Source organism: Paenibacillus sp. Root52, assembly GCF_001426865.1.
Taxonomy (GTDB): Bacteria; Bacillota; Bacilli; order Paenibacillales; family Paenibacillaceae; genus Paenibacillus.
Genome location: NZ_LMFO01000004.1, coordinates 57672 through 115342 on the forward strand (window position 1 = coordinate 57672; position 57671 = coordinate 115342).

General features: G+C 46.0%; 52 protein-coding genes (2 of these 52 cut by a window edge). 13 read left to right on the top strand and 39 right to left on the bottom strand.

Annotation, left to right across the window (positions count from 1 at the left end; translation table 11 throughout):
• The 5 genes from ASD24_RS07065 to ftsE all read right to left on the bottom strand — a co-directional run.
• Window positions 1-561, bottom strand: the 5' portion of a protein-coding gene (locus ASD24_RS07065; protein ID WP_056693631.1) for a PDZ domain-containing protein. It extends 765 nt beyond the left edge of the window; 561 of the gene's 1326 nt are visible here — the first part of the coding sequence; it begins with the start codon at window positions 559-561; the stop codon falls past the left edge of the window.
• A gap of 64 nt (window positions 562-625) precedes the next feature.
• Window positions 626-2098, bottom strand: a complete 1473-nt coding sequence (locus ASD24_RS07070) for a S41 family peptidase (RefSeq protein ID WP_056693634.1) — start codon at window positions 2096-2098, stop codon at window positions 626-628.
• 136 nt (window positions 2099-2234) lie between these two features.
• Entirely contained in the window at window positions 2235-3527 is a 1293-nt protein-coding gene (locus ASD24_RS07075) for a murein hydrolase activator EnvC family protein (protein WP_056693635.1), read from the bottom strand.
• Between the two features lie 190 nt (window positions 3528-3717).
• Window positions 3718-4635, bottom strand: a complete 918-nt coding sequence (gene ftsX / locus ASD24_RS07080) for a permease-like cell division protein FtsX (RefSeq protein ID WP_056693638.1) — start codon at window positions 4633-4635, stop codon at window positions 3718-3720.
• Window positions 4625-5311 (bottom strand): cell division ATP-binding protein FtsE, encoded by a 687-nt coding sequence (gene ftsE / locus ASD24_RS07085; RefSeq protein WP_056693908.1) that lies wholly within the window; start codon window positions 5309-5311, stop codon window positions 4625-4627. Before ftsE ends, ftsX begins: the two co-directional genes overlap by 11 nt.
• 252 nt (window positions 5312-5563) lie before the next feature.
• On the opposite strand from ftsE, the gene ASD24_RS07090 reads away from it, so the two are divergent.
• The gene (locus ASD24_RS07090; protein WP_056693639.1) at window positions 5564-6997 is read left to right on the top strand and encodes a VanW family protein; all 1434 of its coding nucleotides are present in this window, start codon (window positions 5564-5566) and stop codon (window positions 6995-6997) included.
• Window positions 6998-7188: 191 nt separating this feature from the next.
• Here ASD24_RS07090 and ASD24_RS07095 read toward each other — a convergent pair whose 3' ends face one another.
• From ASD24_RS07095 to ASD24_RS07105, 3 genes are all read right to left on the bottom strand, one after another.
• Window positions 7189-8757 (bottom strand): MDR family MFS transporter, encoded by a 1569-nt coding sequence (locus ASD24_RS07095; protein WP_056693643.1) that lies wholly within the window; start codon window positions 8755-8757, stop codon window positions 7189-7191.
• A gap of 143 nt (window positions 8758-8900) precedes the next feature.
• Window positions 8901-9728 carry a polymer-forming cytoskeletal protein gene (locus tag ASD24_RS07100; RefSeq protein WP_056693646.1) on the bottom strand — a complete coding sequence of 276 codons (828 nt, stop codon included), beginning with the start codon at window positions 9726-9728 and terminating at the stop codon, window positions 8901-8903.
• 16 nt (window positions 9729-9744) lie between these two features.
• Window positions 9745-10374: a YhbD family protein gene (locus ASD24_RS07105; RefSeq protein WP_056693649.1), complete on the bottom strand. Its 630-nt coding sequence runs from the start codon at window positions 10372-10374 to the stop codon at window positions 9745-9747.
• 221 nt (window positions 10375-10595) lie between these two features.
• Here ASD24_RS07105 and ASD24_RS07110 point away from each other — a divergent pair, with 221 nt between their 5' ends.
• Window positions 10596-11384, top strand: a complete 789-nt coding sequence (locus tag ASD24_RS07110; protein WP_056693651.1) for an alpha/beta hydrolase — start codon at window positions 10596-10598, stop codon at window positions 11382-11384.
• Between the two features lie 183 nt (window positions 11385-11567).
• On the opposite strand, the gene ASD24_RS07115 is transcribed toward ASD24_RS07110, so the two are convergent.
• Window positions 11568-13199 carry a PucR family transcriptional regulator gene (locus tag ASD24_RS07115; RefSeq protein WP_056693654.1) on the bottom strand — a complete coding sequence of 544 codons (1632 nt, stop codon included), beginning with the start codon at window positions 13197-13199 and terminating at the stop codon, window positions 11568-11570.
• A 171-nt stretch (window positions 13200-13370) separates the two neighbouring features.
• Here ASD24_RS07115 and allC point away from each other — a divergent pair, with 171 nt between their 5' ends.
• From allC to ASD24_RS07150, 7 genes are all read left to right on the top strand, one after another.
• Window positions 13371-14615: an allantoate deiminase gene (gene allC, locus ASD24_RS07120; protein WP_082560323.1), complete on the top strand. Its 1245-nt coding sequence runs from the start codon at window positions 13371-13373 to the stop codon at window positions 14613-14615.
• Window positions 14616-14640: 25 nt separating this feature from the next.
• Window positions 14641-15861 (top strand): pyridoxal-phosphate-dependent aminotransferase family protein, encoded by a 1221-nt coding sequence (locus tag ASD24_RS07125; RefSeq protein WP_056693661.1) that lies wholly within the window; start codon window positions 14641-14643, stop codon window positions 15859-15861.
• 237 nt (window positions 15862-16098) lie between these two features.
• Window positions 16099-17508 (top strand): uracil/xanthine transporter, encoded by a 1410-nt coding sequence (locus ASD24_RS07130; protein ID WP_056693664.1) that lies wholly within the window; start codon window positions 16099-16101, stop codon window positions 17506-17508.
• A complete protein-coding gene (locus ASD24_RS07135) occupies window positions 17505-18833 on the top strand; it encodes an amidase family protein (RefSeq protein ID WP_082560319.1) in 1329 nt (442 codons plus the stop codon). Before ASD24_RS07130 ends, ASD24_RS07135 begins: the two co-directional genes overlap by 4 nt.
• Window positions 18830-19690, top strand: coding sequence for a fumarylacetoacetate hydrolase family protein (locus ASD24_RS07140; RefSeq protein ID WP_056693665.1), 861 nt, complete (start codon window positions 18830-18832; stop codon window positions 19688-19690). The genes ASD24_RS07135 and ASD24_RS07140 overlap by 4 nt, the downstream gene beginning before the upstream one ends.
• A gap of 321 nt (window positions 19691-20011) precedes the next feature.
• On the top strand, window positions 20012-21406 hold the full coding sequence (locus ASD24_RS07145; protein WP_056693669.1) for an NCS1 family transporter: 1395 nt from the start codon (window positions 20012-20014) through the stop codon (window positions 21404-21406).
• A gap of 62 nt (window positions 21407-21468) precedes the next feature.
• Entirely contained in the window at window positions 21469-22824 is a 1356-nt protein-coding gene (locus ASD24_RS07150) for an allantoinase (RefSeq protein WP_056693672.1), read from the top strand.
• 119 nt (window positions 22825-22943) lie between these two features.
• On the opposite strand, the gene argH is transcribed toward ASD24_RS07150, so the two are convergent.
• The 7 genes from argH to argC all read right to left on the bottom strand — a co-directional run bounded on the left by argH (window position 22944) and on the right by argC (window position 31949).
• A complete protein-coding gene (gene argH / locus ASD24_RS07155; protein ID WP_056693916.1) occupies window positions 22944-24347 on the bottom strand; it encodes an argininosuccinate lyase in 1404 nt (467 codons plus the stop codon).
• A gap of 325 nt (window positions 24348-24672) precedes the next feature.
• Window positions 24673-25911 carry an argininosuccinate synthase gene (locus ASD24_RS07160; protein WP_056693675.1) on the bottom strand — a complete coding sequence of 413 codons (1239 nt, stop codon included), beginning with the start codon at window positions 25909-25911 and terminating at the stop codon, window positions 24673-24675.
• Between the two features lie 95 nt (window positions 25912-26006).
• Window positions 26007-26975: an ornithine carbamoyltransferase gene (gene argF, locus ASD24_RS07165; protein WP_056693678.1), complete on the bottom strand. Its 969-nt coding sequence runs from the start codon at window positions 26973-26975 to the stop codon at window positions 26007-26009.
• Window positions 26976-27197: 222 nt separating this feature from the next.
• The gene (locus ASD24_RS07170; RefSeq protein WP_200956136.1) at window positions 27198-28460 is read right to left on the bottom strand and encodes an acetylornithine transaminase; all 1263 of its coding nucleotides are present in this window, start codon (window positions 28458-28460) and stop codon (window positions 27198-27200) included.
• A 37-nt stretch (window positions 28461-28497) separates the two neighbouring features.
• Window positions 28498-29337 carry an acetylglutamate kinase gene (gene argB, locus ASD24_RS07175; protein WP_056693680.1) on the bottom strand — a complete coding sequence of 280 codons (840 nt, stop codon included), beginning with the start codon at window positions 29335-29337 and terminating at the stop codon, window positions 28498-28500.
• A gap of 206 nt (window positions 29338-29543) precedes the next feature.
• Entirely contained in the window at window positions 29544-30782 is a 1239-nt protein-coding gene (gene argJ, locus ASD24_RS07180) for a bifunctional glutamate N-acetyltransferase/amino-acid acetyltransferase ArgJ (RefSeq protein ID WP_056693682.1), read from the bottom strand.
• 117 nt (window positions 30783-30899) lie between these two features.
• Complete coding sequence (gene argC, locus ASD24_RS07185) at window positions 30900-31949, bottom strand: N-acetyl-gamma-glutamyl-phosphate reductase (protein ID WP_056693686.1); 1050 nt, start codon at window positions 31947-31949, stop codon at window positions 30900-30902.
• A 361-nt stretch (window positions 31950-32310) separates the two neighbouring features.
• Here argC and cls point away from each other — a divergent pair, with 361 nt between their 5' ends.
• On the top strand, window positions 32311-33780 hold the full coding sequence (gene cls, locus ASD24_RS07190; protein WP_442952583.1) for a cardiolipin synthase: 1470 nt from the start codon (window positions 32311-32313) through the stop codon (window positions 33778-33780).
• Between the two features lie 240 nt (window positions 33781-34020).
• Here cls and ASD24_RS07195 read toward each other — a convergent pair whose 3' ends face one another.
• From ASD24_RS07195 to ASD24_RS07215, 5 genes are all read right to left on the bottom strand, one after another.
• Window positions 34021-34932: a YitT family protein gene (locus tag ASD24_RS07195; protein ID WP_056693692.1), complete on the bottom strand. Its 912-nt coding sequence runs from the start codon at window positions 34930-34932 to the stop codon at window positions 34021-34023.
• A 122-nt stretch (window positions 34933-35054) separates the two neighbouring features.
• Window positions 35055-36168 (bottom strand): peptide chain release factor 2 gene (gene prfB / locus ASD24_RS07200; RefSeq protein ID WP_156395365.1). Its coding sequence is split into 2 segments (ribosomal slippage): window positions 35055-36095 and window positions 36097-36168, totalling 1113 coding nucleotides; the frame shifts between segments, so codons are not numbered across the junction.
• A gap of 362 nt (window positions 36169-36530) precedes the next feature.
• Entirely contained in the window at window positions 36531-39035 is a 2505-nt protein-coding gene (secA, locus tag ASD24_RS07205) for a preprotein translocase subunit SecA (RefSeq protein WP_056693697.1), read from the bottom strand.
• Between the two features lie 839 nt (window positions 39036-39874).
• The gene (gene hpf, locus ASD24_RS07210; RefSeq protein WP_056693699.1) at window positions 39875-40438 is read right to left on the bottom strand and encodes a ribosome hibernation-promoting factor, HPF/YfiA family; all 564 of its coding nucleotides are present in this window, start codon (window positions 40436-40438) and stop codon (window positions 39875-39877) included.
• A 514-nt stretch (window positions 40439-40952) separates the two neighbouring features.
• Window positions 40953-41150: a cold shock domain-containing protein gene (locus tag ASD24_RS07215; protein ID WP_024631599.1), complete on the bottom strand. Its 198-nt coding sequence runs from the start codon at window positions 41148-41150 to the stop codon at window positions 40953-40955.
• A gap of 319 nt (window positions 41151-41469) precedes the next feature.
• Here ASD24_RS07215 and ASD24_RS07220 point away from each other — a divergent pair, with 319 nt between their 5' ends.
• The 3 genes from ASD24_RS07220 to ASD24_RS07230 all read left to right on the top strand — a co-directional run bounded on the left by ASD24_RS07220 (window position 41470) and on the right by ASD24_RS07230 (window position 42626).
• Window positions 41470-41748 carry a hypothetical protein gene (locus tag ASD24_RS07220; RefSeq protein ID WP_235540443.1) on the top strand — a complete coding sequence of 93 codons (279 nt, stop codon included), beginning with the start codon at window positions 41470-41472 and terminating at the stop codon, window positions 41746-41748.
• A 114-nt stretch (window positions 41749-41862) separates the two neighbouring features.
• The gene (locus ASD24_RS07225) at window positions 41863-42312 is read left to right on the top strand and encodes a hypothetical protein (protein ID WP_162248931.1); all 450 of its coding nucleotides are present in this window, start codon (window positions 41863-41865) and stop codon (window positions 42310-42312) included.
• Window positions 42312-42626 carry a hypothetical protein gene (locus tag ASD24_RS07230; RefSeq protein WP_056693706.1) on the top strand — a complete coding sequence of 105 codons (315 nt, stop codon included), beginning with the start codon at window positions 42312-42314 and terminating at the stop codon, window positions 42624-42626. The genes ASD24_RS07225 and ASD24_RS07230 overlap by 1 nt, the downstream gene beginning before the upstream one ends.
• A 194-nt stretch (window positions 42627-42820) precedes the next feature.
• Here ASD24_RS07230 and ASD24_RS07235 read toward each other — a convergent pair whose 3' ends face one another.
• The 18 genes from ASD24_RS07235 to ASD24_RS07320 form a co-directional block, all read right to left on the bottom strand.
• The gene (locus tag ASD24_RS07235; RefSeq protein WP_056693709.1) at window positions 42821-43231 is read right to left on the bottom strand and encodes a transposase; all 411 of its coding nucleotides are present in this window, start codon (window positions 43229-43231) and stop codon (window positions 42821-42823) included.
• Between the two features lie 550 nt (window positions 43232-43781).
• Window positions 43782-44123, bottom strand: coding sequence for a hypothetical protein (locus ASD24_RS07245; protein ID WP_056693714.1), 342 nt, complete (start codon window positions 44121-44123; stop codon window positions 43782-43784).
• Entirely contained in the window at window positions 44110-44499 is a 390-nt protein-coding gene (gene fliS / locus ASD24_RS07250; protein ID WP_056693717.1) for a flagellar export chaperone FliS, read from the bottom strand. Before fliS ends, ASD24_RS07245 begins: the two co-directional genes overlap by 14 nt.
• A gap of 21 nt (window positions 44500-44520) precedes the next feature.
• The gene (fliD, locus tag ASD24_RS07255; protein WP_056693720.1) at window positions 44521-45996 is read right to left on the bottom strand and encodes a flagellar filament capping protein FliD; all 1476 of its coding nucleotides are present in this window, start codon (window positions 45994-45996) and stop codon (window positions 44521-44523) included.
• Window positions 45997-46017: 21 nt separating this feature from the next.
• Window positions 46018-46398: a flagellar protein FlaG gene (locus ASD24_RS07260; protein ID WP_056693723.1), complete on the bottom strand. Its 381-nt coding sequence runs from the start codon at window positions 46396-46398 to the stop codon at window positions 46018-46020.
• A gap of 136 nt (window positions 46399-46534) precedes the next feature.
• Entirely contained in the window at window positions 46535-47722 is a 1188-nt protein-coding gene (locus tag ASD24_RS07265) for a flagellin N-terminal helical domain-containing protein (protein WP_056693727.1), read from the bottom strand.
• A 151-nt stretch (window positions 47723-47873) separates the two neighbouring features.
• The gene (csrA, locus tag ASD24_RS07270) at window positions 47874-48107 is read right to left on the bottom strand and encodes a carbon storage regulator CsrA (RefSeq protein WP_056693732.1); all 234 of its coding nucleotides are present in this window, start codon (window positions 48105-48107) and stop codon (window positions 47874-47876) included.
• A gap of 1 nt (window position 48108) precedes the next feature.
• Entirely contained in the window at window positions 48109-48570 is a 462-nt protein-coding gene (gene fliW, locus ASD24_RS07275) for a flagellar assembly protein FliW (RefSeq protein ID WP_056693735.1), read from the bottom strand.
• Between the two features lie 76 nt (window positions 48571-48646).
• The gene (locus ASD24_RS07280) at window positions 48647-49216 is read right to left on the bottom strand and encodes a DUF6470 family protein (protein WP_056693738.1); all 570 of its coding nucleotides are present in this window, start codon (window positions 49214-49216) and stop codon (window positions 48647-48649) included.
• 10 nt (window positions 49217-49226) lie between these two features.
• Entirely contained in the window at window positions 49227-50153 is a 927-nt protein-coding gene (gene flgL / locus ASD24_RS07285; protein ID WP_082560322.1) for a flagellar hook-associated protein FlgL, read from the bottom strand.
• A 25-nt stretch (window positions 50154-50178) separates the two neighbouring features.
• On the bottom strand, window positions 50179-51714 hold the full coding sequence (gene flgK / locus ASD24_RS07290) for a flagellar hook-associated protein FlgK (RefSeq protein WP_056693741.1): 1536 nt from the start codon (window positions 51712-51714) through the stop codon (window positions 50179-50181).
• Window positions 51715-51740: 26 nt separating this feature from the next.
• Entirely contained in the window at window positions 51741-52241 is a 501-nt protein-coding gene (locus ASD24_RS07295; protein ID WP_056693744.1) for a flagellar protein FlgN, read from the bottom strand.
• A 9-nt stretch (window positions 52242-52250) separates the two neighbouring features.
• A complete protein-coding gene (gene flgM / locus ASD24_RS07300) occupies window positions 52251-52535 on the bottom strand; it encodes a flagellar biosynthesis anti-sigma factor FlgM (RefSeq protein ID WP_056693747.1) in 285 nt (94 codons plus the stop codon).
• A gap of 173 nt (window positions 52536-52708) precedes the next feature.
• On the bottom strand, window positions 52709-53116 hold the full coding sequence (locus ASD24_RS07305) for a TIGR03826 family flagellar region protein (protein WP_056693751.1): 408 nt from the start codon (window positions 53114-53116) through the stop codon (window positions 52709-52711).
• A gap of 262 nt (window positions 53117-53378) precedes the next feature.
• Entirely contained in the window at window positions 53379-54029 is a 651-nt protein-coding gene (locus ASD24_RS07310) for a ComF family protein (RefSeq protein ID WP_156395367.1), read from the bottom strand.
• Window positions 54030-54199: 170 nt separating this feature from the next.
• Entirely contained in the window at window positions 54200-54409 is a 210-nt protein-coding gene (locus ASD24_RS30940) for a hypothetical protein (RefSeq protein WP_156395368.1), read from the bottom strand.
• A gap of 123 nt (window positions 54410-54532) precedes the next feature.
• Entirely contained in the window at window positions 54533-56440 is a 1908-nt protein-coding gene (locus ASD24_RS07315) for a helicase-related protein (RefSeq protein ID WP_056693758.1), read from the bottom strand.
• Between the two features lie 258 nt (window positions 56441-56698).
• Window positions 56699-57671 carry the 3' portion of a helix-turn-helix domain-containing protein gene (locus ASD24_RS07320; RefSeq protein WP_235540447.1) on the bottom strand. It continues 428 nt past the right edge of the window, so 973 of the gene's 1401 nt are visible here — the last part of the coding sequence; the start codon falls outside the window, past its right edge; the stop codon is at window positions 56699-56701.

Here is a 57671-nt window from a genome sequence, read left to right on the forward strand (position 1 = left end):
ATACCCGCCGACCAGCTTGCCTCGTTTACCTTCAAAGAGTAGTGGTGATGCCATTGCAACACCCTGCATCCTTAACAACATTGCTTCCCCGAGATGTAGAAGCGCAGCCAACACAAGGAGTGCAGGCATATCTAATGCTCTAATTGCATCCGTAGAACTGCCCAGCCATCCAGATGGTTGCCAGTTAGAAGCCAGGCTCAAGCCAAACTGTACCACACCGAGTAATCCAGCCGCGTACGCGAAGCATAAGTACCGAATCCGGAATAATGCTAAGAGTATAGTAGCTACCCATATGCATATTACACTACCCAGCGTAAGATGCGCTCCAAGGAACAAAGAAATGATCGAGACGATTACACCGAGTAGGATCCCTCCCAGCACGGTTCGGATCGTCTGAGTAATTGAACTTTGTAGACGAACGTGAAATAACTTACGCTCTTGTAACAATTGACGATGATAGACGAGTGCAACCAAGATTACCGCAATATAATAAAACGGCTGAATAAACAACTGCAACAATGCTTCCCCTAATGTAGTTAACCATGGCCAAGCCCATTCCATTGTGGACGGTCACTCCTCTCCTTCAGCCGGTTCAGAAAAAAAGAAGGCTGAAAATCAGCCTTCTTTATGGCTTCGACACAGCAGCCGAAATATCCTTTGAGACATTTTCGATCGCGCGCTTCAGCTGTGCATCATATTGAGGATTGGCAATGCGTTCAATCAGAGCCGCTTCTAGAGATTCCGCGGTTTTTTCATCAATCTCGCCTGTTGCCTGAATGCCTTTTTGTTTCTGGAATGCTTTGACCGCTTCTTCTGTCTTCTGGTCATAGTATCCATCCACACGATCTGGCTTGAATTCAAGTCCTCTCAGCATCGTCTGCGCACTTTTCACATCCGTGCTATTGCTGTCGTATTTGAGTGGTAATTTCTCTTTATTTATCGGTGCTACCGAGAAGTAATCCGGTTGATTCACCGCAATGTCCGGTTTGATGCCTTTCTCATGAATCCAATCTCCATTCGGCGTGAGCCATTTTGCAATGGTGATCTTCAGCAAGCTGCCATCACCCATTTGCTTATCATAACTCGTCTGTACTGTACCTTTACCAAAGGAGTTCTCACCGATCAAGGTTGCGCCTGCGGATTGTTGCAATGCTCCAGCCAAGATCTCTGATGCACTTGCACTACCCTTATTCATCAGGACAGTGATCGGATAAGATTTACCTGAGCCATTCGACTTACTTTGTTCCTTCTTGCCATTCTTGTCTTCAACCTGAACGATAACCTTACCTTTTGGAACAAACTGCTCGGCAATCTCGATCACGACTTGCAGCACACCGCCTGGATCATTTCGTACGTCAATGATCAGACCCTTCATGTTCTGCTTCTCAAGCTTAGCTAGCTCTTCCTTGAAGCGTTCACCCGTATTTAATGAGAATTGTGTGATGGTGATAACCCCCACCCCATTATCCTCCATGTGGGCATAGATCGTCTCCAAATCAATGTCGTCCCGAACAATAACAAATTCAATCGGCTCGGTAGATCCAGCACGTTTAACCTGTACCTTAGCTTCACTACCTTTTGGGCCTCTGATTTTGTTAACAGCCTTATTTAGCTCTAGACCTTGCAACGTTTCACCGTTGACAGACATGATGATATCTTTTGCCCGAATACCAGCTTTCTCTGCCGGTGATCCTTTGATCGGAGATACAACAACCACGTTTCCGTCCTGAGACGAAACCTCTGCACCAATTCCAGTAAATGAACCCTCTATAGATTCCTCGAACTGAGCTGCTGTTTCCTGCCCCATATAATTGGAGTATGGATCTCCGAGCGATTCCATCATTCCGTTGATCGCACCATCGATCAGTTTGGTACGATCCACGTCTTTATAATAGTTTTTTGAGATCAAATCCATCGCGGTTTCAATCTTCTTCAGCTCGTTCTTCTGCTGCGTATTACCTGTCACACTGGCTAACAGGCCTTCACCTGGAGTCGTTGGGCTAGCCATACCGGGAAAACTCATTAACACCAATGTGAGTAAGCTTCCTCCGAGTAGTGCTCCAATGACAAGCAGCAGCGCCGATCTTTTTTTCATCATCCGTTTGTCACCGCCTTTAGTTATGAACCATTCTAAGTTCATGGATCATCGAAGTCCAATTCCTGAACATGCCAACTTAGTATATGTCTAGCTTGTACGGAATATGTTTATTCCATTCGGTCAATGCGTCACGTTATTACAAATAGTTCATCGGATTTACTGCTGTACCATTATCTCGTACTTCAAAGTGCAAGTGAGGTCCTGTGGAGTTCCCTGTATTTCCTGACTCTGCAATGGTATCACCTTTGCTCACCGTGTCGCCCTTGCTCACTTTGAATCCACCCTCACGCAAGTGACCATAGAGTGTCCATAGTCCACCACCATGATCCACTATAACGGTATAACCATAACCACTGTACCATTCAGCCATAATAACGATTCCGCCAGAGGCTGCATGAACAGAAGTACCGACTGGAACAGCAAAATCCACACCATTATGCATTTTACCGACTACACCCGTAATTGGATGGGTACGAGGGCCAAACGGGGAAGAAATACGTCCTCCCGATACCGGTCTAGAGAAAATTCCGTTACCTGATGAATACGTAACCTCACTGCTACTATCCATGCTAACTCTAGTCGGATTCTTGGCTGCTGCTTTGGCTGCGGCAGCTGCACGAGCTGCGGCCTCTGCTTTGGCTTTGGCTGCGGCTGCGGCCTGCTCCTCGCGCAATATATTTTTCTCCTGCAACAGAGCCGAACGTTTGCTAGCAATCTGCATCAGCACATCTTCTTGCTCTTGCGTTAATTCCTCGGACTCTTCAATTTTAGCATCATAGGAAGCCAAAAGCACTTGCTTCTCTTGCTCTTTCTCATTCAACTGCGATTTACGCTGCTTCTTCTGAGCATAAAGGCTCTTAGCTTCAGCATACTGCTGATCCAGTTCTGCCTTTTTGTCTACAACGAGCTGCTTGTCTTTCTTATGTTCATCAAGCAGATGCTGATCCTGATCCACGATTGTTTTTAGCGAGTCTGCACGAGTTAAGAAATCAGAGAAGCTTGTGGAAGACAATAATACATCCAGATAGGATACAGCACCATCGGTATACATGAGACGTACACGAGATTCCAACAATTTCTCTCTGGCTACGATCCGTTCCTCTGCAGCTTGAAGATCTTTCTTCGTAGTACGTAGATCTTCTTCGGTATTCTCAATCTGCAGTGAGACGTTTGCGAGTTCATCACTAACGACATTAATCTGCTCCATAACAACCTTCAGGTAAGCATTCGTTTTGTTTTTGTAATGCTGAGCTTCCTTTTTGTTGGCAGCGGCCTTTTTCTGCTCTTGTTTGGCTGAGGCCGCCTTGTTCTCTAGTTGTTGAATCTGCTGATCGATGTCACTGATGCTACTCTTAGCATATCCGTCCGAAGGTTGAAACGTTAAGCTAGCTAACAATGTAAAAGCTAGCAGCGAAGCGGTTTTTTTCAAAATGTCGATCTCCCATCCTATGAATTCACAAGAAAGCAACCTGCACAGGCGGTGAACAAACATGTTCTATGCTTTCTTTCATCTTAAGAAATTCGGTCTCTCCTACATATCGTCAAACAGCTCCATTTTGTGAACCTGCTATGCCATTCTAGTTTGCGAACGTTCAACATTCTACGTGGTACACGTAGGTCTAAACGTTAAGGGACTTACGGATGGACAGCGTACTGCCCAGTATGCCTACCAATACCCCTAGCCCGATCAATAAGGTTGCGAAGAGCACCCAGATATCTCCAAGCGGAACAAGGTTAAGCATCTGCATAAATACATCCTGACCAATGGTCGCCATAAGACGACTGTACCCAAAGAAGAGTACGGCTACTGTAACCGCTGAACCAATCAGTCCGATCAGCGCGCCTTCAATGAAGAACGGCCAACGAATGAACGTATTGGTTGCCCCAACCAACTTCATGATGCCGATCTCTCGGCGACGGGCAAGAATCGTTACGCGAATCGTATTCGAGATCAGGAACATGGACATCAGACCCAGTCCCCCAACGAAGATAAATCCGATGTTACGAACCAGCTTCGTAAATTTGAACAATACCTCCACCGTTTCCTTGCCATAATTCACTTTCATGATCGGCTTCTCCGGGTGTTTCTCGTTCAATGCTTCGATTTTTTGCGCTACAAAAGTAACGGTTTCCGGTTCAATGACCTCAACTTCAATGGTCTCCGGCAGTGGGTTATTATCCACATCGAAACCGCTAAGTACATTATCTGCGCTGTCTCCGAGACGTTCACGAAACTCTTTTAGTCCATCTTCCTTGGAGACAAAGCGAATTTCACTTACTTCAGGCATGGCGCTGATTTCTTGTTCGAGTGTGTTGCGTAACTGCTCGTCCACATTCAGTTCAAGAAACGTGCTGATCTCCACCTGACTGTCCACTTGGTTTGCCATAGAATTCACATTCAATACCAATAGCATAAATACACCAAGAATAAGCAGTGATACGATGATGGACATGATGGAGGCCACAGACATCCAGCCGTTGCGGAATACGTTTTTGAATCCCTCCCGCAAATGGCGCAAGAGAGTACTAAAATTCATAACCGTATTCTCCTCTCATCTGATCCCGTACGATCTGTCCACGTTCAATGGCAATAACCCGTTTCCGCATCGTATTTACGATATCTTTGTTATGGGTTGCCATGACGATTGTTGTTCCTCGGAAATTGATCTCATCCAGCAGTTGCATAATTCCCCATGACGTCTCTGGATCAAGGTTACCTGTAGGCTCGTCCGCGATAATAACCGACGGATTATTCACAATCGCCCGTGCGATGGCAATACGCTGCTGTTCCCCACCTGAGAGCTGCGAAGGCTCACGATTAGCTTTGCTACGCAGTCCCACCAGATCAAGTACTTCCATCACTCGTTTCTTGATATGACGCTTCGGTGCTTCAATAACTTCCATAGCAAAAGCAACATTCTCGAACGCCGTCATCTTAGGCAGCAGTCGGAAGTCCTGGAATACAACACCGATATTACGGCGTACATAAGGAATTTTCCTTGGTTTCAGCTTACCGATATTAAATCCGTTAATGGATATTTGTCCTTTAGTCGGAACTTCTTCTCTGTACATCAATTTCATAAATGTCGATTTGCCTGCGCCAGACGGGCCGACGATATAGACAAATTCATTGCGGTCGATCTTCACCGACACCCCTTGTAAAGCGTGGGTCCCATTGGCGTAGGTCTTCCACACGTCCTGCATTTCTATCACATCATCACTTCCTGCTCGCATAGTTAGCCATTATCATTTCGACACAATCCCGGCATTTCCTTTAAAAAGACCTGAATTTCATCAGGAGAAGTCCACTTCGACCTTTTTTGATGGTGAAGCATGGATTCATATGAAGTTTATTGTAACAAATTTGTTACCTATTGAGTACCCGAAAGTTTTCCTACATTGGATCATATATATAGAAAGTGTTACAAAGTGCGGAACAACAGAAGTAAAAAGGAGCGTACGGTTATGAAAAAAATACACGTGGCAGTCATTGCAATGTTCTCGATCCTCTTATTCGGTTCCGCATCCTATGGAATGATCTATATGTATGTGAACCAATCGTCGTTACCCCAGAAGGTACAGGTAGGCGGATGGCAGATCGGAGAAATGAATCGAGCCGATGTCATGCTTGAACTGGATGAACGGTTACAACAGCTGGCAGAATGGCCTGTCATTTTGGAACTGGACGAACCCTTAGCGAAAACACTAACTTTAACAGCTGCGCAAATAGGCGCACAGTACGATGCAAACAGCTTCCGACTTGCCATGAAGCAACTGGAGGAGGGAAACTTATGGGAACGTGCCTATGCGCGTTATCATCTGGCAGAAGATTGGCCACTAGAACTGATATATGATGCGACATCATTAAAATCTCAGCTGAGCCCTGCGTGGGAAAAAGAAACCTTCGGTTCTCCTTCCAACGCAGTTCGCAGGATCACGCCTAGCGACAAGATTCAATACATCCCGGAGAAAGGTGTACGCCGCATCGCTTGGGATGAACTTACCCGTCAATTACAGGTCAAGCTACCTCATGATTTCAGCACATTAGACTTGGAGGGGAAACCTGATTCGATCCGTGTTCAGCTCCCACTGTATACGATGAAACCTGAAGTTACGGTAGACTCCTTGCGCTCAGAGGGCATCGAACGGAAAATCATTCAGTTCTCAACAGGGCTCGGCAATAGCAGTGAGGGTCGGGTACATAATGTGAGCGCAGCAGCCGAAGCCATTGACGGCATGATTCTGAAGCCAGGTGCCATTTTTGATTATGAGAAAATTGTTCAAAAAGCCGAGAAGGAATTCGGCTTCCGCGAAGCGCCGGTCATTGTGAATGGTCGATTGACGCCCGGAATCGGCGGGGGCATCTGCCAGGTATCCAGCACGATATATAATGCAGCCTTGCTTACAGGTCTTGATATCGTCGAACGTCGCAATCACTCCCTACCGGTCAAATATTTACCGAAAGGGTTGGATGCCACCTTTGCTTCTGGAGCCATTAACTTCCGTTTCAAAAATAACACTGAAAAATCGTTACTTATTCATGCCGAAGTCAACAACCACAGGTTAGTCGTGAAGTTTTTTGGTACATTTCCGGAGAATGTCAGTTATGCCCTTGAATCTCGTACGATTGAAACGTTAAGTGTTCCGGTAAAATACGTATCCAGTAACGTTCTCCCTGATGGAGCTCAGCAAGTGCTGCAAAACGGGCAGCCTGGATATATTGTTGAGACTGTAAGGACAAAGCGGGTGGATGGGAAAGTCGTCGAATCCAAAACCATTTCACGAGATACGTACAAAGCACAGAATCGCTTAATTGCTCGCCCGGGAAATAGTAGTGTAACTGATGAACAAGAACCTTCCATTGTTGAGGATGGCATCTCGGATACCAAACAACCTTAATTCCAACATTGTTGTTATAACTTCTAATAGAAGAATATCAAAAAAAAGACACACCTCTCGTCTCCCTTTCGGTTACGTGTGAAGTGTGTCTTTTCTATCTTGCGATGAAATAGCTACCCCCTCAATATAACGATAATCAAAAGGTAACAGCTGTTATTTCATCGAATTCACTCATTTGTCTAATAAAAAGGTTAATGACCGCCTGTGTATTCGCTTTGCTCTTCACCCACAACCATCTTCTCATTGCCCATGAAGAACGATGCGATTAGAGCGAGCGCAGCTGGAATGGCAGCCCAAGCAAACAACTGCACAATAGATGAGGATAGTGCATGTGTAATGGTCTCCAGAATCTGTGGTGGAATACTCTGTCTTAATTCGGGTGATAACAGCGCATGTGGATCTGTCAAATTCAGTCCGTCCGGAATACCTCCACCGGTTGTAGCCTCTCCAGCACCCGCTCCACCAGCCTCTGCTGCTGATCCAAGTGCCTCGGTCATTTTACGTGTAAACACTTGGCTCTGTACGATACCAAAGATCGTGATCCCCATCGTCATGCCAAGAGATCTCAAGAAGTTAAGCGTAGAACTAGCTGCTCCGCGTCTCCGTGCTTCAAATGCGTTCATAGCCGCGTTGCTAAGTACCGAGAACGATGCACCCACTCCGAGTCCGACCATAACCATGAATATGCGGATCGTCCAGAGCGATGATCCCTCATCCAGCGTTGTAAGCAATCCAAGTCCAAGCACGAGCAGTGCAAGTGTAGGAATCATAATATTACGGTACTTGATTTTGGTCATTAATACCCCGCCCAGGGAGGCCGTTACGACTGAACCAAGCATCATTGGCAGTAAAACTAGACCTGAGTTAGTCGCTTTACCACCCAAAACGCCTTGAATGAAAATCGGTATGTACACTGAAGCTGTAATAAACGCCGCCCCACTGAACATTGCGATTACGTTGCTGGACCAATACACCCGATTGCGGAACATATTAAAGGAAATAATCGGTTCCTTGGCTCGCGTCTCTGCATAGAGGAACAACAGAGTGAGCACGATAAATCCGGCAAACAAGCCGATAATCTGTCCTGAATTCCAATCATAAGTCTTGCCGCCTAATTCCAAGCCGAAGATCAGGCAGACCACTGCGCCAATCAGTGTTACAGCACCTAGCCAGTCAATCTGCTGGGATTGATGTTGATGTGATTCTTTATAACAAATAGTAATAAACAGAAACGCAATTAAACCGAGTGGCAGGTTAATATAGAATACCCATTCCCATGTCGCGTACTGCGTAATGTAAGCACCAAGCAGCGGACCAAATACACTGGATAGACCAAATACCGCACCAAACAATCCACCCAGCTTGCCCCGTGCCTCTGGAGCAACAACGTCAAACATAATCGTAAACGCAATAGGTACCAGTGCGCCTGCTCCAATCCCTTGAATTGCTCTATACATTGTTAATTCCACGATAGATGTCGCTGTTCCACACAGCGCCGAACCAAGCATGAATACAATGATGCCAAATACAAAGAACTTCTTCCGTCCGTACATATCCGACAGTTTACCGAAGATCGGCATTCCTGCCATCTCTGCAACCATATATGCAGAGGTCACCCAAACGAACTTGTCGAGTCCGCCGAGTTTGCCGACGATATCGCCCATCGCCGTAGCCACAATGGTGTTATCCATTGAAGCCATAAGTATGCTGAGTAGTAGCCCTGCCAGCACAAATCCAATTTTGTTTTTACTTGCAGCCATCGTTCTTAATCTCTCCATTCACGATCTATTCATATGACTGCATTAGTATATCCGAAATGTTGCAATCATTAATCAGTCCAAGGACCGATTGCTTTACACCAAAACAATATATCGTGAACGAGCCATTCGCATCATAAATCGCATCAGATTTGTTCAACACGACCTATTCTTGCTTCTGGATCTACTGACAAGTCACCCGAATATTCGACCAACCTAATGTTACATCCACGCCCAATATGAACTCGTGTACCGCGAACAGTATCGGCCTCTGTATCTTCAAGCATAATCTCATCTCCCTCAATCAGTTCTGCTCTAAAAGAAGGAGCCCCGCCCAAACCAAGTGCTTTCCAGAATCCACTGCGCTCTCTACGCCGAATATCAATCCGTTCACCGCCAACTTCCCTAGCCGAAGAAGACGTATATAGACGAATCTCCACGGTGTCTGCGTTCAACAGCCCCCCTACTTTGAGGTTGCCTTGAACACTAATCGTCTCGCCCTGCACATCTCCATCAATCGTGGCCATACCGCCGATATCGATGCGCTCACTGTCCACTCTTCCGCGTACGTTGCATTTCCCGTTCACCGTCAACTCCGGTGTAGCCAAAGCACCATTAATCGTTGTCATGCCATCCACACGCACACGAGAACTAACCAGCGGGCCGTTAATCGTACACATGCCATTGACCGTTGTCGTCTCCGCGCGAGCCGGGCCATGAACGCCCATTGTTCCATTTACATCCAGTGAAGTAGTCTGCAGTTCTCCTTCCACTTTAGCCATACCATTCACGGTTATGCTCTCAGTGTACAACGCACCATAGATTTTCAGTGTTCCATTCACATTGAGCGAAGTACAATCCAAGTCTCCGTCCAATTTGGCCATGCCATCAATATTCACCCGGTTATAGTGCCCGCCTGTCGTTTTGCGAGATCCCGTTACATTCAGGTCATTTCTCATGTGACGCTCTTCCATGCATTTCTCCCCCTTTTCAGACATTCCCTAATTTAAGTTTCAGTTCTTCCATGAACGTTGCCAGCGTAATTCTCAGCACCACTTTTACACCCTGATCAAAATAAAGCTCCGCTCCTGCGCCAACCAGCATAAACGTCGGTACACCCATTTTGCGAATAAGCAGCAATTCACTCGCTCTGTCTCTGAATCGGTAATAATGATCTGACATCACTTCGATCAACAAGGTACCTTCCTGTCTTGTGATATCTCCACTCATTAGTAACTTCTCAAGTACATAGAGCATCGTGATCTGCTCCAAACCATATAGTGGTTGCTCTCGACCGGCTTCTGTCAGCAATTCAAGAGATGCTAATGAAACAATGTTTCGGTCTATTAATTGCTGGGCAGACATCTCTACTTCGCCTAATGATGGCGAGAATACATCTGCCAGCTCATCCAGCGATAATCCTTCCTTCATGTGGATAATCTTGTCGATCCGCGGCAAAATCTGCTGTTTGGGAAAAAAGGTCTCCTGTCCTGTATATGAAGACTTTCGGATGAACCATTCCTCCGGAATAAGATTTTTCCGTTTCCAGCGATAGAGCTGCCCATATGAAATGCCTGTCAGGTCTAGTAGTTCTTTTTTGGAGATCAAATCATCCGTCATCGTTGAACCCCCTTGTCATTGAAGACAGTGTAACATAACATTGTTACGTTGTGAAGAAGGTTGTTTTCAACCGTGTATCATTCTCGTCATTGCATCGCGGGAGCTTTGGGTATAACCTGTGTAATAGATACTACGCTTCACTAGGAACTACTATCCCTCGGTTTCCGAACTGGAGATGGATCAGTTACATATCGGACTTATGAAAGGGGTTACTTTATTAGATGGCACTTATTAAATGTGACTTTTATTCGGACACACTTGGATTAAGCACGAGTATGCATGTTATTTTGCCACAACAGACGCATACTCAGATCGGCATGCAGAATGTGACAGGACAAGGACTACATCCTACCCTCTACTTGTTACATGGTCTTTCGGACGATGATTCCATCTGGCTACGTAGAACATCCATTGAACGTTATGTTGCTAACCTCGGTATTGCCGTTGTCATGCCACAGGTTCACCGCAGTTTCTACACGAACATGGCTGAAGGCGGACGTTACTGGACATTTATTAGTGAAGAACTGCCCACACTCGCCCGTTCCTTCTTCCCACTATCACACCAACGTGAAGATAACTTCGTTGCCGGCCTTTCAATGGGCGGCTACGGTGCGTTCAAGCTCGCGCTTCGTAAACCAGAACAATATGCGGCTGCTGCTAGCTTATCCGGTGCACTCGATATGGCTGCTCACCTCAACAACCATGCAGGATCTCCGATGCAGCAGGCTGAAATGAAACGAATTTTCGGGTCGCAAGTAGCAGGATCAGAGAACGATTTGCTTCATTTGCTGCAAGAGAGCGAGCCAAGTCAAGGGGCAAGACCGTTACTCTATCAGTGTTGTGGAACGGAAGACTTCCTCTATGAAGACAATCAGACCTTTAGAAAGGCCTGCGAGCAGTCAGACTTCGAGCTGACATATGAGGAAGAAGCAGGTGCACATGAGTGGGGTTATTGGGATGCGAAGATTCAAGACGTATTAAAATGGCTTCCTTTGTCTAAACGAGACTAGTGATTATACGGGGTATTGCTTACAAAGCCTGAAAGTGTGCTTTTTGAGAGGAAACAGGGAAAACATAGCTCTTAACGGGTCGTCCCTTAAATACCGCTATGTTCTCCCCTCGTATAACAAGTATTAATTCAGTATCGGTTGATCTGATTGCACATGAAAAATCAATGTCACCCTGTCCGCGCTTCACCCCTCTGCGATCCCTTCCTTTGGCAATAGTGCCTTGATTCGGAATGCCATACGTAGACGCAATGTTTCCTCTGGATCTTTCAGACTGCGACCGATAATCTCCTCGCATTTCTCTAACCGATAAATCACTGTGTTGCGATGGATGTACAGTCGTTTCGCTGTTTCAGCCAGATGACAATGCGTTTCCAGATAAACAGACAACGTATGAAGCAGCATATGATGATCCTTAATAGTCTCATCCTCGAATCCCTGCATCGTATCGGCATAGAATTTGTATAAGTGCTCGTAGGGGATCATACGTAAAATCTCAGGAACTTCCTTCGGCTGATACATCTCGATAAAACGCGTTTTGCCCGCAATTCCACCGAAGTATAGAGCTTCATTGGCCTCTTTGTAAGAAACAGGGATCTGAGCAAGCGGCTGAGCGTAGCTACTGAAGCCAAACGATAGCTCCGATCCGTAATGGACAGCAATTTTACCCTGAAGACGCTCTAGCAGCGCGACAAAGAAAGGCTTAACCGTTTTCCACTCCTCCACCAACGGCATTAATAGCACGTAGGCGCGATCATGAGTGAACAAATGTAATGGATATCGAAAATGGGTCAGTTCCCCTTCAAGATGTTCGGCAATCCGATCCTGCTCAGCCTTATATTGCATGAATGAGATGGTTTTATCCGTGCCATCGAATTTGCCAACTGCACAGAGATATCGCTGCTCGCTGGACAGTCCAAATTCACGCCCCCGACTCGCGATCTCCTCACTACTGGAGAATGCTCCACCGATAAAATTAGTAAAAAATTCGTTCTGGATGCGGCGGCGATTCTGCCTGAGCGCATTATCCTTCATTAATTCAAACGCAATCACGTTAGTCGCCTGTTCTATGGTCAAAATATTCGAACGTTCAGACGGCGTAACTAAGCCTTCTATACAAAGAAAATGTAATTGTCTATGGGTATACACCGGAAACAATGTCAGTGTTTCACGCTTCTCACTCAATAGAGAGAACGCTGAGAAAACGGATGGCGCTACGTGAAAACGCCCTCCGCCAGACAACAATGCTTCAATATGCGCTGCGGTGGTCGCGGAGAATCGACCATAGATGGGCTGAAGGTAAGGGCCTAGCAGAAGAACCGGTAAGCGAAGTAAAGCGGACAACTGATCCAGCAACTTCGGGATGCCTTGGCCGCTCATAATCTGCTGGGTGAACTGTCGGTGAGTCTGTATGGCATTATGCAGCTCGGTAGTTTGTACATCGAGGATATGACTTAGTGATTTGTTAACAATATCGCCGAGTGAAGGATCGACAGGCAACTCCATCAAAGGAAAATGCAGCTCGTTAGCTAGCTGAATTGCTGATTCAGGAATGTTGCCGAGGTAACGTTTGCTCTTGATACCAAGCCCAGTACAGTCTTGGCGACTCATCTCCCCGATTAGTTCAAGCAGAGCTGGCAGATCGTCTTTAAAGTGAAAAGCTGTCGTAATGAGTAATTCATTCTTTCTCAGGTATGGAATGATATCCGGGGCATCCATCATGTTGACTGTATGAACTTCCCTGTTCAAACCCGTTGCTCCTGCGACAATGATGGTTCCGTCAAACACCGGCAGCTTCAGTAGCTCATTCATTTTCATCGTTCTTGCGCCCCTTTGGTTAACATGTCCAATGAATCCTGTTATTCTTCTACATTTTCGTGAATGATTTCCCTTTTGTTTTATTCTACGATTAATTAATCACAATGCCAAGTTAATTAATATAACACCGGTTGGAAAGCTTATGCTGCCGGAATGGGGGAGATTGCATTGATAATCAAACAACCGAAGCCGTCTGCCTTATCCGAGCAGGTCGAAAACATGATTGAATGGCTGGCTTCGCATGGCAAAGATGAGCGGAATGGCGTGAGCCGTCTACTCTATGACCCAGCTTGGATCGCGGCTCAACGAGCCATTGAAGCCAAAATGAACGACCTCGGGCTACAGGTGCACTACGATGATGTTGGTAACTTGTTCGGGCATGCAGCTGGACGTGACCCCGAGGCACGGGTTGTACTGACCGGATCTCATGTTGATACAGTTATAGGGGGCGGAAAATACGACGGAGCCTACGGAATCGTCGCTGCGCTAATTGCCGTGGAATATTTGCTAACGCAATACGGTCAGCCGCTTAAACCCATTGAGGTTGTCTCACTCTGTGAAGAAGAGGGAAGCCGCTTCCCGATGACCTATTGGGGTTCAGGTAATATCACCGGCACCAAAAGCCGCGAAGCTATTCATAATTTAAAAGACGCGAGCGGTATGCTGTTTGAACAAGCGATGTACAATGTCGGGTTCGGATTAGGACAGCATCCACAGCCCCAGCGAAGTGACCTTGAATGTTTTATCGAATTGCATATTGAGCAAGGCCAAGTATTGGAACGAGAGAAGAAATCAATCGGTGTTGTCAGTCATATCGTTGGACAACGCCGCTACGATATCACCGTGCATGGCGAGAGCAATCATGCAGGTACTACCCCGATGAAGTGGCGGCATGATGCTATGTTTACCGCAGCTGAGTTGATTCGAATATTAATGCTCCGAGCCAATTCACATGAAGACGGATTGGTAGCCACAGTTGGACGATTAGATGCCAAACCCAACGTCGGTAATGTCATTGCACGCGAGGTCACCTTCAGCCTAGATGTACGTCACAGTGACACAGAGACCATTCGAACATTTTGCGAGGAATGCTTCAACGATTTCGAGACTGTCGCAGCCCAACACGGAACACGCATCACTTACCGTAAGTGGATGGATGAACCTCCAGTTGCAATGGATTCAGCACTGAACGCGGCGACTGAGAGCATTTTAAAGCGTGAAGGTATTTCATACCAAGTGATGACCAGTGGCGCGGGACATGATTCACAAGTATTCGGAACGTATTGCCCAACAGCACTGTTATTTGTACCAAGTCGAGGCGGCATCAGCCACTCCCCCGCGGAGTTTACCGACACAGAAGATTTGCAACGCGGTGTACGCCTGCTGATCGACCTACTACATCAATTGGCTTATTAATATACATTCAGGAGGCGGTTACGAGATGACGAAATACCGGGAAATCCATGCACCTTTGAGAACTATCATGACACCAGGGCCGGTCGAAGTAGATCCGAGAGTCCTGCGAGCAATGGCTACACCGATTCTGGGTCAATTCGATCCAGCGTTCACGCAAATGATGAACGAGACGATGGATATGTTAAGACAAACGTTCCAAACAAAGAACCAATGGGCTTTCCCGGTTGACGGTACTTCCCGTTCAGGTCTGGAAGCGGTGCTGTGCAGCCTAATTGAACCTGGCGACAAAGTGCTCGTACCCATCTTCGGTCGTTTCGGTCATCTGCTGACAGAAATCGCCGAACGCCACGGTGCTGAGCTGCATCTGATGGAATGCCCTTGGGGAGAAGTATTCGACCAACAGGCCGTAATTGATGAGGTTAAAAGGGTACAACCGAAGATTGTAGCCATTGTACACGGCGAAACTTCAACAGGCTGCATGCAGCCACTGGATCTAATTGGCCCAGCTTGCCGCGAGCGTGGTGTGCTGACAGTCGTCGATGCGGTTGCCTCCATTGGTGGTGCGCCAGTCGAAGTAGATGAGTGGCAACTCGATGCCGTTATCGGCGGCACACAGAAGTGCATATCCGTACCTTCCGGTATGGCGCCAGTTACGTACAACGAGCGGGTAGAACAGATTCTGGCAAGCCGGAAAAAGGTAGAGCGTGGTGTCGCACTGGACAGTGACCGTCGAGACGTTGCACATCCGATTCGCAGTAACTACTTTGATCTGAGTCAGTTGCAGGACTACTGGGGACCACGCCGTCTAAACCATCATACCGAAGCAACGTCGATGCTATACGCGTTACGTGAAGGGCTACGTATCCTGCTAGACGAAGGACTCGAAGAACGCTTCGAGCGTCATAAGTTACATGAAAAAGCATTGATGGCAGGCATCCGCGGCATGGGGCTAGAATTATTTAATGATGTCGCTTGGAAGCTACCTGTGGTAACTTGCGTGAAGATTCCACAAGGCGTTGATGGTGAATCTGTACGGAAGATGCTACTTCATCAGTTCGGCATTGAGATTGCCAGCTCATTCGGCCCACTACATGGGCAGATCTGGAGAATCGGCACGATGGGTTATAGCTGCCGCAAGGAAAACGTACTATTCGTACTATCCGCACTGGAAGCCGTGCTAATCCGCCATAATGCTCCGATTGTCATCGGGCGCGGCGTACAGGAAGCACTTAACGTCTATGAGTAAAACACACCCAGGTGCTGCACCCCTCCGTTATAACTTCTTAGCTAGAACATAATCTCATTACAACTTAGAGGATACGACGCAAGAGGTTCAGCTGCATACACTTGAACGATACAGAGAATGGGATTCCGGCACGTCCGGAATCCTTTTGCATAAACAAGACTTCGCTATAGGAACGCCGGGCACATCATTGTACTGCTCGAAGACCGTTTCGGCGAAACTCCAAGCGGAAGGTGACACATGAACAATATCATTAGACTGCGCTCGGGACTCGCTGGGCTGCAGTGGCTCTTTTTCTTATTTACAAATACAGTCGTCATTCCAATCACGGTCGGGGCGGCATTTGCATTACCGCAAGAAAAAATCCAATTCTTAATTCAATGCTCGTTTGTCCTTACAGGGCTCGCCTGTGTCGTACAAGCAGCACTCGGACATCAAAGATCGGTCATGGAAGGACAGTCAGGTTTGTGGTGGGGTGTTATTTTGAGCCTCAGTGCGGCTGCACCTTCGCTTGGTATCTCACTAACGGAGCTGGGTGGCAGTCTAGCCGTGGGTATCGTGATCTCAGGTGTCATCACCATTCTAATCGGCGTCTGCGGACTCGCCGTTCCGTTATCGAAGTTGTTTACACCAGGCGTGATGGCTGTATTTATGTTTCTTCTCGGTTGCCGACTGAACATGATTTTTCTTGAGGGAATGCTCGGAATCTCCTCGGGATCTTCGACCGAAGCAACAACGATTCAACCAGCCGTTTTTCTGTTAGCAGCAGCCGTGGCCGTTTTCATCGCAGTCTTATCCGTAAAAGCCCGACCTGCGATTGGTCAGTATGCGTTACTGATTGGAATTCTGGGCGGATGGGTGCTATATACACTCATCTTCGGCAGAGACAGCGGAACCTCCAGCGCAGGAACAATCGACATGGGTTGGTTCCCTCTCGGTGATCCATGGCATGGCCTGAACACAGGTGTTGTCATGATTGCGATCATCGCCGGTCTGGTCAATGCCTCGAATACATTCGGCGCACTGAAGGGAACGGATCACATTTACGAACAAGAAGCTTCTGCCAAGCAGTACAGACGCTCATTTACTATTAGCGGTATGCTTGCGGTTCTGTCGGGACTACTAGGGCTTGTACCCTACGCTCCTTACGTTTCATCTGTAGGTTTTCTGCAACAGACCCGTATTCGAGACCGACTTCCGTTTGTCATTGGCGGTCTACTATTTACGGGAATCGGTCTGATTCCGGTGATCAGCAGCATGCTGACACAACTGCCGCTCAGCATCGGGAGCGCTGTATTATTAGTAACATATCTGAGATTACTCGGTTCATCACTGCAGTATTTCAGCCAGATTCGAATGGATGCAGCAAACTTGTACCGGACAGCAGCACCTCTTTTCGTGGGAGTCATCGTGATGGGATTGCCATCCGAATATTTCGCCTCCTTGCCCCCACTGCTACGTCCGCTACTCGGAAACGGCCTGCTCGTTGGCATTTTGCTTGCACTAGTGTTGGATCGACTTCGCTCCGGTTCATCCCAACAGGATCAGACACCAGCCTCGAACAAGGTTCGAAGGCTTGTAACTCCAACATCCGATCACTCAGGACACACACTCAATTCCAATTTGAATCCGAAAGGAGAACAGTCATGAGAAGTCATGCGAATCAATCGAAGGCGTTCAAACCGGGTACAGAAAGAGAGACAGAAATCACGTCGGTAAGTCAGGATCAATCGGGAGCATTTGTGGATGCCACGGTTCAGTTACCTTCTACCGGGACGGGCAAGCTCGACGGGCTGATGTTCGCGGTGAAAGACGTCTTTGATATTCAAGGTGTAATCAGTGGAGCAGGTAATCCGGACTGGCTTCGAACGCATGAAGCTGCGGATTCCACTGCTCCCGTTCTGTTATCTTTATTAGCCAGCGGCGCAAGACTCACAGGTACAACGCAGACGGACGAATTGATGTACAGTCTGAATGGGGAAAATGCCCACTATGGCACACCCATCAACCCCCTCGCACCAGATCGAATACCAGGCGGATCATCAAGTGGTTCAGCCGTTGCGGCTGCGGCAGGTCTGGTTGATTTCGCTATAGGCACAGACACAGGTGGTTCCGTTCGTATTCCATCATCCTACTGTGGCCTGTATGGCTTCCGGCCAACGCACGGAGCTGTATCTGCGGAAGGAGTCATTCCACTCGCACGTAGCTTCGATACGGTCGGCTGGATGAGCCAGTCTCCGAAGATTCTGTTAGATGTGGGCAAGGTTCTGTTGAAAAATAAATCGGTAACTTTTCAAGATGATGAATTCAGCGTAGAAGCGAATGCCATAAGCGGTGCATATGACGCATCCAATGTTGAACCAACATTCTCGCGTTTCCTCATTGCAGATGAAGCTTGGAGTCTACCAGAGGAAAACGATCGTTCAACCTTACTTGCGAAGCTGTATGAACTTCCCAACTGGAAGCAGGATAGCTCTTCAGTCCAATTAACAACACTTACGGAGAGCTTGGCGGACTGGTCAGCGGCGTTCCGCGTTCTTCAAGGGTTAGAAATTGCCCTTGAACATAGTGATTGGTTGATAAAGGAACGTCCAACATTCGGCCCTGGCATCGCAGAACGATTTGAATGGGCTTGTACACTGGAGGCGTCTGCACACACCACTGAGAGTGACCTACGCACTCGTATCCGGAGTAGCCTTGTTGAACTGCTCGGCGAAGATGGACTTCTGGCGATTCCGACTGCTCCTGGCCCTGCTCCACTGCTGGGGCTACAAGGTGCGCAAGCTGAGGCTTATCGAGCAAAGACCATGCAACTCTCTTGTATCGCAGGACTTACGGGTCTACCTCAGGTAACCGTGCCAGTCATTCGCGAGGATGGACTGCCCATCGGGCTATCCTTTATTGGTGGTACCAATACCGATCTTAAGCTACTACGCTGGGTGGCAGAACACTTCATAGAAGAGGTGCGCGGATGAAACTAGTAACAATTGAACATGAAGGACAGGAGCACGCAGCGTTCCTGTCCGATCATGGCGTGATTCCACTGACTTGGCTGAATGAGAAACAAAATACAGATTGGAATACAGACCTTTACGCACTACTGCAAAACAAACAACTGCAGGCTCTGCGAGACTGGTACGTTAGTGGTGGACAGGAGAGCCTCTCCGCTCTTCCTGCTCTGCCGATCGACGCTGTATCTTACCGCGTGTTATACCGCCGACCAGGCAAAATGATTGGGGTTGGCATGAATTATCTAGCAAAAGCCATCGAGCTGTCTGGACGCCCTCCTGAGGATGAGCCTGTCATCTTTCTCAAACCCGACACGTCACTAATTGGCTCTGGCGAAGCGATCCGTCTACCAGATGGAGCTGGACAGGTCACTGCAGAGGCAGAGCTAGCGATCGTCATTGGACAGACATGCAGAAATGTTAGCGAGGACGATGCTATGAATTACGTAGCCGGTTATACCACCTCTCTCGATATGACGGCTAAGGAGATTCATGCGCGTAATCCTCGATTTATGCAAAGAGCCAAAAGTTTCGACACGTTCCTAAGCCTCGGCTCTTCCCTCTCCACTCCTGACGAATACGTTGATCTGCCTAATCTCAAGGTCGAAACTGTACTGAATGGCGAAGTCATGCACCACAATACCGTTAGCCAGATGATCTTCTCGCCCGCATACTTGATCTCTTTCCTTTCACATGTGATGACATTACATCCGGGAGATATCATTTTGACAGGCACACCAGGTTCAGTCGTGATTGACATGGGTGATCAGGTGGAATGCCGGATTGCTGGGATGAAAACATTGAACAATTCGGTGGAAAACTGAATCTCTTCGTATAGAAAATCGTCTGCATGAGCATTCATATTTAGCTCCTCAACAAAACATGACATTAAACGTAATATTTTTTTGTTCAATTTGAACAGAAAACCCGGTCATAATCTACGTTTTTGTCAATGAATTGTGAGTATAAGGTGATAAAATAAGGATAACAAATCCGAAGTGAGATTACATTACATAATATAGTGATGTTACCTTACATTATTTTATTTATCTGTGGTGTGGCAAAGGACTGGTCGGAACGGTTCATGTACTTACATGAAGACGATCAGCCTTGCTCACCCAATACGAAGAGGAGTGGGGCGGAATATGTCTACGAATTTGGCAGGTCGAGCGCTGGAAGAGACACACTTGCAAGAAAATATTAGTGTGGACGACTCCCTGAAACCGAAGCAGGAGAGCGAAAGAACAATTGGATCAATCGCTTACATGTTTATGTGGATCGGGGATGGCGTGAACCTTGGCAACATGACACTTGGAGCAAGTCTCATTGTCGCTGGTGTCGCTACACTCAATGTATTTCAGACGTTCGTGGCAGCTATGGTTGCGATCGGCATCATTTCTGTGATCTTTGCCATTAACGACCGATTCGGTTATCGAACGGGAATCCCTTACGTTGTTCAATTGCGTATGTCATTCGGCATCAAAGGTTCCATCATTTCCTCATTCTTACGCGGTGTGCCTGCCATCGTCTGGTATGGTTTCCAAAGCTGGGTCGGGGGAACCGCACTGAACGAAATTGTCAAAGTGCTCAGTGGCGGTAGCTTCGACAGTGTTGTTATTTGTTTCGTCGTATTGCAAGCAGTTCAGATTATCCTTTCACTTTATGGCTTTCATGCGATCAAGTGGGTGGAGACTCTCGCCTCTGTTGTTATTATGCTAGCCCTCGTCTACGTCTTCAGTATATTGCTCAATTCTCACAGCACGGCGATCACTGAAAATTGGGTAAATGCACAAGGCACATGGGGACTTCCATTCTTCGCTTTCATCATGGTATTCCTAGGCAACTATGCGGCAATCTTCCTGAGTGCTGGTGACTATTCCCGTGAGCTTAAGAGTGGCATCAGTGACAAAAAGCGTAGCATGCTCTACTTCCTTCCTATCGTTATCGCATATGGCTTCGTCCTCACGATTGGCGCAATGATGGCTGCAGCAACAGGAATTTCAAATCCCGTTAAAGCGTTCGCTGTTATCGTTGACAATCCATATATCACTGTCGCTGTATCTGCATTTATCGTCATTGGTGCAGTCGCTGTCAACATGGTCGCCAATATCGTACCGCCAGCTTATGTCATCTCGCTTGTCACCAAGCTAAAATACAAAACATCTGTCATTATTACTGGATTACTTGCGCTCTGCTCCTTCCCATGGGTACTCGTGCAGGATTCTTCCGCTCAAGGTTTAAACACATTCATCCTGATCTACTCCGCTTTCCTTGGTCCGATCGTGGCGATCATGCTAGTCGAATACTACATCCTACGTAGGCAAAAGGTAGATACGACCGAGCTCTACCTGGACAACGGTTCATTCAAAGGCTACAATCCGAGCGCTTTACTAGCCATGCTAATTGGAGCTGGGGCTGCGTTCCTACTGGTAGACATCGGCTGGATCATTGGATTTGTCGTAGCAGGTATTGCATACCTACTGCTCAGCAAATTCGCATTCAAAGGATCATCATTCAAAAAAGGTACCATTTACGAATAAATATAGGTTGGACTAGACTATTCCGTTTGAAATTTCAAGACTACTGAAGAGGAGAGTTGTGTATGGAGCGTTACGATCTGATTGTAAGCGGCGGCAGCGTAGTGCTGCCGGACGGTGTCAAGAAAGTCGATGTCGGTATCAAAGATGGAAAAATCGCGGCAATTGCCGCCAAACTGGAGGGTGAAGCCGAGCACACTTATGATGCAAACGGATCTCATGTGTTTCCAGGTATGATCGACGTACACGTCCATTTCAGCGAACCAGGACGAGAGCACTGGGAAGGTTTTACGACCGGATCGGCTATGATGGCCGCAGGCGGCTGCACCACTTTCTTCGACATGCCACTGAACGGTATTCCCTCCACGGTGAATGAAGAAGCGCTGCTGGAGAAAGCTCGGATTGGAAATGAAAAATCACTTGTCGATTTCGGGCTCTGGGGCGGTCTCGTACCAGGGAATGAAGATGACTTGCAACCACTGGCAGAGTCGGGGGTAATCGGGTTCAAAGCATTCCTGTCCACAACTGGCAACAAAGAATTCGAAGCCGTGGATGATATGACGCTACTTACGGGCATGAAGAAGATTGCAGCTTTAGGCAAGGTGCTGGCTCTACATTCGGAGAGTGCAGCGATCACCAACTGGCTAAAAGCTGAAAAGGAAGCAGCAGGACTCTTCAGTGCCGACGACTATCTGGAGACTCGTCCGATTATCGCCGAAGTCGAAGCTGTAGAACGTGCTCTGTACTATTCGGAAATAACAGGCTGCGCACTGCATTTCGTGCATATCAGCTCTGCTGCAGCAGTAGCGAGTATTGAAGCTGCCAAAGCTCGTGGCATGAACGTAACGGTCGAGACTTGCCCACACTATCTACTCTTTAACCACGATAGCCTGCGGGAAAAAGGAAGCATCGCCAAGTGTGCTCCTCCACTGCGGGAAGCAGACGAACAACAACGACTCATCTCCCTGCTGGCAGAAGGAAAATTTGATATGTTATCGTCGGATCATTCGCCCTGTCCGTACGATATGAAGGATCCAAAAGATTTCAATCTATTCCAGGCATGGGGCGGCATTAGCGGCGGACAATTCACTCTACTGTCAGCATTGGAACTCGCATTATCACACAACATTCCGTTGGAGCAAGTTGCCGCTTGGACGGCGTCCAATCCAGCGGAGCGCTTCGGTCTTGCGGAGTGCAAAGGCAGCATCGTCACCGGAATGGATGCTGATCTCGCCATCGTTGATCTGAACAAAACGTTTACGGTGACGGAAGAGAACTATTATGCCAAGCACAAGCAAAGCCTCTACATTGGTCATACATTCCCAAGCAGTGTAACAGGCACCATCGTCCGTGGACATGTCGTTGTTCGCAGTGGCGAGGTACTCACAGAAGTGAATGAAGGCATCTGGCAGAAGCCATAAGGAGCTGGAGCGAGCGTCACAGTTAACAACACAAAAAGCCAGTGAGAGATATTGTTCTCTCACTGGCTTCTTTTTTCGTATATTCAGCTTTTATATTAACATTAACGAAATTCCCAGCATTAACCGCGGTTCTGAATCCATTGCTCCGTGATCTCCAGTACCTTCTCACTGCGTCCAATGGCCTCAGCCACTTGACCTGAAGCTGTACCGCCGTAAACGTTACGTGCGTTAACCACCGCTTCTGGTTGCAGCACATCGTAGATGCGCTCATCGAACAGCTCGGAGAACTGACGGAATTCATCGATCGTCAGATCCAGCAAATACTTGCCGTTTTGGATGCAGTACAATACTGTCTTGCCAATCACTTCATGCGCTTGACGGAATGGCAAACCCTCGCCTACGAGGAAATCCGCAATATCTGTAGCGTTCGAGAAGTCCTGGTTCACAGCCTGACGCATGCGATCCTTGTTTACCTTCATCGTAGCGATCATCGGTGCGAACAATTGCAATGCACCTTCTAGTGTAGCCACTGTATCAAACATGCCTTCTTTGTCTTCCTGCATATCCTTGTTGTAGGCAAGCGGAAGAGATTTAAGTACAGTCAGCAACCCGATCAGGTTACCGTAGACACGTCCTGTTTTCCCACGAACGAGTTCAGGAACATCTGGATTTTTCTTCTGTGGCATAATGCTGCTACCTGTGCAGAACGCATCATCCAGTTCAACGAAACCAAACTCCGTGCTACTCCACAGCACCAATTCTTCACTCAAGCGGGACAAGTGAGTCATGATGAGGGATGCTGCTGCCAGGAACTCAACAATAAAGTCGCGGTCACTCACGGCATCCAAACTATTTTCATATACGCCATCGAAGCCCAATTGTTCTGCTACAAAATGACGGTCAATCGGGAACGTTGTTCCCGCAAGCGCACCCGCTCCAAGTGGCAGAACGTTAATGCGTTTGTAGCTATCCATCAGACGTTCAGCATCCCGTTGGAACATCGACACATAAGCCATCAGGTGGTGGGCAAACAGAATAGGCTGTGCCCGCTGAAGATGCGTATAACCCGGTACGATCGTATCGAGATTGTCTTTCGCTTGTCCGATCAGCGCTTCCTGCAAGGAATGCAACATTCCTACAAAACCAACCACGCGCTCACGCAGATACAAGTGCATATCAGTTGCCACTTGGTCATTCCGGCTACGGCCTGTATGTAATTTGCCGCCTACAGGGCCAATGGTCTCAATTAGATTTTTCTCAATGTTCATGTGGATGTCTTCATCAGATACGGAGAATTCCACTTCGCCGGCACGGATTTTATGCAACACGGTAATCAAGCCTTCTTTGATCGTTTCCACGTCTTCCGCAGGCAAAATGCCGCATTTGCCCAACATCGTTACATGAGCCAAGCTACCTTGAATGTCTTCCTCAGCCAATGCTTTGTCAAAATTAATCGATGCGGTATATTCCTCAACTAGATGATTCGTTTGTTTGGTAAAACGTCCTCCCCAAAGCTTGCTCACGGTGAGTACTCCCCTTTCGCTCATGGACAAAGCCGCTCCTGCCAGATATGCAAGAACGGCCTGCCTTGTCAGTTATATTTGGATGGCTCTATACATTGAACTAAAACACCTTTTACTACTCACCACTCCAATGACAGAACAACCTCCTGATCGCTGTTACCCCCAGATTTTTTTGATTCCCTTTTCTAAAGGGAAAATCCGGGGATAGCTTATGCTTCCGATGTAGCTTTCTCAAGGAAAGCTTGTAGCGAACGCTTCGCTTCATCCGGTTATTTCTGTCCTCTCCGTTTTCGTGTAAATGTTATATTCAATATATAGCATGTAATTAGTTGTTTTTGTTTTGCTCCACGCCGGAGTTTACTTTCAAACGCAGTGCGTTCAGGCGGATAAAGCCTGTTGCATCGCCTTGATCGTATGCTTGCGTTGGATCAGCTTCCATCGTTGCGATGTCTGGGTTGTACAAGCTGACAGGGCTTTTCACGCCAGCGCCGATAACATTACCTTTATAAAGTTTCACACGAACCGTACCGGTTACGTTTTTCTGACTTTCGCTCACGAGTGCTTGCAGCGCCAGACGCTCTGGTGCGAACCAGAAGCCGTTGTATACGAGCGTGCTGTAACGTGTGATCAAGCTATCACGCAGGTTCATGACTTCGCGATCCATCGTAATGGATTCCATTTTGCGGTGTGCAGTGAATAGAATGGTTCCACCTGGTGTTTCGTACACGCCACGGCTCTTCATTCCGACAAAACGGTTCTCGACCATGTCCACACGGCCAATACCATGTTTGCCACCCAGCTCGTTCAGTTGCTCCATTACTTGCAGTGGGCTGAGACGCTCACCGTTCAGGGCTACACAGTCACCTTGTTCGAATTCCAGTTCAACATATTCTGCTTGATCTGGCGCATCTTCAGGCGCACTGCTGAGCAAGAACATGTCTTTGTTCTCGTCCGTACTTGGATCGAACCAAGGATCTTCGAGCACACCGCTCTCATAGCTGATATGCAAGAGGTTACGGTCTGTAGAGTAAGGTTTAGCCGCAGATGCCGTTACTGGAATGCCATGTTTCTCAGCATATGCAATCATCTCTGCACGTCCTGGAAATTGGTTACGGAATTCTTCCAGACGCCAAGGTGCGATTACTGCAATATCAGGTGTCAGTGCAGCCGCGTTCAACTCAAAGCGAACCTGGTCATTCCCTTTACCTGTCGCACCGTGAGCAATTGCTGTAGCACCTTCTGCACGAGCAATGTCCACCATACGTTTAGCAATCAAAGGACGTGCGATACTTGTACCGAGCAAATATTGTCCTTCATAGAGTGCGCCCGCTTGGAACATTGGGTAGATGAAGTCTTTTGCGAACTCGTCGCGCAGGTCATCGATGTATACTTTGGAAGCACCTGTTGCCAGTGCTTTTTCCTCCAAGCCGTCCAATTCATCCTTTTGACCGATATCTGCTGTAAACGCGATGATCTCAGCGTCATAAGTTTCTTTCAACCATTTCAAAATTACAGATGTGTCCAACCCGCCGGAATAGGCGAGTACGATTTTTTCCTTAGCCATGTCTAATAGGTCCTCCCCAAGTTCAATTACTCATTATATTTAATCTATCATCGCGAAATCCGCGTCTAAAATCAACCCATTCACGCAAATAGCAGCTATTCGCTCATTAACGCAGCCATCAAAGCTTTCTGTGCGTGCAGACGATTCTCTGCTTGATCGAAGATCAAGGAGTTTGGCCCATCGATTACGCCTGCGCTTACTTCCTCTCCACGGTGAGCCGGGAGACAGTGCAGGAACATGTAGTCCGGTTTCGCAACCTTCATCAATTCTTCGTTCACCTGATACGCAGCAAATGCTTGCTCACGAATCTTCTGTTCTTCCTCAAAGCCCATGCTCGCCCACACATCCGTGTACACGATATCCGCATCTTTGACCGCTTCTTCGGCACTATACGTTACCACAACCTGTGATCCGCTCTCCTGTGCAATGCTGCGTGCTTGTTCTACGATTGCACTGTCAGCCTCATAGCCCTCAGGAGTCGCTATAGCTACATGCATCCCCATCTTAGCTGCGCCAAGCATCAGGGAGTGTGCCATGTTATTGCCGTCTCCGACGTAAGCCATTTTGAGACCTGCAAGCTTACCCTTGTGCTCCAGCACCGTTTGGAAATCCGCCAGTACCTGGCATGGATGCGCCGCATCGCTCAATCCATTGATGACTGGAACATCTGCATGCTCTGCCAACTCAGTTACATTATGGTGCCCAAAGGTACGGATCATAATGCCGTCGAGATACCGGGACAATACTTTAGCCGTATCATGCGTCGTTTCGCCGCGACCCAGCTGGATATCATTTTTGCTCAGGAAGAGTGCGTGCCCACCTAGTTGGAACATACCTACTTCAAAAGATACACGTGTACGTGTAGATGATTTTTCAAAAATCAGTCCGATTGTTTTACCTTTCAGAGGCTGAAAAGGCACCCCGTTTTTTTGCTTGCCTTTGATCTCGATGGCAAGGTCGAGTAAATAACGAATTTCTTCTGCCGTATAATCGGTGAACTCAATAAAATCCCGACCTCTTAGATCGATCTTCTGGATCTTCTCTGTTGATTGAACTTGTGTCATGTTAATAATGCCTCCTTATTTCCGGTTCCCTGCACCCGCATGTGCAGAAGTTAGTGATCGTCTGGATATTTCCCATCATGACTGCGAATGACCTACTTATGCTACATGAACACGCGGCTACAGGGAATTCATCATCAGAATACTACACCGGAGCCGTTCATGACCCCGGAATAGAAATATTATCTAAAAAGTCTCAATGCTATCTGAACCTATCCCTACGGATTAGGCGTTCTTCGCTGCGACATGCTCTTCAATGAGTGTTGCCACCAAGGATACTGCCTCATCAATCTCTTCTTTGCTCACATACAAGTTCGGAAGCAGACGAATGACATTCGGCCCTGCAGATACAAACAATATGCCACGTTTCTGTCCTGCAACAACGATATCGCCTACCACTTCTTCACATTCTATGCCGACCAACAAGCCCAATCCACGAACTTCTTTGACAAAGGAATTTCCCGCCAAACGTTCTCTCAAGGAGCTCATCAGATATTCGCCCATCTCCGCTGCACGTTCAGGCAGTTTATCTTCCAGCATCGTTTCGATCGTTGCAATGACAACCGAGGAAGCAAGTGGCGTACCACCAAATGTGGTTGCGTGACTACCTGCGGTAAATGCATCTTTCAGATAGCCTTTGCCCAGCATAGCTCCAACAGGGAAGCCGCTACCGATGCCTTTAGCCACTGTGAAAATGTCGGGTTCAATCCCGTAATGTTCATGCGCGAACAATTTACCGGTACGCCCCATTCCCGTCTGAACTTCATCCACAATCAATAACAAACCATGCTTCTCGCATAGCTGCTGTACAAACTGCAAGAACTCAGGTTTAACTGGATGCACGCCGCCCTCAGCTTGCACCATTTCCAGCATAATTGCCGCCGTGTGTGGCCCAATCGCTGCCTCAAGTGCTGCATTGTCATGCAAAGGAACGGTAACAAATCCTGCTGGCAATGGCAAAAACCCCTCTTTTACCTTATCCTGTCCTGTAGCTGTTAATGTAGCCAATGTCCGTCCATGGAAGGATTGTGCAAAGGTAATGACCTCATAACGATCTGCGCCTTTCACCTTTTGATGATAGCGACGAGCTAGTTTAATCGCTGCTTCGTTCGCCTCGGCACCACTGTTGCAGAAGAATACTGCATCTGCACACGTATTCGCTGTCAATAAAGCTGCTGCACGTTCTTGACCTGGAATCTGGAACAGATTCGATACATGCCATAGCTCATCGATCTGTGCTTTCAGCTTAGCGCCAACCTTCTCTGGTGCATGACCAAGGCTTGTTACAGCCAACCCACACATGAAGTCGAGATAACGGTTGCCCTGATCGTCCCACAGCCAGCTACCTTTTCCCTTAACTAAGCTAATAGGATAACGTGCATAGGTTTGAAAAAGAGAGCTTTCTGTCTGAGCTGCTGATGCTGCTCCTGTCGCAACCGTACCCGCCAATGCTGTGCCGGTGCCTGCTTGTTCTTTACTATTTGCCATCACCTTTCACTCCCATCCTCGATTTAAAATAAGAACCCTACTGCATCCGGATAATTCGCGTTCCGATTGTTTCCCCTTGTAACACCCGGCTCAAAATCTGCGGCTCGCTACCGTCTACGATGACAACCTCACGCACATCCCCATGAATACAAGCGATAGCTGCTCGCACTTTAGGAATCATACCACCGTATATTTCACCAGTTTGAATCATATCTTCAATCTCCTGTACGGAGACGGATGGCAATACTTTTTTCTCGCCATTCACACTCTTCATAATCCCTGGAACGTCAGTGACTACAATCATTCGGCTAACACCCAAGTGAGAAGCTACTGCACCTGCCGCTGTATCGGCATTGATGTTATAGCGTTGACCCGAGGCATCCACGCCCACCGGCGCGATGACAGGCATATAGCCCATCTGCACAACACCTTGGATAATTTCCGCTTGAACACTAGTCACATCGCCAACCCAACCAATCTCTGCATGGTTGATGACAGGCTTTGCTTGAATTAAGCCACCGTCTACTCCTGATAATCCGAGTGCACGCCCACCCACACGTTGGATTAAACGTACAATTTGTTTGTTGATGCTACCTGCCAGCACCATCTCTACGACATCCAGTACAGGCTCCGTCGTCTTACGCAAGCCGTTTACGAATTCCGTATCAATACCCAACTTCGCCAGGTTCTCTGAGATCGCAGGACCTCCACCATGTACGATCACAGGCTGAGTTCCTTGAGATTGAAGATCACGTAGATCAGCAAAAAAGGACTCAGGCAACGCCGCAAGCGTACTGCCTCCGCATTTCATAACGAACATCTGCTTCTCGGCTCTAGCTTCGCTTCCCATCTCTTCATTCTGTAATGTCGAGTTCATGAGCATGGCTCCTTTCTAATTCTGTAAATGAACTATAAAACTGTTACACTCGACCACTTCGACTGCAGACCATCCTTCGATCGCTGTTGTCTCCAGATTTTTCTGATCCCCTTCCTAAGGGGAAAATCCGGAGACAAAGGCGAACGCTTCGCTTCTACAGATTGGTTCTGCATTCTCCGTTACCGTGTAAAGGTTAATTGTTGCTTTTACGTGCGGTATGCCGCGTTAATTCGTACATAGTCATATGTCAGATCACAGCCCCACGCGATGGCTGTTCCTTCGCCGTGGTTCAGATCAACAATAATGCGAACCGTATCTGTCTGTAAGTATGCTAATGCTGCTTCTTCGTCAAATACGACTGGACGAGACTGCTCAAGTACGGAGATGTCTCCGAGACGAATGTCTACCGTGTCTGGATTAACCGGTTGCCCCGCGCGTCCCACCGCAGCAATGATCCGTCCCCAGTTTGCATCCGCACCAAACATCGCTGATTTCACCAAGCTTGAACCGATCACGGTCTTCGCAATCGCCTGAGCTGATTCATCGCTCACTGCACCTGTGACTTGAACTTCAACAAGCTTCGTCGCACCTTCACCGTCTCGTGCAATGGCCTTAGCCAGAACTTCGCACACATACGTAAAACCAGCCGCAAATGCATCCCAATCAGGATGATGCATTGTAAGCTCTTCGTTCCCTGCATATCCGCTAGACATCGCCACGAGCATATCATTCGTGCTGGTGTCTCCATCAACCGTGATCATGTTGAACGTGTGGTTCGTTGCTTGGCGTAGCAAGCGTTGCAACGCTTCTGCACCAATGACCGCGTCAGAGGTCATGAACGCCAGCATTGTAGCCATATTCGGATGAATCATACCCGATCCTTTGGCTGCTCCTGCAATCGTAACCGTCTTACCGTTCACAACAACGGAGACGCAGGCTTCTTTTTTCACCAAATCCGTCGTTAGAATCGCTTGTGAAAATTGCTCCGCTTCATTGGCTTCACTACCCAGTTGTGCCGGAAGTGCCGTAATGCCCGAATGAACCGCGTCCATCTTCAGCAACTCGCCAATGACCCCTGTAGAAGCAACAGCCACATCTTCCTCCGCTACACCAAGTTCGCGCGCAGCCGCCGAACGCATTGCATACGCATCTTCTTCACCTTGTTGACCTGTACATGCATTCGCATTGCCGCTATTAACGATGACTGCTTGAAGGCGACCATTGCTCAAGCTCTCACGTGTTACTTTCAGCGGTGCAGCTTGAAACACATTCGTTGTGTATACTGCGGCGGCAGTTGCTGGCACTTCGCAGCGAATAGCTCCGATGTCGTTACGTGATGTTTTTTTCAATCCACAGTGCAGTCCGCCGGCAGTGAATCCGCTCGGAGTTACAATCGTTCCGTTCTCAATTATTGTAAATGACTGTTGCCCTACATTTGTTCCCATATATTATCCCCCGTCTCGCGTTCGGCCATAGACCGATTGTCCGCCTTAACATAACTCCGTATTCCCACTGGATGCGTGTCAAAAGAGCAGCTTACCGCTCTCTAATACACCTTCATCTTATGGATATACTGGTGTCATGTTCAGCCCGAGGTTTTCCTCCCATCCCATCATCAGGTTCAAATTTTGAATCGCTTGGCCGGATGCGCCCTTTACCAGGTTGTCAATGACAGAAACAATCGTCAAGCGGCCTGTACGTGGATCAACGGAGAATCCGATATCACAGTAGTTCGATCCAGCGACCTCTTTCGTTGATGGCCAAATTCCTGGCTCGCGTACACGCACAAAAGGTCTATTTTCATAAAACTGACGGTACAGATCTACCAGTTCTCTATCTGTATGTTCTCCAACTAAACTTGCATACATGGTGCTCATAATCCCACGTGTCATTGGCACAAGCTGTGTCGTAAACGTAACCGTTACTGGCGATCCAGCGACATGACCTAACACTTGTTCAATCTCTGGGATGTGTTGATGTTTATTTAATTTATACGCTTTAAAATTCTCATTCATCTCTGCATAATGGTATGCCAGATTCGTTCCGCGTCCAGCCCCAGATACCCCCGATTTCGCATCAATAATGATGCTTGAAGGATCAATCCAACCAGCTTGCACCGCAGGGACTAATCCGAGCAATGTTGCTGTTGGATAACAGCCCGGGTTCGAAATTAACGTCTTCTCTTTCACTGTGTCACCGTACAATTCAGCCATACCGTATACCGCTTGTTGTAATAGTTCGTCTGAAGGAGCCGGATGTTTATACCATTCTTCGTACACTGCTCCATCCTTGATTCTGAAATCACCAGACAAATCTATGACCTTCAGCCCTGCTTCGAGCAGGCCAGGAACAAGCTTCGCACTTACACCGGACGGAGTCGCTGTGAATACAAGGTCTGCACGTCCTGCGATCTCCACTGGATCCACGCCATCAAGCGGCCTGTTAATCACGCCCGTCAAATGCGGAAATCCATCTGCAATGGACTCCCCACTGCTGGATGAAGAGATTACCGAAGTAATTTCAACATGCGGATGATGCTGTAAAAAACGAATCAGTTCCACCCCGCCGTAGCCGGTGGAACCGACGATTGCCACTCTTAATTTGTTATTCACTCTCGCTCCCCCAATCTCGTTGTATGCGCTACTTCAACTATGTCTATGCCCTAAAGTTAGGCACACACATAATATTTCCGTCGCTTCTATGCATATTTGTGTATTATTATACGACTCTAGTTATATAAATACAACACTCTACCATCAATTTTACATGGATTTTCATCAATCCCGAACATATCTTTAGAGTAGCAGGGGACGAACCTGAATACTTCTGCTAAAATACGTAGTAGTGGGGGTTCAAGAGAGCCTGTTTTCAGCATCAAAAAGGGACTTTTTGAACAACCTCTTATATAGGAAGATTACATACAGAGTTTCTTCATAGCGAAGGTCTTCCTGCAATGAGTTCTGACAAGACATTTTGGAGACATGGGGGTCTATAGTGCATATTGAATCCATCTTACTTATTGTACTCCTGGGTTTGAATATTATTTTTGCGGCAGCGGTCGTATTCTTCGAGCGCAAGGATGCGAGTTCGTCCTGGGCTTGGCTGCTCGTCCTGAATTTTATTCCCGTGCTCGGGTTTGTACTTTATCTTTTGACAGGGCAGAACCTGACTCGTTACCGCCTCTTCCAGTGGAAGGATCGCAAGAAGCTTGGGCTGGAGGAACGTATCGAGGCACAGCTTGACCAATTGCAGAGCAATCGAACACCTTTCCACAACAAAGTGACCGAGAAAAGCCAGGATATGATCTACATGAACCTGAAGCAAAATGGCGCTTTGTTAACCGAGGACAACGAGGTCGAGATTATTACCGATGGCACGGATAAATTCCAACGATTACTGAATGATATCGAAGCAGCACAGGATCATGTGCACGTGCAGTATTACATCTACCGGGGGGATCGCCTGGGTAAACGCATTCGTGATACGCTCATTCGTAAAGCGAAAGAAGGGATCAAGGTTCGATTGCTGTATGATGCCCTTGGATCGCGGCGTGTATCGAATCGATTTTTCAAAGAGCTGCGCGAAGCGGGCGGTCTAGTGGAGGTCTTTTTCCCATCCAAATTCAGCTTGATTAATCTGCGTATGAACTATCGGAATCATCGGAAAATGGTCATTATTGACGGGAACCTTGGTTATACTGGCGGTTTTAACGTAGGTGATGAGTATCTAGGTTTGAACTCCAAGTTTGGATATTGGCGTGACACACATCTCAGAATTACGGGTAATGCGGTTCATGCATTGCAAACACGGTTCCTTCTCGATTGGAATGAGGCATCCAAGCAGCATGATACACCTTATGTACCAGCACACTTTCCTCATATCGAGGGAACAGGAACGATCGCAATGCAGATTGTCTCCAGCGGCCCTGATGCTGAAACGGAGCATATCAAGAACAGTTATCTGAAAATGATCAATGGAGCGAAGCATTCCATCCTCATTCAGACGCCTTATTTTATCCCAGATGCAAGTGTCTTCGAGGCTATAAGGCTTGCCTGCCTATCTGGCATAGATGTACGTATTATGATTCCAAACAAACCGGATCACGCCTTCGTGTATTGGGCCACACTATCGTATATTGGTGAACTGTTGAAGGTCGGAGCGAAGGCTTTTATCTACGATAACGGCTTCATTCATGCCAAAACATTGATCATAGACAGCATGGTGGCATCCGTTGGTACAGCGAACATTGATTATCGCAGTTTCCGGTTGAACTTTGAAGTGAACGCCTTTATGTATGATGAGACGATTGCAACTGCTCTTGTGCAAACCTTCGAGCATGATCTTCTTGTATCCCGTGAGCTGACGATGGAAGAGTACAACAAACGGAGCATCAAAATCCGCTTCAAAGAAGCGATATCTCGCCTACTATCTCCTATTCTGTAGAGAGTGAGAAAAGGCATGTGTGATGTAGACAGTACTTCAATCCGATTTCAATGTGATCTGTAATTACAACTCGTGCATGAATGTACGCTCTACAAGTGACGTACGAACTGCCCGAGATTGAAGAAAGGGACATTCCGCCCAGCTATACTGGTGCAGGATGTCCCTGTTTGTGTGCAATATTAGATGTATTTCATTTCATGATTCATTTAAGATCGATTGCTGCACCGTTCATCAGTTGGCTCATGTCTCTTCTCTCTTAAAACCTTCACCGAGAACTTCATGTGCATTGCTAATAATGACAAAAGCCGATGGATCCACAGACCGAATCAATGTTTTCAGTCTTGGCACTTCATTTTGCCCAACCACAACCATCAATACTGTTCGCTGATCGTCGGTATACCCGCCTTTAGCCTCCAGCTTCGTCAATCCACGATCTAGATCTTCAAGAATGACTTTGGTAATCGGTTCAATCTGGTTAGAGATAATGTAAGCTACCTTGGAGTAGCCGAGTCCCATTTCAACAGCATCAATGACTTTCCCCGTGACGTACAAGCCAATCAGTGCATATAAGGATTGTTCTAATGACAGTACAAAGGCAGCCATAATAATGACCGTAGCATCCATAATCACAACACAGATCGAATAACTCAGTCCACTATATTTTTGCACGATCCTTGCCAGTATACTCATACCACCCGTTGACCCTCTACCCCGATAAACGATCCCAATACCGAGTCCAACCCCTATTCCGCCGTACAACGATCCTAACAATGGATTCGCCGTCGGAATCGACCAGTCTTTCGTCAGATAAACAAATAGCGGTAGAACGATACTACCCAGCACAGACCGGATACCATACTGCTTACCAATTAGAAGGAAGCCTGCGATTAGGAGCGGAATATTAATAGCCCACTGGGTATATGCCGGCTCAAGTCCGAGCCACTCATCACCCAAGATCGACAGACCGGATACCCCGCCGGATGCGATCTGGTTCGGTAATAAAAATAAATTAAATGCTACCGCAATAAGAAACGAACCCAAAATAATAGATGCTGTATCCACAACGTTCCGCCATGGCCCATTCAGAGGAATCAAGGTTGTTAGTCTCTTCTTGCGGTTAGGGTGTTGATGTGATGGTTGTTGCTGTTGCATGGTGATCGTGTTCTCCTTTTGTCTCATCAATTAATGTAAAATGACTTGTGCACGTTCAAAAAAAAGCCCCTGTATAACACCAGCATACGCCTACACGTATCCAGTCCATACAGGAACTTTGTTTAATCGGTTTCCACTTTAATCTGGCTGCGCAAATAACCATCGATGAATGCATCGAGGTCGCCGTCCATTACTGCTCCTGTGTTCCCTGTTTCTACGCTCGTACGGTGATCCTTTACCATACTATAGGGATGGAACACATAGGAGCGAATCTGGCTGCCCCAAGCAATATCCGACTGATCTCCTCGGATTTCATCCAGCTGTTGTTTTTGCTCTTCAATTTTACGCTCATACAATTTCGAACGAAGCATCGTCATCGCACGCTCACGGTTCTTGATCTGTGAACGTTCATTCTGACACGTTACAACCACACCTGTTGGAAGGTGAGTAATCCGCACGGCAGAGTCGGTGGTATTGATGTGCTGCCCACCCGCACCACTCGCACGATACGTATCAATCTTGAGGTCTTCTGTTCGAATATCCAATTCAATCGTATCATCAATCTCAGGAACCACATCACAGGATACGAATGACGTATGTCTACGTCCCGATGAGTCAAATGGTGAAATTCGCACCAGTCGGTGCACACCCTTCTCGGCTTTTAGATAACCGTAAGCGTTGTGTCCTTTAATGGATAGTGTCACACTCTTAATCCCGGCTTCTTCACCTGGTAGGTAATCGAGAACCTCAACCTTGAAGCCACGCTTCTCAGCCCAACGGGTGTACATACGAAGCAACATCTGTCCCCAGTCCTGCGACTCTGTTCCACCTGCGCCAGGATGAAGCTCTAGAATGGCATTCATCTTGTCATATGGCTGGTTCAGTAATAGTTGAAGCTCGAACTCATCAAGCTTGCTTACGATGGCTGTCACGCTATTGCCAACCTCTGCGGCAAGATCCTCATCGCCTTCTTCATCAGCGAGTTCCACCATCATCAGAGCATCATCGTAATCCTGTTGGAGTTTGGTGTATTGATCAACAGAACCCTTCACCGCATTCATCTCAGCAATGACCGCTTGTGCCTTCTCGTTGTCGTCCCAAAAATCAGGGGCGGACATCTTCACCTCAAAGTTCTCAATCATCTCTTGCTTCAGATCTAAGTCAAAGAGACCCCCTAAGGTTTGTTAGTTTCTTGCCTATTTCACGCAAATCTTGCTTCACGCTCGGATCGATCATATCGGATTCCTCTTTTCATTAAGATAAGCTCCTCGCTATCAGAGCATTACCGTTGAACTGGGTCGCTGTGCTCCCCATTCAAAAGTATACCTGACTGCAAGGAGCCATAGGACATTCGTTGATTTAGGTTCAAACTAAACTATTTACATTAGTGACTTCGATGACAGAACAACCTTCCGATCGCTGTTATCCCCAGATTTCTTTGATCCCTTTTCTAAAAGGGGAAATCCGGTGATAGCTTATGCTTCCGATGTAGCTTTCTTGCAGAAAGCTTTCAGCCGAACGCTCCGCTTCTTCAGGTTTTCTCTGTCCTCTTCGTTTCTCATGTAAAAAAATTATTTAAACCTATATATTTTTACATACTATTCTTGACCGTGGCAATGTTTGAACTTTTTGCCGCTGCCGCAAGGACACGGATCGTTACGTCCGATCTGGTCGGACACTTTCACCGGGCGCTTCTCAGCAGGTTCGCCGCTGGTCGAGATCTGACTTTCCTCAACAACAGCTTGACGTTCTTGGTTGCTCTCGATTTGTGCTTTCATCACATATGTCGCTACTTCTTCTTGAATCGAAGCGATCATCTGATGGAACATCTCGAAGCCTTCAAATTGATATTCGCGCAGTGGGTCTGTACCACCGTATGCACGAAGGTGAATACCTTGACGCAATTGATCCATTGCATCAATGTGATCCATCCACTTGCTGTCTACTGCACGAAGCACAACCACTTTCTCGAACTCACGAACCATCTCTTCACCGATACGCTCTTCGCGAGCATTATACTTGTTCTGTACTTTCTCGAACAGGGACTCGATGATCTCTTCGGCTTCCTTGCCCCACAGGTCATCCTTGGTAACAGAGCCATCGTCAAGCAATTTGCTGTTCATAAAATCGGCAACTTCTTGCAGTTCCCAGTTTTCCGGAATATCGTCACTACAGTGAGCTTCTACAATACGTTCAATGGATGGTTTGATCATATCCATAACGATTTGTTTAATATTCTCGGACTCCAGCACCTCACGACGCTGTTTATATATAATTTCACGCTGTTGGTTCATGACATCATCATATTGGAGAACGACTTTACGTACGTCAAAGTTATTACCTTCAACGCGCTTCTGTGCCGATTCAACTGCACGTGTAATCATCCGGCTCTCGATCGGTTGATCTTCTTCAAAGCCTAGGCGCTCCATCATATTCAATACATTGTCTGCACCGAAACGTCTCATCAGTTCATCACCCAGTGACAGATAGAACTGGGTTGAACCCGGGTCACCTTGACGTCCTGCACGTCCACGGAGTTGGTTATCAATCCGGCGTGATTCATGACGCTCTGTACCAATGATATGAAGACCGCCAACCTCTGCCACACCTTCACCCAAGATAATATCCGTACCACGACCAGCCATATTGGTTGCAATCGTTACTGCACCGGCTTGTCCAGCTCCTGAGATAATTTCAGCTTCTTCCGCATGGTACTTGGCATTCAGTACTTGGTGACGTACACCACGGCGTTTCAGCATATCCGAGAGACGCTCTGAGTTCTCGATGGACACAGTACCTACCAGCACTGGCTGGTTTTTGCTGTGACGTTCTACGATCTCTTCTACAACCGCTTTGAACTTACCATCAATGCTCTTATAAACAACATCCGCCATATCATCACGTTTGTTAGGACGGTTCGTTGGAATTTGCAATACTTCGAGGCCGTAGATTTTCTTAAACTCTTCTTCCTCGGTTTTCGCTGTACCCGTCATTCCAGCAAGCTTACGATACATACGGAAATAGTTCTGGAATGTAATCGTCGCAAGCGTCATGCTCTCGTTCTGTACTTCGATGCCTTCCTTAGCTTCGATCGCTTGGTGCAATCCATCGCTGTAACGACGTCCAGACATCAAACGGCCTGTGAATTCATCGACGATCATGACTTCTTCGTCACTCACGACATAATCCACGTCACGACGCATGATTACGTTCGCTTTCAGACCTTGTACGATATGATGGTTGAGCGTTACATTGGCGTGGTCATACAAGTTCTCAATGCCAAAAGCTTTCTCTGCTTTTGCCACACCACCCTCAGTCAAGGCTACGGATTTCACTTTAATGTCTACCGTAAAGTCTTCTTCAGGAACGAGACGTTTCACAAAACGATCTGCTGCGTAATACAAGTCTGTAGACTTCTGTGCTTGTCCGGAGATAATGAGTGGCGTACGCGCCTCATCGACCAGAATGGAGTCCACTTCATCGATAATACAGAAGAACAATGGACGCTGTACCATTTGTTCTTTGTAGAGCACCATGTTGTCACGCAGATAGTCAAAACCGAATTCGTTATTCGTTCCGTACGTAATATCACATGCATACGCATGCTGCTTCAAAGCATGATCCATACCGCTCAGGTTAACCCCTACAGTCATGCCCATATATTCGTAGATCTGTCCCATTTCCTGGCTATCCCGCTGTGCCAAGTAGTCATTGACTGTAACCACGTGAACACCTTTGGACATGAGCGCATTCAGGTATACAGGCAGCGTTCCTACCAACGTCTTACCTTCACCCGTCTTCATCTCGGAAATCCGGCCTTCATGCAGAGCAATACCGCCCAGCATCTGTACGTCATAGTGACGTTTGCCGAGAACCCGGCGGGATGCTTCACGTACGGTTGCAAATGCTTCGGGAAGAAGCTGATCCGTAGTTTCGCCCTTTTCGATCCGGGCACGGAATTCCTCCGTTTTGGATTTCAGTTGTTCATCAGACAATGCCTGAAATTGTGGTTCCAGTTTATTGATCACATCGACCGTCTTCATCAGACGTTTAACATCACGTTCGTTCATGTCGCCAAAGATCTTTTTGACAAGTCCTAGCATGGTATACCCCTTTCGTGCAAAACAGAATAGACCCCCTGCTGCCGCCGTGCGACACCATCGGATGGATATTGCATCCACTTGCCCGGGGGTGACAAACGATATAATTTGAGTTCAAATTATAAGAGTGAAAATATTAGTTGAATCAACTCCAGGCTTGCCAAGCGTTCTCATGAAGTGATTCGGTGTTCAACCAGGAACCAGATTGTAAGATAAGCTGGAATCCGAGCCTTGCGAATCATGTTCATGGTGCTGGGCCTGTCATTGATTATGATTAGCGATCATTCGTTGACAATTCTTCATCAGGACAATGATTCTCTTTGTATAAATTGTAACAGTTTGTAAGGGACGCCGCAACACGCCACAGCACACTTCTTTGAAGTTCTAACCACATAACCATGGACAAAAAGTGCCAAAAATCATAGCCGTTAGCGGAAGCGGACTCTTCACCTATTTTATTTTTTGCGAATAACCGCCATAATCCCATTTTTTACTGGAAATCTTAGATATCAATTCCACATTTAAGCGTCACCGATTAACATCACACTTATAGGATGCATTAAATCACGTATAATCTATTAAACGCAACAACATGACAAATAGTTTCACGAACCTTTTTGAACACGCACTGTAAGTGGTGCGCTTACGCGATCTCTATGATCTCTTTAGACACGAAAGAGCCCCATCCCGTAAGGATGGAGGCTCTTGTTCAGTCCAGCACCGGAACCACGTTGTTCCTGTCTGTCCCTCGTTATATTCATTTATTGGAAATTACTTCATTCACATGTTATTCGAATCATTTAGTATTCACTCATTCGTAAAACTTAATATGGAAGGTAAGATTAGCCTTGCTCAATCAAACCGTATTTTCCATCGTTCCGTTTATATACAACGCTGACTTCTTCATTATCGATGTTAGAGAAAACGAAGAAATTGTGGCCAACCATGTTCATTTGGAGGATTGCCTCTTCCACGTCCATCGGTTTTAACATAAACCGTTTGGTTCTTACCACTTCATAATCATCATCGTCGGGTTCTGCATCCAGTTCAGCGGTAGCCACTGTACCTGATGGGTCTTCAACAAAGAGAGTTTTCAGGCTGCCTTCTTGACGATACTTACGATTGACTTTTGTTTTATGTTTGCGGATCTGACGTTCCAGCTTGTCCACCACTGCGTCAATGGAAGCATACATATCATCGCTCTCATCTTCTGCACGGAGTACAATGCCTTTGAGTGGGATCGTCACCTCTACCGTATGCAGGCCTCTAGTCGTGCTTAGTGTAACAGCACCGTCAGAGTTAAGGGGTGCATCGAAATACTTCTCGAGTCTACTCAACTTTTTGTCGACATAATCTTTCAAAGCATCGGTAACCTCGATTTGTTGACCTCGAATACTTAAATTCATAGGGCACTCCTCCTTTTACTTTGCCACTTCATTATAACACGAATGTAAGCGCCATGTAAAAACTCCCGGTGACCGAATAATGACATCTACTCCAGCCACATCTACCATCATGGGTTTAACGCCATATTTCGCGATATTTCATCATTTTTAGCCATAATCGCTTATTTACATGGAAAGTCTTATTAGGCGCTTGATGATGTAATTAACCGTTTCTGAGCTTCTTTAATCTTATATGTAAAATCTACTTCATCAGCTTCTTGAATCCATTAAAGGAATGAACCATTGAAAAGATAAGCTAACAGATATGCTTACTACTAGGACGAGAGAAAACCTCTTAATAGAGCTATCATCGATTCTATGAATCCGTATTCAGTAGCATTTATGAATCTAGCATGCAATCATTCGCAAAACTAGTAAAACAAAAAAAAGACTCTGGACATGCCAGAGCCTTATGCTAGCGATAATTCAATTGGTAACCATCTAACCGTATATGTAGGTCGGATTAACCGGATGATTATAATTTGATTACGTTAGCTGCTTGCGGTCCACGTGCGCCTTCGACGATGTCGAATTCAACAGATTGACCTTCTTCCAAAGTTTTGAAGCCTTCGGATTGGATTGCGGAGAAATGTACGAATACGTCGCCGCCGTCTTCAGTTTCAATGAAACCGTAACCTTTTTCTGCGTTGAACCATTTTACTTTACCTTGCATGCACTAACATTCCCTTCGTCATCAAATGAAGTGAAGCTTTCGGCCTTAACCTCTGCCCACAACTCAGATGATACCATCCAAAGTTATCCATTGTCAATTGGTAAAGAAAATGTTTTCTTGGAATTTTTTTGTAGATTAATCAGAGATTGTGATGAATGCTGTAATATTGTACCGAACTCAACTTTCAATAATAACTCTACCCTCTGAAAGAGATACAAAATTATAGTTTTTCCATGACTATAAAATTTGAAAATTTAAATCTTTAGTCTTAAGAAAAATAGTTCATATGTATGCATACGGAAATTTAACTCTTGAGCAAATGTATCAATTACAGTACATAACCAATGCTCCTAATTTAATGGATCGATTAGGCTATGATCCGAATTCAACTAAGGATAGTTCCACCCAAGGTGCTTCAGACCAACTCAATTCAAGGGTAGAGGAATGGACAGCATTTGGAGAAAATATTATAAACCATCCTTTCGAAACAGCCGCAAATATGTTACATAGCAATACTATCGGAACAGCAGTTGATATTGGCAACGTTATAAAGTTTTGGTGGAACTTCACCTTTAATTTCGGAGATGCGCGAGAATAAGCCGAACAATCATTTACTCAGCAGAAAGAGAAGTTAGACGAGCAGGGCTGGAAGTATTATTCGGGCGGATAAACTACTCAGGCAGCCATGTTTCTTGTCGGAAGAAAGCTAGGCATGCCAAAGCAAAACAAACATGATGATTTAGCGGGTGGATCAGACAAAACTAAAGAACCAGATAACAAAATCGATTCGAAAACAACTGAGAACATAAGTAATATAACTAGTCAAATAGAGGAACACGGACCTGCGTGGAAATCAGAAGAACTTCTTGAAAGACACTTAACTAAAAGAATTAAAAAGGAACACATACCCGAAGATTGGACTACTGAAGACTATAACTCCAAAATTACTGAAATTATTAACAATAAAGAGAATGATCTGTATGAGTACTCACAGCCCGATTTCCCACAAAAGTATTATAGCTTTGGTGATAAAACATGGATTGTTATGGTAGGTGAAGATGGTAAAATGGAAACCGCCTTTCCTCCGGATCGGGGTTATACTAAATATCTTGAGGAAGAAATCAATGCCAAATATATAGGTAAAATTAAGGATGTGGAATAATGGATTACCAAAAAATGATTCAACTCTATGGAATTGATATGGAAGACGAGCTTGAAGTGAGCCCTTTTGAATACCTGGATACTTTCGGCATGCGTAGTGATCTTCATAGAAATAGAGATAAACTGGAGCAAACTGATCTTCAATTACTTCATAAATATGATCAAATGTTACTTAATCGTAGTGAAGAACTTTATAACTATATGAAACCAGTATACTCTTTCAACGATACAAGTAAACCCATTGAGGAGTGGTGGTGGCATTTGGATCGAGTGGTAACTGGGGAATTGCTTGTCGATGTGAGCATCGAAATATAACTATAATACTTCTTAACTCTATTGGATGGGTAGTCTAAAGTAGGATCGTTTTTATAGATCAGCTAAACTCTATAAGTTATAATGAAATCTCGTATAAAAGGGGAAATACAAACTCTAGCTCCTCTGTGCGATAAGAGACGGTATTACGCATTTTGTTCGCTACCATGTAGACCATCGCATTGACATTGTCCATATCACGGTAGCCACGAGCTCGTCGTTTGGAGGCTTGTACAAGGTACATTAATCCCTTCGAGTAGCCCATTGGTCAACCCATCTTCATGCCGCTTTACGGTCTTCGCCAGTTCCATTATAGGCTGGAGTTCTGAGCGAGTAGCCCAATCCATCAATTCTAGTAGATAGATATCTGCAAACACGTGCGGGAAAGTCCACACCTCTTGCATCGCCAGTTTAAGACAGTTGGCTTCTTTGGTCATAAGATGACTGCCTTTCAAGGTTAAAATTCTTTTTTTCTGCTTTGCAGTTGCTTTATTTTCATTTCTTAGCATAGACTGCGGCGCTTCCTTTTGCTCCGCTTTGCGTACATTATCAACCGCTTCATTCACCATTTTCATCATATGAAATTCATCAAATGTAATCACTTCCACAGGGAATTAATCTTCGATCTCGCGAATAAAAGCAACGACATATCGCAGCAGATTCCTGAATTCCCGTCACTTCAATCCCTTTTTGGAGTAAATGTTATTTGAATTGAGCTAGCGTATCCTCCCTTTTCCCTCGGTGGCAAACGGGACCCTCTTGGTATCGACATCGACAAACAACGTGATGTACCGGTGTCCGCAGTGTGATGAGGTTTCATCCACAGCAATCCGTGTGGCCTGTGATAAATCCAACTCAACCATTGCCTGGTTCACATAATGATGAAAGGATCCGCCACCTGCAAACGGATCCATGTCATGAACTAAGGATGCTTTATTCAGTCTTTGCAGCTCATTCGAGGGACTCGAGCATGGACGTTGGTTTTCCAGTTCCAGAAATCCAGGCGTCTCCACACTTCTTTTCTGTGTCGTATACCTTGCTTCGTGTTCCAAAATGCGGAAAATGAAATTCCGTCCCACGTGCAAAGTCGATAAATAAGATCCAGAGCCTCATCCTGTAAATCATACTCGACATGAGTTAATTCCCAAGGGGAAGAAGCTATTTTTTTTGATCCATCAGTACACTATCCGGGGTGTATGACAAGTCATATGCATGACGTTGAGCCTTTGCCTGTTCCCTTTGCATTAACCATTCTTCCGACTGATTTTTGAGCAGAGACATTTGATTAAGAATTAATGAATCATATTGCAGTATATGGTTTATTCGTTTCTTCTGAGAATCGGACAACGAATTATTATTCAATAAATCTCCTATGCCGTCGACCAGTCCCTGTCGCCCATTGGCAAATCCCTCAAGTTCTTGATACGATATTTGAGGAATTTGTCTAACTACATTTAACGTCATTAATTCTAACTCAGCAATTTGTTCATCCAGTAACATGGTCTGAACTCCCTGTAGTTGATTTTGCTGCTTGGGACCATGCCTCGCGCAATTCAACTAAATACCCTAGAGCCTCTTCGGCTTGGTGTGCTGTTTTTTTGATGTTAGCTTCAATCAACAAGTGATTCACATATTCATATAAAGATGACAAGTTCTGAGATACTTCGTATGAATAGTCTAGGGATGCGCGTAACTCACTCACAATATCCTGGGCTTTTTTAAAAAATTCATTTGACTTCTGCACATCTTGTTCTTTAATACCTTCTATTCCACCTTTTACAAAACGAATTGAACCATCGTAGAGCATGATCAACAGTTGGGATGGTGCAGTCTGCACGGCGGATTGTCTATACTTTTCGTAAGGGGATGCTATCATTTGAATTCACTCCTGTTAATCTTATTGTCCTGCAAAGCTAGCCAGACTTGACGATTGAGAGTTCATTTTGTTAATGGCCTTCTCCATGGCTGTAAACTGGCTATAGTAGCGAGTTTCCAAGTCTGTGAGTTTCTTAGTCATAGCAGACATTCGACTTTTCAAATCACTAAGTTCTTTGCCCATATTGCTGTCTTCATTAAAAGATACACCGACATCTGTCGAATACTTCGAAGTCCCTGCACGACTAGCCATTTGTCCAAGTGTAATATTCACTTTGTCATACATTTCATTGAACAGACCTTTTGCAGTAGAAGTGCCCTCTGCACTTCCTGTAAATAACTCCATGATCTCATCTGGATTTTCTTCTATTGCTTTGGTTAATTTGGCTTCATCCGAGATACTTAGGGCACCACCTTCAAACCACTGCCCTGTAGTGATTCCAATAGAGCTCAAAGTTATACCTGAAGTACTTTTAGCAAAAACAACAGAATTCCTTAAGTTGGATAAGGTTTGATTAAGAATTTCATCTCCTTTTAATAGTCCACTCTTTGCCTTTGCTTCCCATCTAGTAACATCATCTTCTTTCATATCTTTCTTTTGCTCATCAGTAAGCGGGGTGAAATCTCTGTAGCGCTCTTCGGATAGTTTAGTGTTTAAAGTTTTTAATACGCTGTTATAATCACTAATAAATGACTTAATCGTCTCAACCATTTTAGAAGAGTCCACTTTAGTGTTCACAATCGCTGGTTTATTGGCCTCTGTTTTAGCATGAATCGTAATGTCTACACCATTCATTCGCAGCGTATTAGAATTCAAATCCATCTGTTTACCGTTAATTGTTACATCAGCTTTATCCCCACCTATTGCAACGCTTGTACTCATTTTGAACGCATCTGTTAATGAGCCTGAAAATGAGAAATCAGAATTTCCATATTCTTTAGATTTAAGTGTGATTTTCCCACTGGCTTCATCAAATGAAGCAGTTGCATTAATACTGGTATCTGCATTTATTTTTTTGATCACCGAATCAATGGAGTCCGTGTTGGAGAAAGTAATTTCTTTAGGGCTAGCAGTCGTAGAACTCTTTACACTCAGTGTAAAATTACCACCTGCTCCTAGATCACTTAACTTAGAATTTTTGGTTATTCCTGCACCCAGTGTTTCACTGCTCTCAAGCGACCTCTGGGTCGCTACACTATCTACTGTTATAGTCATGGGAACCTGGCTGGCTGTTGGAGATGCTTTCACAGATACAGCTGCTGTATCTCCAGTTACTTCTGATTTGTATGCATTCACTTCCGTTGAAATACGGTATTTACTTAACTTATTGTTACGAAAATCTACCAATTGGCTGTTAATTGTGCGATAGCTGTCGCGTCTCCATTCCAATGTCTGTTTTTGTTGTGACAGCTTATCAAGGGGAGCCCTCGCAGCTGTCATCATTTGTTTGACCAGAGTGTCGGTGTCCATACCTGATGTTAATCCAGAAACTCTCATAATATTACTCTCCTCTATGATTTAAATTTTTTCATCTATGATAATCCCGGCAAACTCCATCATCTTAGCTACCAGATCCAATGTTTTCTCTGGTGGAATTTCACGAATTATCTCACCGGTTTCCTTATTCAGTACCTTAACCATAATCGAGTGCGTTTCTTTATGTACTGCAACTTCAAAGGCTGTTTCAGGGCCTTCCAAAGCTTTTAATGCACGGTCAATAGCCTTTATTAATTGTGCTTCGCCTACAGGGATTTTATGGCCCTGTTTCTCCAGTTGATCCATCTGCTGCTGATTGATTTTCTGAGATGTGGGTAACGCATTACTTGATGAAGATGATGTATATGTGGAACTACTTCTCTGACTCACAGTACCACCTGTGAAAGACACATCAGCATTCATATTCTTCAGACCTCCCACTCATTTATTCCAATATTATATATATCGGCTTTTAGTAGCTATGGCTTTACCCCTTTTAATAAAAAAGAACTGTTGGCCCATATGGCCCAACAGTTCTTTGATAAAATAATAATGGATCTTAACGAAGCAATTGCAGAACGCCTTGTGGTTGTTGGTTCGCTTGAGCCAACATTGCTTGAGCAGCTTGTGTAAGGATGTTGTTCTTCGTGAACGACATCATTTCTTTTGCCATATCCACGTCACGGATACGGGATTCAGCAGCTGTCAAGTTCTCGGAAGTTGCACCCAAGTTGTTGATTGTGTGCTCCAAACGGTTTTGGTTCGCACCCAGTTTAGAACGTTCTTCGGATACTTTGTTCAAAGCATTGTTAATTGTTGTGATTGCTTGGTCAGCATTTGCTTGAGTAGAAATACGAATACCTTTAGTATCATCTTTCACAGTCAAGTCAGCTTCAGTTACAGTAATATCAGCAGCTGGTACAGCGATAGCTGTAGCCGCGCCATCGGATTTCACTTCAATATCAACGCCTGCTTTAGAAGCTGCTTCCTGTAAAGCTGCCGCAATGTCATCACGAGTAGCTGTAATAGCACCCGCTGCAGCTCCATCTCCAGCTGCTTGTTTCAAAGTTAAGGTAAACTCACCTGTGGCTTTGTCATAAGTGGCTGTTGTTTTTTCTATCGCTGCATCATTAATTCCTGTAGCTGCAGCTGTTGTTTTAATTGTCAGTTCTTTATCAGTGTAACTAGAGATTTCAACACCCAAATCAGTACTAACCGTCTCTTCAGCTTTAACTCCAGCGATATTCAGATCTTCATTACCCATGCTATTAATAGTCAATTTAATGTTTTGACCAGAATTAGCACCAATATGGAAAGTTTTGTCAGAAAATGTGCCATCCAAAACTTTTTGGTTATTGAACTCAGTATCTGTAGAGATACGTTTGATTTCTTTAGACAGCTCATCAACTTCAGATTGAAGTTTTTGACGGTCAACACCTTCGTTAGTATCGGAAGAAGCTTGAACAGCCAATTCACGAACACGTTGCAGGATGCTGTGAGTTTCAGTCAATGCACCTTCAGCTGTTTGAATCAGGGAGATACCATCTTGAGCGTTCTTTTGAGCCATATCCAAACCACGGATTTGACCACGCATTTTTTCGGAGATTGCCAGACCAGCAGCGTCATCACCTGCACGGTTGATACGAAGACCGGAAGACAATTTTTCCAAGTTTTTAGAAGAAGCACCTGTGTTTGCACCCAGTTGACGGTGCGTGTTCAAAGCCGCGATATTGTGGTTGATAATCATTAGAATTTCCTCCTTGAAATTAATAAATGTCCACATCCATGTGGTTAGCTTGATTCGTTAAGGTCGGCCGCCCCTCCGAACTAGCGTCTAATATATATATCGACCGAATATAACTCTGACTTTATAGTAAATATAGATTTTTTAGAAAAATTTATTTTGGCTCTCTGTAATGTCTCATTAATGCTTCAATCTGATCCACTTTTTGAGCTGCCGATTCACGATTCGCTTCTTCAATAGCCAGATACACTTCCTTGCGGAATATCTCGATATCCTTGGGTGCTTTGATTCCAATTCGAATGTTATCTCCCTCAACACTCAAGACGGTTATCTCAATCTCATCCTGAATGACTATGGATTCGCCTTTCTTACGGGACAGAACCAGCATACTATTCACCATCCTTATCAGCCATGTGTGGCTGTTCTTCCGCTTCTCTCCATATCGGATGCTTGGTCTGATATGGAGATTGCTGAAGTATAACTTGCCTGCCTGACCGATTTTCCATATTTAGTACCATAGGCGCTAACAAGTTTAACGTTGACTTGCCCACATCCTTGTTCATCGTTACCACACAACGCACAAGTATATTGGATTGCAGAGACAGTTCTTTCACGATATGATCCGCCAACTCAAATTGATAATTCGGATAAAATACAAACGGATCTGCTATAATCAACGATATATCTTCGTGTTCAATGGACTGTAAATAAGCAAACGGCCCTTCCGGAAAAGGAATAAATGCAAAATCCTTAACTTGATCAAACCCCGGAATGCCTTTGGTAAAATGAAAAACTAGATTCTCCGAAAAATCCTCTGTAACCGATGAAGAAGTCTCTACGACCATCACCATTCCCCACTCTCTTATTAAATAAAAAAAGCTATAGATGGCATTCATTATACCTCTACAGCTTCAATATATTCCAACCCTAACCCATCCACTGCTCAAAACTCGGCGGTGTAATTTCTACCTTAGCATATTGTTGTACTGCGATGTCCAATCTGCCGCGGGTATATTCAACTTCAGGAGGCATCACCTGAACGTCAATTTCCAACGAACCCTCTACATATTGATATTCTGCTTCCTGAAGATCAAAACGAATATCGACATTATCGAAAGAAGCCGGCCCCCGAAATTCTACAAAACCATCCTTATCCCAAGACTTCCCTTTGATGTTAGAGATGGTGTTTTCCAGAATATGAATGGATGCCATTTGATGTCCTTCCTGCATTCGTCTTGCGATTCCCTGTAGAAAGATCGATGACAATTGAGAATAAATCCGCTGATTCATCTCAAGTGTAGCGCCACCATTATAAGCCTTCCAGGCACTTTCTTGATCCACTTCAAGCATCGAAATAGGCTTTTGAATATTCAGCTGCGCAGGGGTGGAACGGATCGTCTGTTCTGCACGCGGCTGTTCAATCGAATAGCTCCCTAGTTCAGCTACAATACTCAAAATAGATGGCTGCTGATGGATTTGTATCTGAGGTATATTCAAGATGCCCCTCCTATCTTAAGAAATCGGCAAGTGAAGGCGTAATGATTTTGGCACCAGCTGACAGAGTCGCATTATAAATGTTCTCTTGGATTGAAGAATTCATAATTAATTCTGCATAGTCAGCATCTTCCGTCTTGGCCTGCAGATCTGTCAGATTGATACCTAAGTCTTGGAGACGACTTTGCATCAGTTCTACCCGGTTGGTTTTGGCACCAACTTCAGCTCGAATCGTTGTGATTTTCTCCAATCGACTGTCGAACTTGTCCAATTGAGCGCCGATTGCTTCAAAGTCCCCATTCGTAAGTGCTTCCGTTAACCGGTCGATTGTTGTGAACAATTGATCATCCTCGGATAAATCACCTGTTGAGCCAAAAATAGCAGATCCCGTAACGTTAATGCCCATTTGTACACTTTCCCCAACCGAATAAATAATGTTGTTATTATCTGTAGGTAGAACATCTGTCGTTATCGAATTACCATTAGCATCCTTAACGAAGTCATAAGGTTTTTGCGTATAGGATTGACCATTGAAGACATACTTGCCATTCAATTTGCTGTTTCCGATATCAATTAATTGTTCTTTTAATTGCATGACTTCTGTTTTTATACTATCCAGTGCGGATTGAGGATTAGTTGAACTCGAAGCCTGTACGTTTAATTCCTTCAATCTGTGTATAATATTTCCTGTCTGATCTAACATCTGATCACTGTGATCGAGCCAAGACAAGGTATCATTCACATTGCGTGTATATTGATCATTAGCAGATAGTTCAGTACGATATCGAAGGGAATACGTAATACCTACAGGATCATCGGAGGGCTTATTCAGTTTGCGTCCTGTAGCCATTTGATTCTGTGTCTCACTCATACGCACCGTATTTCGGTTCAAGTTATGCATGAGTTGGGAACTGATCATATTTGAGGTTACTCTAAGCACGACTCACTACCCCTTTCTTCATATATTAGCGGCCAACTAACCCAGTTGAATTAATTAATTTGTCGAGCATTTCATCAAATGTGGTCATAAAACGAGCAGAAGCATTATAGGCATGCTGGAATTTAATCATATCGGACATTTCTTCATCTAGGGACACACCACTTACCGATTGGCGTCTGCTGTCTACCTGTTGTAATAAAAGTGATGCGTTCTCTGTCTGACGCGATGCCTCTTGACCTTGCACACCTAACTGACCCACAAGCGAACTGTATAAGGAGTCAATTGTTCCTGTTTGAGTTCCACCAAGCGATTGAAACTTAAGGTCTTTCAAGTTTGAGATTATAAGCGCAAGTGAGTTACTACCTACCACGACCTGTTCATTAGGAGCCGCACCCACTGTACGCATTGATGAAGCAATTAATTTCGGATTCTCTTCGATTTGCGCATTTAAACGGATATTCCCTGCTGTGATCGTTCCTCCACCTTGAGCTTCAAAAAACGGCAAACCACCGGTTGTTGTCCCATCCAACGTGTAACCCAATTGGTGCAGACCATTAAGCCCTTTGACTGTGACAACAGTATCTTCGGTAACGTTCCTCCCGGTTACTCCAGATATGGTCACTCCCGGGGGAAGAACGGAACCTTTAGGAAGGGTAACCTGTACATCACCATTAGCAAGTGTGTTAGCCATATTGTTAAGTTGTTGCTGATAATCCGCAACATACACATCGCGTGAATACAACATACCATAGACTTCACCACCAGTAATACCGCCTGCATTGTATGCATTCTCCAAGAATGCACTGTCTACCTGCGTAACTGCTGTTCCAGTAACTAATTGTTGTGCACCCATGGAAATCGTGTACCCTTGGTCAGTTTCTTGAACGGTAATATTCACAATCTGTGACAATTTATCTGTGAACAGATCCCTTTGGTCTCTCAGATCATTCGCGTTATCACCCAAGGACTCCAGCTTTCTAATAGAATCATTTAAATCAGCAATAGATGTGAGATAGTTCTGAACCTCGTTCGCTTTTACTCCAACGTTCGTTGTTAGATCCTGACCGAGGCTATCTAGTTGGCGACTCATATAGTTGAAAGCATCGGTCATGGCTACTGCCGTTTCCTTCACAATTTTACGTGTTGTCTCATTTTCAGGATCTTTACTTAGCTCCGACCATGATTTCCAAAATTGATCCATTACCGTTCGAATCCCAGTGTCCGATGGTTCATTAAATATGCCCTCAAGTTTACTAAGAGAATCCGATTGTATATTCCAATTACCAGAAGAGTTGGCCTCTCCCCTGTATTGAGTATCTAAAAACGATTCCCTTATTCTGGTAATTGAATTGAATTCTACCCCTGTACCCAATTGTCCCGGAGCCATGGAACGATTCATTCCCAGTGCATCTATGGATATAGACGCATTCATATTGACGCGTTGTCTGGAGTACCCCGGCGTGTTGGCATTAGCTATGTTATGTCCAGTTGTACTTAATGCAGTTGTATGAGTAAACAAACTCCTCTTCGCCGTTTCAATGGAGTGAAATGTAGATACCATCGAAATATACTTCCCCCTTATGCGCTCTATGCGCGAGTATCAAACATTCCTAAGCGACTTCCTCCGACTTGTTTTCCAGCAGGAGGTTGATAAGTTACTTCCTGATCAGGAAATCCACTAAACAGATTCATGGAATAATCCAAAAATTGAAGTGATTGCTCAACAAGCGTTTGGTTCATATCATTTAATGTCTTAAGCTCTGATAATGAATTAGCCAACTGCTGTTGCTTCCCAAGTAAGGCTTCCTTGTCCTTCGGGTCAAATACCAACCGTGATAATTCTGTGAGGTTTAAGTTCAGTGCGGATTTAATCCCTTTTTCTTGTAAAAACAAGTGACAGCAATTAACTCGCTCTTCTTCTAGACGAAGTATCTCCTTAAGTTGCTTTGATTCCTGATTGTTAATTTGAATCAACTCATTGACTTGATTATTCATGATTGCAGTTCTTTTGGCTTTTCCCCACTGCAACATAGACTGATGAGCAGCATCAAGTTGATCTAGGACACTTAAAAGTTGAGTTAAAGCCATGGTTGCCCCCTATTGTTCTCCGATAGACTTAAAGTACGGTAGTAACTTGTCAGCAAGTTTGCTGCTGTCTACCTGATACGTTCCCGAACTCACTTGTTCTTTCAACTCTTGTATGCGTTCCAAACGCCCCACATCCTGTGTACGACCTTGTTCCTCAAGCATCTTCATCGCCTCCGGAGAAATGGATACTTCGTCCTTACGGCGGCTCTTCTTGGCATCAGCCTGCTGATTGGATTCAACGTTCCTCTGATATGAATTGATTGCACCAATTCTACTCGGTTCATTGATTTTCATTTAAACTGCACTTCCTTCCACCTATAGGATTTTATTTTATTTTATTTTATTTACTTTATCTTTACAGTTATCAAATAATTAGGATGAATAAAAAAAACCGATAATCTTTAATAAGTTTATCGGTACGTTCCAAAACATTTGTTATAGCAAAACTTGTAATTAAGCCCTGATTCCTATGAATCGCGCAGTTTGTCGACAGCAGTATAGGTTCGTCCGCCTATATTATTGTTCTCCTTCTGACCTACTTCGCGAGCTGCTCCAGCCAAGTCTTTGGTCAATCGGTTACGGCAAGAGTCACACATATGTCCTTCACGAATCAAGGTTCCGCATACTTCACAAGGATACATCATATTCGGGGCGTTTTCGATGGAAATTCGTCCCTCACGGATGAACTTGGTGATCTGTTTAATAGAAATCTCCGTTGCATCAGACAATTCCTGAATATTCGCGCCTTTATTCTCACGTAAGTAGTCTACACAAGTCTGGTATTCTAACTCTATTTCTTTAATACAGTTTGTGCATACTTCCCGGATATTTATTGCATATAATCTACCACAGCGAGGACAGTTACCCAGATTCATCGCTTAAACGCCCCTCTCACACTTTCATTCCGCATTAATAGTATCTATAGATTACCTTATTTTCTCATATCAAGTCCATAGGGTTTCGCGAAATAAAAGAGAGGAATATGGTGCATAACTACGCAATATCAGTTTTCCTCTTCAATCATTTCACTTTAATTGTATTGAACTCTAATTTAGTTTTATTCGCATACATGCATTTTCGATAATATAACCCGACTCCGAGTTCTCGGAACTTACTTCTGGAAGTTCAAAGTATCATTCAGGATCTCGCCAAAGTTAAAGTATAGATATCGATAGGTATTCCGAGTGCATATCCCGTATTCAAAATAACTCGTCCACAAGCATCCAAGGTGCTCCCCGTTGTATATATGTCATCCACAAGTAGCAAGCGTAGCGGCTGCCTTAGATTAGTAGTGAGGGTGGTCATTGATGATGGATGCGTTGAATGTTGTACTTCTTGGTATAAAGAAGAAGCGGGGAGCTGGAGTGAATTCACTTGTGAATGATAATGAGCCTCCCCTTGGAGTGATTGCAATAGCTCTACACCATTCGGCTGGATGGCAAAAGCGTCTTGCATCGTTTGAATACGCTCGCCACGGGTTTTGAAGCTCTGCTTCGTGGTGTTGATCTGGCGCTGCAACAGATCAACGAGGGGCAGGCGGGTCGCTGCAGCAAGTCCAGCAGCGAGTCGCTCTGCCTGATTGAAGCCGCGCTCGGCCAGGCGCTCAGCGCTGACGGGAACGTAAGTTACCGCGTCAGGCCGCCATCGCGGCTTGGAGCTTTGGAGCAGCGACAGCGGATTGCGGGTCGCTGGGTTGGCTCGCACATCTGTTGATGTGTGCGAGTGGTTTTGCTGAGCGCGCACTTCATGGGGCGCGCGTGGTTGGGGTGGATGCTGACCTGCATTCACCTGGGTCTGGGCAAAGGTGGCGGCATGAGCCACAGAGGCAGGGGGTTCTTTTGCCAAAGCAGCAGTCATCTCTTCGCTCATCGCCTGAAACGCCTGCACAAGCAGCGAAGTTAGGAGCGGCGCATAGCGCTGATGTCCTCGGAATTTGTACATGCCGATCCATTCTTTCATCAACTCATTGTATTGGACAGCACTGCGGTTGCAGGTGAAGGAGCGGTTTTGCATATGCGGCCGGACACAGTCAGGGCACCCCATCCCTCGACCACACCGCGGACATCGGATGGAACGAATCCACGGAATTCGCTCCACACACTTGAGGCATATTCCAGGATACGTCGAAGATAGGAGCGCTCGTGTGTTACAGGTAAGACACGTCGCACCTGGCGGGGCGAGCAGATGGTGCAGTCGCTGGGTCAGTGGTTGTAGTTGTTCAGTAATTGCGTCGAGCCAATAAGGCATGAAGGGTAGCCTCCAGTCGTTGGATTGTTTTGAGCAGCCGTGAACTAACGTTGTTGGATCGGTTGTTTAGATGGTGGATGTAGATAGCCTTTGCGGCGGGCTATACTGTTCATTTTTTTGATCTGACTCACGGCTTTCACTTGAGATCGCGTACGGCGAGATGATGCAAAGACGACTCTTCCTGCTGGATCATCCATGGATCGCCCTGCTCGGCCTGCCATCTGCACGAGGGAAGCTTCGTCAAAGAGTCCATTATCTGCATCCAGAATAAACACATCACTCCGTGGAATGGTAACACCCCGCTCCAGAATCGTGGTGGTTACGAGCAGGCGGATGGTGCGTTCACGAAATGCGATGACTTTACTGGCACGCTCAGCGTCCTGAGATGACGTGCCTTCGATATGGATTTGTGGAAATTGACGGCGCATGAGGTTTACAAATGCCTCAATCTGCGCGATCCGGGTAACAAAAACGAAGATTTGCGCATCTCTCTGTAATGAAATCTGAATGCCTTTCTTAAGGGCAGCTGGAATGCTGCCTTGCCGAATGCACTGAGCCACTGTGGACATCTTCAATAGCTGAGGTACAGGTAGCGGGTAACGATGAAAACGGACAGGCACTCTCGCATGAAGCAATCGTCCTTGTACAACTTCTCTTTGCAGTTTGGATGGAGGAGTAGCAGATAAATACACAAAATGTCCGTCAGGCTTGCACGAGTTCGTCGCTGCATGGGCGAGCATAGGATCGTTGTGATAAGGAAATGCATCTAATTCGTCGATAATCACTAGGTCGAATCCTCGGTAGAAACGCATGAGTTGATGCGTAGTCGCCAAGGTGAGCTGGGCGTCTTTCCAACGTTCGGTACTGCCGCCATAGAGTGTCGCGAGCGAAATGTCTGGAAATGCCTTCGCAAGCCGCGGCGCTAGCTCCAATACCACGTCCCTGCGTGGTGTAGCGACGAGTGCCCGACCACCACGCTCCAAGATGTGGTTCAGCAGCGGGAAAATCATCTCGGTCTTGCCCGCTCCCGTCACGGCCCACAGCAAAAACCTCCCCGGCTCGCCCCCTACGGGTGGCTGAGCCAAAAAAGCCAGCGCCGCGGCCGCAGCCTCGCTCTGCGCAGGGCTAAGCCCCCACCGGCTCAGATCGCCGCCGGTGGAAGAACCGGCCGTGCCACGCGATGCTTCGCCGCGTACGGGCACGGCTCCAAGCGCTGCGCTACGCAGCAGCAGCGCACAGGCACGGCTGCGCCCCAGCGCGAGGCAAGCCTCGCAGTAGGCGCACGCCGCTTGGCCGCACGCAGCGCAGGGCACGCGCTGCTCGGCTACGCTGCCACACCGGCGGCAGCGCGGCGCGCTCTGCGCGCTACCAAGCCACGCACGGCGACGCCGCGTGGCAGGCCACTCTAGGGCGGCAGCGATGCTTAGCCGCCCGTGTAGGTGCGCGAGCTGCGCAGCCGCGCGCCAGGCAGAGGCAAGCGGCGGGGCGTTGTCCGCCAGCAGCGCCTCTGCCTCGGCCGCCAGCAATTGGCGGCCGTGTAATTGCTCAGCCAGCAGGGCAGCGCCCTGTTCGAGCTGAGCCCATGCCCAGGCGGGATATGACTCTGGCATCCCGCCTCCCCCACCCCGCAGTGCGGCAGCTTCATGCCTGCCGCCACCTGTGCTACGCCGGGCTTCGTGTTCCCCGGAAGCCCGCTCATACGCTTCTATTTTGCCGCGCACATAAGCCTGCCACTGCCCTTCCCGCCACTGATCCATATCTCGTTCCATACGAAAATGTTCTACGATCCAAGACGCCTGACTTAACGGCAATGCCTCATGCAACAATAGCCAACGAGACACAATTCGGCCGCTTGCCCCCTCCAACCACCAACTCACATCCACACGAACGTCCAGCGACAACATCATGTTCCATCCTAGCTCTACCCTACACACGTACAACGCCACTCTCACCAAGTTCTCCCCCTTTCTATCGTCACAACCCAATCAACCAAACTTACATCCAAATTAAGACACAAAAAAAGCACATGCTATCCCGGCAATTTGCCAGGCGCATGTGCTTCATGTCCATTGTTTAAACGTATTCTAAGACCGTTAGATAGTGTGGTGTATTGTATGTGCTGCCACACACTGCACGTTATCCATATTTATGTGCCCCAACCATGCCCCAACACATGAACTATGGAGGGGGTTGATGTAACTATCGCGACACTACAAAGAAGCAAGAAGAACAACATTTTTTTTCGCATTTAGTAGATGCACCTCACCTGATAATTTTTTGAATTCATTTTTTTCTTCAACACTCGCAAACGCTCTGCATTCCTCAAACAACGTCATACAGGTAATTATATTCTTGCCACTATTTATTCTAATAGATACCTGCAAACCTTCAAGAATATGTTTTATTGCAAGGGATGGATGCTTGCTCTGTTTGAAGTGGTATACAGCAAGATCACTGAGAAATTGAGCATATCCCTCTTCTATAATAGCTGGTTGGTATTCTCCAATCTCCGCCCTCTCACTGGAATTTGGAATGTAAGCCGCAAAACGTTCCAAGATATGGTCTATATTCAAATCATATTGATTAGCTATTTGAACAATGTGACGTACCCCAACAAATATTTCATCTTCTCGTGATGTTATGTAATCAACGTACTCATCCATGATATGAACTTCACCCGACATCAAACGATACAGATAGGCATTGGCAACTGCCCAGTCAGCGAATTGTCCAACTATACGTTGTGCCTCTTCATCTTTTTCGTGTACCCAGCTCTCCCCGTTAGCATATAAACGGGTAAATTCCAGAGCTCTGCTGTAGTCCCCACATTCTTCACTCGCAGTAGAACGAGCCAACAGACTATATAGAATATAGTAGTACAATGGTCGCTCCGTTCGTCGTCCCACTTCCTCCTTCCGTTTAGATCGTTGATTCAATTCATATTGAACTGTGGCAATACGATGCATATCCCTACCGAGGGAATCTACCTTCTCCCATTTGTGTACCATACCAAAAACATGCATGAGCTTCTTCATCGCATCAAGTTGATCCACTTCATCTAAACGATTCACATATAACTCGAATTGTGTTGCCGCAAGCAAATTTTGTTCCATGTCCGATCCCAATTCAATTTCAAACAATCTGTAATGACAACGAGCAAGTCGCTCCGAATGCTGATACTTC

Excerpts from the sequence above, each read along its gene's own strand:
- ASD24_RS07070 (WP_056693634.1), bottom strand. The coding sequence starts at position 2,098 with ATGATGAAAAAAAGATCGGCGCTGCTGCTTGTCATTGGAGCACTACTC.
- ftsX (WP_056693638.1), bottom strand. The coding sequence starts at position 4,635 with ATGAATTTTAGTACTCTCTTGCGCCATTTGCGGGAGGGATTCAAAAAC.
- ASD24_RS07090 (WP_056693639.1), top strand. The coding sequence starts at position 5,564 with ATGAAAAAAATACACGTGGCAGTCATTGCAATGTTCTCGATCCTCTTA.
- ASD24_RS07095 (WP_056693643.1), bottom strand. The coding sequence starts at position 8,757 with ATGGCTGCAAGTAAAAACAAAATTGGATTTGTGCTGGCAGGGCTACTA.
- ASD24_RS07100 (WP_056693646.1), bottom strand. The coding sequence starts at position 9,728 with ATGGAAGAGCGTCACATGAGAAATGACCTGAATGTAACGGGATCTCGC.
- ASD24_RS07105 (WP_056693649.1), bottom strand. The coding sequence starts at position 10,374 with ATGACGGATGATTTGATCTCCAAAAAAGAACTACTAGACCTGACAGGC.
- ASD24_RS07110 (WP_056693651.1), top strand. The coding sequence starts at position 10,596 with ATGGCACTTATTAAATGTGACTTTTATTCGGACACACTTGGATTAAGC.
- ASD24_RS07115 (WP_056693654.1), bottom strand. The coding sequence starts at position 13,199 with ATGAAAATGAATGAGCTACTGAAGCTGCCGGTGTTTGACGGAACCATC.
- ASD24_RS07125 (WP_056693661.1), top strand. The coding sequence starts at position 14,641 with ATGACGAAATACCGGGAAATCCATGCACCTTTGAGAACTATCATGACA.
- ASD24_RS07130 (WP_056693664.1), top strand. The coding sequence starts at position 16,099 with ATGAACAATATCATTAGACTGCGCTCGGGACTCGCTGGGCTGCAGTGG.
- ASD24_RS07135 (WP_082560319.1), top strand. The coding sequence starts at position 17,505 with ATGAGAAGTCATGCGAATCAATCGAAGGCGTTCAAACCGGGTACAGAA.
- ASD24_RS07140 (WP_056693665.1), top strand. The coding sequence starts at position 18,830 with ATGAAACTAGTAACAATTGAACATGAAGGACAGGAGCACGCAGCGTTC.
- ASD24_RS07145 (WP_056693669.1), top strand. The coding sequence starts at position 20,012 with ATGTCTACGAATTTGGCAGGTCGAGCGCTGGAAGAGACACACTTGCAA.
- ASD24_RS07150 (WP_056693672.1), top strand. The coding sequence starts at position 21,469 with ATGGAGCGTTACGATCTGATTGTAAGCGGCGGCAGCGTAGTGCTGCCG.
- ASD24_RS07160 (WP_056693675.1), bottom strand. The coding sequence starts at position 25,911 with ATGGCTAAGGAAAAAATCGTACTCGCCTATTCCGGCGGGTTGGACACA.
- argF (WP_056693678.1), bottom strand. The coding sequence starts at position 26,975 with ATGACACAAGTTCAATCAACAGAGAAGATCCAGAAGATCGATCTAAGA.
- ASD24_RS07170 (WP_200956136.1), bottom strand. The coding sequence starts at position 28,460 with ATGGCAAATAGTAAAGAACAAGCAGGCACCGGCACAGCATTGGCGGGT.
- argB (WP_056693680.1), bottom strand. The coding sequence starts at position 29,337 with ATGAACTCGACATTACAGAATGAAGAGATGGGAAGCGAAGCTAGAGCC.
- argJ (WP_056693682.1), bottom strand. The coding sequence starts at position 30,782 with ATGGGAACAAATGTAGGGCAACAGTCATTTACAATAATTGAGAACGGA.
- ASD24_RS07195 (WP_056693692.1), bottom strand. The coding sequence starts at position 34,932 with ATGCAACAGCAACAACCATCACATCAACACCCTAACCGCAAGAAGAGA.
- secA (WP_056693697.1), bottom strand. The coding sequence starts at position 39,035 with ATGCTAGGACTTGTCAAAAAGATCTTTGGCGACATGAACGAACGTGAT.
- hpf (WP_056693699.1), bottom strand. The coding sequence starts at position 40,438 with ATGAATTTAAGTATTCGAGGTCAACAAATCGAGGTTACCGATGCTTTG.
- ASD24_RS07215 (WP_024631599.1), bottom strand. The coding sequence starts at position 41,150 with ATGCAAGGTAAAGTAAAATGGTTCAACGCAGAAAAAGGTTACGGTTTC.
- ASD24_RS07220 (WP_235540443.1), top strand. The coding sequence starts at position 41,470 with ATGTATCAATTACAGTACATAACCAATGCTCCTAATTTAATGGATCGA.
- ASD24_RS07225 (WP_162248931.1), top strand. The coding sequence starts at position 41,863 with ATGCCAAAGCAAAACAAACATGATGATTTAGCGGGTGGATCAGACAAA.
- ASD24_RS07230 (WP_056693706.1), top strand. The coding sequence starts at position 42,312 with ATGGATTACCAAAAAATGATTCAACTCTATGGAATTGATATGGAAGAC.
- ASD24_RS07245 (WP_056693714.1), bottom strand. The coding sequence starts at position 44,123 with ATGTTACTGGATGAACAAATTGCTGAGTTAGAATTAATGACGTTAAAT.
- fliS (WP_056693717.1), bottom strand. The coding sequence starts at position 44,499 with ATGATAGCATCCCCTTACGAAAAGTATAGACAATCCGCCGTGCAGACT.
- fliD (WP_056693720.1), bottom strand. The coding sequence starts at position 45,996 with ATGAGAGTTTCTGGATTAACATCAGGTATGGACACCGACACTCTGGTC.
- ASD24_RS07260 (WP_056693723.1), bottom strand. The coding sequence starts at position 46,398 with ATGAATGCTGATGTGTCTTTCACAGGTGGTACTGTGAGTCAGAGAAGT.
- ASD24_RS07265 (WP_056693727.1), bottom strand. The coding sequence starts at position 47,722 with ATGATTATCAACCACAATATCGCGGCTTTGAACACGCACCGTCAACTG.
- csrA (WP_056693732.1), bottom strand. The coding sequence starts at position 48,107 with ATGCTGGTTCTGTCCCGTAAGAAAGGCGAATCCATAGTCATTCAGGAT.
- fliW (WP_056693735.1), bottom strand. The coding sequence starts at position 48,570 with ATGGTGATGGTCGTAGAGACTTCTTCATCGGTTACAGAGGATTTTTCG.
- flgK (WP_056693741.1), bottom strand. The coding sequence starts at position 51,714 with ATGGTATCTACATTTCACTCCATTGAAACGGCGAAGAGGAGTTTGTTT.
- ASD24_RS07295 (WP_056693744.1), bottom strand. The coding sequence starts at position 52,241 with ATGGCTTTAACTCAACTTTTAAGTGTCCTAGATCAACTTGATGCTGCT.
- flgM (WP_056693747.1), bottom strand. The coding sequence starts at position 52,535 with ATGAAAATCAATGAACCGAGTAGAATTGGTGCAATCAATTCATATCAG.
- ASD24_RS07305 (WP_056693751.1), bottom strand. The coding sequence starts at position 53,116 with ATGAATCTGGGTAACTGTCCTCGCTGTGGTAGATTATATGCAATAAAT.